Below are 57,671 nucleotides of genomic sequence, written 5' to 3'. Positions count from 1 at the left end.
ACGCCTGCCGCATTCTGGTGCCGGGCATGTCCGATATCTATCCGGCGGAAGATTTGTGGCTCGCCAATAACAATATGGGCAGCCACCTGCGCGATACCATCCTGAGTCTGCCGGACAGCCGCTGGCAGAAAGAGGAATATCTGCAGTTGATTGAACGCCTGGACGACGAAGGACTGGATGATTTTACCCGGGTTCGCGAACTGCTGGGTCTGGCCACCGGGAAAGATAACGGCTGGCACACCCTGCGCATTGGCGAGCTGAAGGCTATGCTGGCTCTGGCAGGCGGCGATCTGGATCAGGCGCTGATCTGGACCGAATGGACCATGGAGTTTAACGCTTCCCTCTTCAGCCCGGAGCGCGCCCGCTACTACCGCTGTCTGCAAACCCTGCTTCTGCTATCAATGGAAGAGGAGCGCGAACCGCTACAGTACCTGAATGCCTTTATCCGTATGTACGGGGCTGACACGGTCGACGCCGCCAGTCAGGCGATGAGTGGTGAAGCCCCCTTCTACGGGCTGCAGACGGTAGACAGCGATCTGCACGCCTTCCCGGCGCATCGCGCGCTGCTGGGAGCCTGGGGAAAACTTCAGCGCGCCAAGGCGCAATTCCAGACCAAAGCGCAATAAAATTGATTCTACCCCTCTTGGGGTAGAGCGGATTTTGCTATATTACGGGGCGTTTCTGACGCCCCGTTTTTTTATTTTGCGCAGCGTCGCCCAGATGTAACTCTGCGGTTAAATATGGGTAAATAAATAATTTACCCGTCTTGCCTTTCAGTTACTTAATTTCATCAATAATTCAAATAAATTAACCGCACAGGAGGAGGAATCGAAAATATTTCAACTCAACACGTAAATCTTAAAATTTATTTTTACTAATTAATTCAATCAATTACACTGAAAATGTGCATTAAACACACATTTATCAGGCCCATTAGCCAGGCGAGATATGATCTGCATCAAATTCTCATCTATAATGCTTTGTTAGTATCTCCTCGCCGACTTAGTTAAGAGAGAGTTAGTGTGAAAGCTGACAACCCTTTTGATCTGTTACTTCCACCCGCTATGGCGAAAGTTGCCGAAGAAGCGGGTGTTTATAAGGCAACAAAACATCCGCTGACCACTTTTTTTCTAGCCATTACTGCGGGCGTATTCATCTCTATCGCTTTCGTCTTTTATATCACTGCCACAACGGGCACTGCCGATATGCCTTACGGCATCGCCAAACTGATCGGTGGTATCTGTTTCTCTCTCGGCCTTATTCTTTGCGTGATCTGCGGCGCCGACCTGTTTACCTCTACGGTACTGATTGTGGTCGCCAAAGCCAGCGGCCGGATCAGCTGGGGACAACTGGCAAGAAACTGGATTAACGTCTATCTTGGCAACCTGATCGGCGCACTACTTTTTGTTCTACTCATCTGGCTGTCCGGTGAGTATATGGTGGCAAATGGCGGTTGGGGACTGAATGTCCTGCAGACGGCCGACCACAAAATGCATCACACATTTATCGAAGCCGTATGCCTCGGTATTCTGGCCAACCTGATGGTTTGCCTGGCGGTCTGGATGAGCTACTCCGGCCGCAGCCTGATGGATAAGGCTATGATTATGGTGCTCCCCGTCGGCATGTTTGTCGCCAGCGGCTTTGAGCACAGCATTGCGAATATGTTTATGATCCCCATGGGCATCATGATTCGCAACTTCGGCTCACCAGAATTCTGGCAGGCGATTGGCGCTACGCCGGAAAGTTTCTCACATCTGACCGTAACCCATTTCATCACCGATAACCTGATTCCGGTGACTATCGGTAACATCATCGGTGGTGGTTTACTGGTTGGATTGACGTATTGGGTGATTTATCTGCGCGGCGGCGACAAGCACTAAGTCTCGCCGGGCGGTAAATAAGAACTCCACATTAGAAGGTAGGTGTTACATGTCCGAGCTTAATGAAAAGTTAGCCACAGCCTGGGAAGGTTTTGCTAAAGGTGACTGGCAGAATGAAGTCAACGTACGTGACTTCATCCAGAAAAACTACACCCCGTATGAGGGCGACGAATCCTTCCTGGCGGGCGCTACCGATGCGACTACCCGTCTGTGGGATGACGTTATGGAAGGCGTTAAAATCGAAAACCGCACTCACGCGCCGGTTGATTTCGATACTGCCGTAGCTTCTACCATCACCTCTCACGATGCCGGCTACATCATCAAAGATCTGGAAAAGATCGTGGGTCTGCAGACTGAAAAACCGCTGAAGCGTGGTCTGATTCCGTTCGGCGGCATCAAAATGATCGTTAACTCCTGCAAGGCGTACGATCGTGAAATCGACCCGGAAATCCTGAAGATTTTCACCGAGTACCGTAAGACCCACAACCAGGGCGTATTCGATGTTTATACTCCGGACATCCTGCGCTGCCGTAAATCCGGCGTGCTGACCGGTCTGCCGGATGCCTACGGCCGCGGTCGTATCATCGGTGACTACCGTCGCGTTGCGCTGTACGGTATCGACTACCTGATGAAAGACAAATTCGCCCAGTTTACCTCTCTGCAGACCAAACTGGAGAACGGCGAAGATCTGGAAGCGACCATCCGTCTGCGTGAAGAGATCGCTGAACAGCATCGCGCACTGGGTCAGATCAAAGAGATGGCGGCTAAATACGGCTGCGATATCTCCGGCCCGGCAACCAACGCTCAGGAAGCCGTACAGTGGACCTACTTCGGCTACCTGGCCGCCGTTAAATCTCAGAACGGCGCTGCGATGTCCTTCGGTCGCGTATCCAGCTTCCTGGATGTTTACATCGACCGTGACCTGAAAGCAGGCAAAATCACCGAACAGGACGCTCAGGAAATGATCGACCACCTGGTGATGAAACTGCGTATGGTTCGCTTCCTGCGTACTCCGGAATATGACGAACTGTTCTCCGGCGACCCGATTTGGGCAACCGAATCTATCGGCGGTATGGGTCTCGACGGCCGTACTCTGGTCACCAAAAGCAGCTTCCGTTTCCTGAACACCCTGTACACCATGGGGCCGTCTCCGGAACCGAACATGACCATTCTGTGGTCTGAAAAACTGCCGCTGAACTTCAAAAAATTCGCCGCGAAAGTCTCCATCGACACCTCATCCGTACAGTATGAGAACGATGACCTGATGCGTCCGGATTTCAACAACGACGACTATGCTATCGCCTGCTGCGTAAGCCCGATGATCGTTGGTAAGCAGATGCAGTTCTTCGGTGCCCGTGCAAACCTGGCGAAAACCATGCTGTATGCTATCAACGGCGGCGTGGACGAGAAGCTGAAAATGCAGGTTGGCCCGAAAGAAGCGCCGATCAAAGACGAGGTGCTGAACTTCGATACCGTTATGGATCGCATGGATCACTTCATGGACTGGCTGGCGAAGCAGTATGTCACCGCCCTGAACATCATCCACTACATGCATGACAAGTACAGCTACGAAGCCTCTCTGATGGCTCTGCACGACCGTGACGTTGTTCGCACCATGGCTTGCGGTATCGCCGGTCTGTCCGTTGCGGCTGACTCCCTGTCTGCTATCAAGTACGCAAAAGTTAAGCCGATTCGTGACGAAGATGGTCTGGCGACCGACTTCGAAATCGAAGGCGAATACCCGCAGTTCGGTAATAACGATCCGCGCGTTGATGACCTGGCCGTAGACCTGGTAGAGCGCTTCATGAAGAAAATTCAGAAGCTGACCACCTACCGCAACGCTATCCCGACTCAGTCGGTTCTGACCATCACCTCTAACGTGGTTTATGGTAAGAAAACCGGTAACACTCCGGATGGCCGTCGCGCCGGTGCTCCGTTCGGCCCGGGTGCTAACCCGATGCACGGTCGTGACCAGAAAGGCGCCGTTGCCTCTCTGACTTCCGTTGCTAAACTGCCGTTCGCCTACGCGAAAGATGGTATCTCCTATACCTTCTCTATCGTGCCGAACGCGCTGGGTAAAGATGACGAAGTGCGTAAGACCAACCTGGCAGGCCTGATGGATGGTTATTTCCACCATGAAGCCAGCATCGAAGGCGGTCAGCACCTGAACGTTAACGTCATGAACCGCGAAATGCTGCTCGACGCGATGGAAAACCCGGAGAAATATCCGCAGCTGACCATCCGCGTTTCCGGCTACGCTGTTCGCTTCAACTCTCTGACTAAAGAGCAGCAGCAGGACGTTATTACCCGTACTTTCACTCAGTCCATTTAATGGGATTGACTGAAAAGGTGTAAAATAAAAAGGCTCCACCTGGTGTGGAGCCTTCTTTATAGAGCCGCTTTTGTAAGACTCCCTGCCAGGGAATCCCACAAAATTGACTCGACGCGGCACTCAGACCGCGCAACCCCGCCCCGGCGGGCGCCCAACTGGAGATAACATCGCAATGTCAGCTATTGGTCGCATTCACTCCTTCGAATCCTGCGGCACCGTGGACGGTCCCGGTATTCGCTTTATCACCTTCTTCCAGGGCTGCCTGATGCGCTGCCTCTATTGCCATAACCGCGATACCTGGGACACCCACGGCGGTAAAGAGATTACCGTCGAAGATCTGATGAAAGACGTTGTGACCTATCGCCACTTTATGAATGCTTCCGGCGGTGGCGTTACCGCATCCGGCGGCGAGGCCATTTTGCAGGCAGAGTTCGTGCGCGACTGGTTCCGCGCCTGTAAAAAAGAGGGAATCCACACCTGCCTGGACACCAACGGCTTTGTACGTCGTTACGATCCGGTTATCGACGAACTGCTGGAGGTCACCGATCTGGTGATGCTGGATCTCAAGCAGATGAATGATGATGTGCACCAGCTGCTGGTCGGCGTCTCCAACCACCGTACTCTGGAGTTTGCCCGCTACCTGTCGGACAAAGGCATTAACACCTGGATTCGCTACGTGGTGGTACCCGGCTGGTCGGACGACGATGACTCCGCGCATCGACTCGGCGAATTTACCCGCGATATGGGGAACGTCGAAAAGATCGAGCTACTGCCCTATCACGAGCTGGGCAAACACAAATGGGTCGCCATGGGTGAAGAGTACAAGCTGGACGGCGTAAAACCACCGCCGAAAGAGACCATGGAACGGGTTAAGGGCATCCTGGAACAGTATGGTCATAAGGTGATGTACTGACTCCCCATCCGAACGGAGCTGGCCTCCCCCGGCTCCCCTTCTCTTTTATCCCCTCGTTCCCACCATAATCGCCAACAGAAAAGTTCGGAGCTAAAACAGGTGCTGCTATCCAACTACAGGCAAACGATTATCGCCACGAACAGGTTTAAACTGAGCGGCTGCGATTTTCAGCTCTCTGAACACAAGGGCTCCTGTAAGTTAATTAAGAGATCAAATATTTCTGGCGCCCTAAAAAACGAGCACACGTCTGACCGGAAAACTTTACTGTATATTCAGTGGGATAAAAACGAACTTCTGAAAAACCGGGAACGGGGAGCTAAGGCAGGATCGCCCTCAACGACGCAGGCTATGGCCTGGTACGTTGAGGGTCAGAGAAAATCAGGCGTGCGCCACCGGGGTCGGATGATGGCCCGCTTTGCGCAGCAGCATCATCAGATAGACGAAGGCCACACTGGCGATAGTGATAAACAGCAGATTATCAGAGTAGCGCTCCATCAGCATTGAGGTCAGGGAGGGGCCCGCCAGGCTCCCCAGGGTGTAACTCAACAGCAGCGCCTGGTTCATTGCCACCAGCTGATGGTGTTCCACCTTTTCACAGGCCCAGGCCATGGCGACCGGATAGAGGGTAAAGCCCGCCGCCCCCAGAATAAACAGCGACGGACCCATCGCCGCGTTGCTCAGCATCGCCAGCGCGCCCAGAATCACCACAAACACCTGAACCCGCAGCACCAGCAGCCGCCCATAGCGCTCAGAAAGGCGACCAATTGGCCACTGACCGACAATCCCGGCGCTGACCATGACCGCCATCCAGAAACCAATATGGGCATCGCTGATTCCCTGATGGTTCAGCCACAGCGGCATCAACCCGTACAGCGAACCCAGCACTATCCCGGAGATAATGCAGCCATTAACCCCCAGACGCGCCTGACGCAAACGCAGCATGCTCCACATCGGCGTGGCGGCCTGGTGCTCGCCATGGCCGCTCAGAATGCGGGCAAATAACAACGGCAGCATACCTGCCAGCACCAGCGCGGTGACCCAGGGTAGTACGCTCAGCAGCTCTGTAGATACCTTGCTGATAAGCAACTGACCCGCCACGGTCCCCATGTAGTAGACCATCATGTAAGCAGCCAGCAGACGCCCACGATTACGGGAGGTACCGCTGCACATCAGCGCGCTTTCCACCACCACCCAGATCATGGCACAGCCGATACCGGCCACAAAACGCCACATCAGCCAGCTCCAGAAGCCGACCGCCAGTCCCAGACCGGCGCAGGCTACGGCAAAAATCAACGATGCCAGCCAGTAGCTACGGTTAAAACCCAGCTTTTTCACCAGTAGTCCGGTAATCAGCGTGCCCAGCAGGTTACCGGTGAAATAAGAGGAGCTGACCATCCCCACCTGCCAGGTCGGCAGTTGGTCATGGGCAAGCCACAGCGGCACCAGCGTGTTCATCACCGCTATCGCCAGGGTCAGCAAAAGCAGGCCACAGAGCAGAAAAAGCACTGGCCGGGTCCAGACAGACATGTGTTTTAAACCGTATGGAAGGAGGTAAGTGAGCGCATCATGCCACCGGCAAAAACATTGTCAATCCACCCTCAGCGCCGAATATTCACCGCCGCCGGGCGACGATTTGAAATACTAATCCTTATGCGAAGCAGCGTGACGGCGCAATTTACTATCTCATTGTTATTTAAAGGAGTAACAAGGAAAGATGCGAAACGGATCACGCTAAAAATTTCATCGAAAAAGCGGAAAATTTTTTTGTGGCTACCCTATAAATAAGCCGACCCACAGGTCGGCTTATTCAACATCCTGACAACCGTTATCCGGCCACTGCCATACCGACCGTCATATGCAGCCCGTAGAAGACGCCGCGACCAATCAGTTCACCGGCCAGCACCAGTACGAAGGCGATAACCATCAGCCCGGTACCCGGCAGCGCGCCGCGCAATTGCGGCACAATCCATAATGCCAGTGCCAGCGCCACCAACATCAGACGCCAGGAAAGCAGCGCCCCGAAGTCCGGCACCAGCGCCGTCGCCTGCTGCACGGAACTGTGGATCCCCGAAAGCTGCGCCCCCTGCAGCGAGAGCACCACCAGGCTTGCCAGCAGCGCCAGCAGCGTAATCGCCGGTAGCAGACGCAGAGCCCAACCTTCCACGCCCGCCACCCGCAGTAGCAGGTAACCCAGCAGCGGACCACCGATAAGCATGGTCAGGAAGAAACTCAGCGGGGTCCAGAAACCATACCATGTCGGCACGGTATCGATGGTGCTGTATACCCGACTGGTCAGCCAGACAAACACTACCGCCAGCACAATCATCGCCACCAGCCACAAACGCGACAGCAGCGGCGGAAGCTTATTCACCGCCGTCAGTAGCCAGCCAAGACCACCAACCGCAAAGAACAGCGAACCGCCGGCAATCTCATTGCTGAGCGCCGACTGACCGATGCGGTTCAGCGAATTAAAGGCGCGCAGCGGCGAACCCAAGTGCAGTACAGAGGCGATAAAGGCAATGCCCATCAGTACCCACAGCACCACCATGGCCAGCTCGGCCCGACGCCTCTGTTCCGCCGGAAGGTTTCCCCCCAGCAGCGCCAGCGCCATCACAATCGCCCCACCGGCCACACACTGCCCCAGAACGGTGAAGACCATCAGCGGCCATTCATGCCATCCACTCCCCATCTCACACCTCCTTCGGGTTGGCCAGATAACCGGTGGTATCCCCACAGGGACGGCTGCTGGCGTTAGGTTTAATCACAATATTGGGGCGGGTAAAGTGTGCTGCCGGTAGCGGCGCCACTTCCGCCAGTTCGCCATGGGTGCGGCGCAGCTCCTCGATCGGGCCGAAATCCAGCGCCCGCAGCGGGCAGGACTCCACGCAGATAGGCTTATGGCCTTGCGCGACCCGCTCATAGCAGCCGTCGCACTTGGTCATATGCCCTTTTTCCGCGTTGTACTGCGGCGCGCCATAGGGGCAAGCCATATGGCAGTATCGGCAGCCGATGCAGACATCTTCATTCACCACCACGAAGCCATCTTCCCGCTTATGCATGGCGCCGCTCGGGCACACTTTGGTACAGGCTGGATCGGCGCAGTGGTTGCAGGAGATGGAAAGGTAATAGGCGAACACATTCTGGTGCCAGACCCCGTTATCTTCCTGCCAGTCTCCCCCGGCATACTCATAGATGCGGCGGAAGCTGACATCCGGCGTCAGATCTTTGTAGTCCTTACACGCCAGCTCGCAGGTTTTGCAACCGGTGCAGCGGCTGGAGTCGATATAAAAGCCATACTGGGTTGTCATTCTCTACTCCTTAAACCTTTGCCACCTGGACCAGGTTGGTATGGGATGGATTACCTTTGGCCAGCGGGGAAGGACGCTGGGTGGTCAAAACGTTGATGCTGCCTGCGCGATCGATTCGGTTAGCGTCCGGGTTGTACCAGGCCCCTTCCCCCAGCGCCACCACGCCCGGCAGGATACGCGGCGTGACTTTGGCGTGAATATGCACTTCGCCGCGACCGTTAAAGATGCGCACCCTCTCGCCATTGCTGATGCCGCGTGCCCGGGCATCCAGCGGATTGATCCACATCTCCTGACGACAGGCGGCCTTCAGCACATCGACGTTGCCGTAGGTTGAGTGAGTGCGAGCCTTGTAGTGAAAACCGGTCAGCTGCAGCGGATATTTTTCGCTGAGCGGATCGTCGTAGTTTTCAAAGCCGGCGCTGTAGACTGGAAGCGGATCGATAACATCGTCCTCTTGCAGTTGCCAGCTGGCGGCGATCTGCGCAAGCTGCTCCGAGTAGATCTCGATTTTGCCCGACGGCGTGGTCAGCGGATTGGCCTTAGGATCGGCGCGGAATGCCTTATAGGCCACGTGATGACCTTCTGGATCGCGCTTTTTAAAGATGCCCTGACGGCGGAAGGTGTCGAAGTCCGGCAGTTCAGGAATCGCTTCCCTGGACTGAGCATAGAGATGACGCAGCCACTCTTCCTGAGTGCGTCCCTCGGTAAACTGCTGCTCTACTCCCATCCGGCGGGCGATTTCGCTGGTCATCTCATAGATGGTTTTGCATTCGAAACGCGGCTTGATCGCCTGATCGGCAAAAATTACGTAGGCCATATTGCCGCAGGAGGCATCCAGCGCGAAATCCATCTGCTCAGAGGCGGTACAGTCCGGCAGCAGAATATCGGCATATTTCGCCGACGCGGTCATATGGTTATCAATCACCACAATCAGCTCGCACTTCTTGTCGTCCTGCAGGATCTCGTGAGTGCGGTTGATTTCCGAATGCTGGTTCACCAGACAGTTACCGGCATAGTTCCAGACCATCTTGATGGGCACATCCAGCTTATCTTTACCGCGTACGCCGTCTTTCAGCGCCGTCATTTCCGGGCCGCGTTCGATGGCATCGGTCCACAGGAACATTGAGATACTGGTCTGAACCGGGTTTTCCAGGGTCGGCATCCGCACGAACGGCAGACTGTAAGAGCCTTCACGCGCGCCGCTGTTGCCGCCATGGATCCCCACGTTGCCGGTCAGGATCGGCAGCATGGCAATGGCTCTGGAGACCAGTTCGCCGTTAGCATGGCGCTGCGGCCCCCAGCCCTGAGAAATAAAGGCCGGTTTCGCTGTGGCAATCTCCCGGGCCAGTTTGATAATGCGCGCTTCGGGAATACCGGTAATGGCTGAAGCCCAGGCAGGCGTTTTGGCCACGCCATCGCTGCCCTGCCCCAGGATATACGCCTTATAGTGACCGTTAGCCGGAGCCCCCGCGGGCAGCGTTTTTTCGTCGTAACCGACGCAGTATTTATCCAGGAACGGCTGATCCACCAGATTTTCATTGATCATCACCCAGGCCAGCGCCGCGACCAGCGCCGCATCGGTACCCGGACGGATGGGGATCCACTCATCTTCACGACCAGCGCCGGTATCGGTGTAGCGCGGATCGATAATGATCATCCGCGCATCAGAGCGCTCGCGGGCCTGCTCCACGTAGTAAGTCACGCCGCCGCCGCTCATGCGGGTTTCACCGGGGTTATTGCCGAACAGCACTACCAGTCGACTGTTTTCGATATCGGAAGGACTGTTACCGTCTGCCCAGCCGCCATAGGTGTAGTTCAGACCTTCAGCAATCTGCGCGGTAGAATAATCACCGTAGTGATTGAGGTAACCGCCGCAGCAGTTCATCAGACGGGCGACCAGGGTGTTACCCGGCGGCCACGAGCGGGTCATGGTGCCACCGAGAGTACCGGTGCCGTAGTTCAGATAGATAGACTCGTTGCCGTAATCTTTAATCAGGCGCTGCATATTGCTGGCGATAGTATCGAACGCCTCCTCCCAGGAGATACGCTCGAACTTACCTTCGCCGCGTTTGCCTGAACGCTTCATGGGATACTTCAGGCGATCGGCGTTATAAACCCGACGCCGCATGGAGCGACCGCGCAGACAGGCGCGTACCTGATGTAACCCTTCATAGTTATCGTCACCGGTATTATCAGTTTCAACGTAGCGGATTTCGTCATTGACCACATGCATCCGCAGCGGACAGCGGCTGCCGCAGTTTACGGTACAGGCACTCCAGACCACTTTTTCACGAGCGTCTTCACCCGCTATCGCACCCGCGATAGCCGTTCGGGAAAAGGGCAGCGTCAGTGCGCCGCTGGCGGCCGCCAGCCCACAAATGGCGCCCCCTTTAACCAGCGAGCGGCGGCTGAACTCCGCCGCCAGAATTGCCCCGGAGGATTTGTATTCCATGATACCCCACACATTGCTCATTAAAACGGTACGGCCGGAGGCTGCACCAGTGAAACGATACGGGGAGCGGTAAAGGGTCAACCAAGGCGCCCTTATTTTTTTACGACGGGCTCCCCTGTGCGTGGAATGGTACTGCTTTAGTGGTAGAAGACTTTGTCAGGCATCAAGGCGGGCATAAAAAAAACGCCCGAAGGCGTTTTTTCTTACAGATGTGACTTAACCGATATGCGTCAGGCCATTCATATAAGGACGCAGAGCCTCTGGAATTTCAATGCGGCCATCGGCCTGCTGGTAGTTTTCCAGCACTGCCACCAGGGTACGTCCCACTGCCAGGCCTGAGCCATTCAGGGTATGTACCAGACGCGGTTTCTTCTCGGTCTTGCTGCGGCAGCGAGCCTGCATGCGGCGCGCCTGGAAGTCCCCAACGTTAGAGCAGGAGGAGATTTCACGGTAGGTATTCTGCGCCGGTACCCAGACTTCAAGATCATAGGTCTTACAGGCGGAGAAGCCCATGTCACCGGTACAGAGCGCGACTTTACGGTACGGAAGACCCAGCAGCTGCAGCACTTTTTCGGCGTGGCCGGTCATCTCTTCCAGGGCATCCATAGAGTGATCTGGGTTAACCACCTGCACCATCTCGACTTTATCGAACTGGTGCATACGGATAAGGCCACGGGTATCACGACCGTAAGAACCCGCTTCGGAACGGAAGCAAGGGGTATGGGCGGTCATCTTAATCGGCAGAGACTCTTCTTCCAGAATCTCGCCGCGCACCAGGTTGGTCAGCGGCACTTCCGCGGTTGGGATCAGCGCGTAGTTGCTGCTGTCTGACTCTTCTTCCAGCGGGCGGGTATGGAACAGATCGCCCGCAAACTTCGGCAGTTGACCGGTACCGTACAGCGTTTCGTGATTCACCAGATAGGGCACGTAGTTTTCGCTATAGCCGTGCTGTTCGGTATGCAGATCCAGCATGAACTGCGCCAGCGCGCGGTGCATACGAGCAATCTGCCCCTTCATAACCACAAAGCGCGAGCCGGTCAGCTTAACCGCCGCGGCAAAATCCAACCCGCTGTGCATTTCGCCCAGCGTCACGTGATCGCGCACTTCGAAGTCGAACTCACGCGGGGTACCCCAGCGGCTGACTTCGACATTTTCATTCTCGTCTTTACCCACCGGTACGCTGTCGTCCGGCAGGTTGGGAATGGTCAGCGCGTAATCGCGAATTTCATTCAGCAGGGTATCCAGTTCGGCTTTCGCCGCATCCAGCTCTTCACCCAGCTGATTGACTTGCTGACGCAGCGGCTCAATATCTTCGCCGCGCGCTTTCGCCTGGCCGATGGATTTCGATCGGGAATTGCGCTCAGCCTGCAGGTTTTCCGTTTTGACCTGCAGCACTTTGCGGCGCTCTTCAAGCGCGCGCAATTTATCTACATCCAGCTTAAAGCCCCGGCGTGCCAGTTTTTCAGCGACTGCGTCTGGCTCGTTACGCAGCAGATTGGGATCGAGCATGCTTATCCTGTGCTTATCGAATTGAGAACGAATAAAAAGGCCGCAGCCTGCGGCCTGATTGAGATTAGGGTAACCTTACCGCAACGTCCGCACTAGCGGTAGCGTTTTGTCGGGCTATTTTGATCCTGTTCAGCGAGCCAGGCGAGCTTTTCGCCAATCTTGCCTTCAAGGCCCCGGGAAGTGGGATGATAATAGCGGGTCTGGCCCATTTCTTCAGGGAAATAGACCTCACCGGCGGCATAGGCGCCGGGCTCATCGTGGGCATAGCGATACTCCTGCCCGTAGCCCATCTCTTTCATCAGTTTGGTGGGCGCATTGCGCAGATGGGGCGGCACATCGTAGTCGGGACGCTCGCGGGCATCGGCCATCGCAGCCTTGAAAGCGGTATAGACCGCATTGCTCTTGGGTGCGCAGGCCAGATAGACAATGGCCTGAGCGATGGCGCGCTCCCCTTCCGCTGGCCCTACCCGGGTAAAACAGTCCCAGGCGGAAATAGCCACCTGCATGGCGCGGGGGTCGGCATTACCCACGTCTTCAGACGCGATCGCCAGGCAGCGACGCGCCACATAGAGTGGATCGCCACCGGCCGTGATAATGCGGGCGTACCAGTAAAGGGCCGCATCCGGCGCCGAGCCGCGCACCGATTTATGCAGCGCCGAAATCAGATCGTAGAAGCGATCGCCTTTATTATCGAAACGGGCGCTGCGTTCACCGGCAATTTCAGTCAGTAGCGCAGGCGTCAGTATCCGTTTGCCGGCAGCATCGGCGTCGGCCATATCGACCATCATCTCGAGCGTATTTAGCGCCCGGCGGGCATCGCCATTGACCAGCCCGGCAATCGCCAGCCGCGTCTCATCCGGCAGTACGATATTTTGCCCGCCAAAGCCGCGCGCTTTATCCTCCATGGCCTGATTCAACACCTTTTCGATGTCTGACGTGGTCAGGGATTTCAGCAGATAGACTCTGGCCCGGGACAGCAAAGCCGAGTTAAGTTCGAAAGAAGGATTTTCGGTGGTGGCGCCAATAAAAGTGATAGTGCCGTCTTCAATATGGGGTAAGAATGCGTCCTGCTGGCTCTTATTGAAGCGGTGCACCTCATCAACGAACAGGATGGTACGTCGACCCGCATTGCGGCTCTGGCGAGCCCGTTCAATGGCCTCACGAATATCCTTTACCCCGGAAGTTACCGCAGAGATTCGCTCCACGTCAGCATTGGCATAGTGGGCAATCACTTCTGCGAGGGTGGTTTTCCCGGTGCCTGGCGGCCCCCAGAGGATCATCGAATGGAGCTGTCCGGCTTCAATCGCTTTCGGCAGCGGTTTGCCGGGGGCCAGTAAATGCTGCTGGCCGATATACTGGGCCAGATTCTCTGGCCGCATGCGCGCGGCCAGAGGCTGGAAGCTGTTATCGGAAAAATCGAGCGACAGATTGCTCACTCAGGCCTCTACTTGCGTTGGTCGTCCACCGTCACGCCCTGAGGCGGGGTAAACTTAAACTTGCTCATATCCACCGCACCGTTCTTCTGGGACTTGAGCTGGTAGCTGCTTTGCTGCCCGTCCTGCTCCACGGCGCCGAACTGGTTGATGGTTCCGTTGTTGCTTACGTTAATGGTGAACTCTTTCAAATTCCCACCGCTACGCTTCGGCGTCAGCACAAAGCTATCACCGTTTTGCCTGATATTATACTGCTGCCAGTCGCTGGACTGATTGCGCGCAATCAGCATAAAAGGAGTATTGCTGGTGGCATCTTTCAGCCAGGTCGCGCTGGCCTGCTCGACAAACGGGTTATAGAACCACAGCGTTTTACCGTCGGAGACCAGCACGCTTTCGTCCGGTGCCGTCATATGCCAGTTAAAGAGATCCGGGCGCTTAACCCACAGCTGACCTTCACCCTCCTGCACTGCCGCGCCGCCCGCGTCCGTCACTTTCTGGGTAAAACTGGCTTCAAAGCTGCTGACTTTATCCAGGCGGCTCTTCAGGTCGCTGGCAGCACTCGCCCAGGCGTGACTCATGACAAACCCCGAGGCCAGGGCACAGGCAATTGCGACTTTCTTCATAATGTTCCCTCAACGTTTCGCCCCCGGTGGGGGTCGTTCTGGCTATCTATGTTGCCGTTTAGCCTGGCGCCTGCCAGCGGAAATGGCTGATTTTCCATTTCTTTACGCAACTTTGCACGGCGCCGACAGGCCAGACCGCCGCTATTCGAACGGCGGCGGAGCCAGCACTTCACGGTTGCCGTTATGGCCCTGCGGGCTGACAATCCCCTGCGCTTCCATCTGTTCGATAATACGCGCCGCGCGGTTATAACCGATGCGGAACTGGCGCTGTACTCCGGAGATCGACGCCTTACGCTTTTCAACCACGAAGGCGACCGCCTGGTCGAACAGCGCATCCAACTCTTCTTCGCCGTCGAAACCGCCGCCGCCACCTTCACCGCCGCCGTCGGAGGTAATACCGTCAACATACTGCGGACGGCCGCGCGCTTTCCAGTCCTGCACTACCGCATGTACTTCCTGGTCGCGCACAAAGGCGCCATGGACGCGCATCGGCATGGTGGAGTTTGGCGCGGCATAGAGCATATCCCCCATCCCCAGCAGCGACTCAGCACCGCCCTGATCGAGGATAGTACGGGAGTCAATTTTACTGGAAACGGTAAAGGCGATACGGGTCGGGATGTTGGCCTTGATCAGACCCGTGATAACATCCACCGACGGACGCTGAGTCGCCAGCACCAGATGAATACCCGCGGCACGCGCTTTCTGGGCCAGACGCGCGATCAGCTCTTCCACCTTCTTGCCTACGGTCATCATCAGATCGGCGAACTCATCCACCAGCACCACGATATAAGGCTCTTTTTTCAGTACCGGATGGGTGGTATCCATGCTGTCGCCCGGCTTCCAGAACGGATCGGGGATAGGACGGCCCATACGCTCGGCCTCTTCCACCCGTTCGTTATATCCGGCCAGGTTACGCACGCCCAGCGCCGACATCAGCTTATAGCGGCGCTCCATCTCGTTAACGCTCCAGCGCAGCGCGTTAGCGGCGTCTTTCATATCGGTGACCACTTCGGTCAGCAGATGTGGAATGCCCTCATAGACCGACAGCTCCAGCATTTTGGGGTCGATCATAATAAAGCGAACCTCTTCCGGCGTCGCTTTATACAGCATACTGATAATCATGGCGTTAACGCCCACCGACTTACCTGAACCGGTAGTACCGGCCACCAGCAGGTGAGGCATTTTCTGGAGATCGGCCACCACAGGATCGCCCGCGATGTCCTTACCCAGTACCACAGACAGCGGCGATTTGCTTTCGCGGAACTTGTCGCAGTCCAGCACTTCTCGCAGGTAGACGGTCTGGCGTTTCTTGTTCGGCAGCTCCAGGCCGACATAGGGTTTACCGGGAATCACCTCCACGACGCGTACCGCCACGGTAGAGAGCGAACGGGCCAGATCGCGCGACAGGTTAGAAATACGCGCGGCCTTCACCCCCGGCGCCAGATTCAGCTCAAAGCGGGTGATGACCGGACCCGGCGAATAGTTCACCACATCGGCCTTAATACGGAAGTCGGCCAGCCGTGCTTCAACCAGGCGCGCCATCTGCTGGAGCGCGAAAGTATCCACGGGTTCGACTTCCGTCGGCGGCGCCGTCAATAGATCGAGGGTCGGCAGCGGCGTCGTTGGCCTATGCAGCGGACGATCGTCTCCATTACGCACCAGGAACGGGTGGATCAGGCTGTCCTGAGGCGGCTGCGCCCCATAGCCCGGCTGTTGCGCCGGTGGCTGCTGAGGCTGTACCGGCTGCTGGGGCTGAGCGCCATAGCCAGGCTGCTGTACCGGCGCCTGCTGAGGCTGTACCGGCGGCTGCGGTTGAGCGCCATAGCCAGGCTGCTGTACCGGCGGCTGCTGAGGTTGTACCGGCGGCTGCGGTTGAGCACCATAGCCAGGCTGCTGTACCGGCGCCTGCTGAGGTTGTACCGGCGGCTGCGGTTCGACCGGTTCAAACAGGGATGCCGGGCGCTGAGGCTGCGGCACAGCGGCAGGCGTAGACGGGTGCTCCTCCTGCTCGCTGCTATAGCGCTGACGCTGGGTTTCGGCGAACTGACGCGCCAGCTCGGCCTGAAGCGCGGCGTCTTCATCGTCGTTTTCATCAATCGTCGCTTCGTCGTGATGATACTCTTCGCCGTAGCGCTGCTGCTGGCTGGCGGCAAACTGGCGGGCCAGCTCATCCTGCTGCATGGCTTCGATCTCATCATCGCTGAGATCGTTGTTCGAAAGTCCGGCCCGGGCGCGCTCTTCGGCCTGGCGCTGGGAAGGCAGCTTAATTCCGTAGGAAGCCAGTTCACGTCGCGTCGGCACGCGCACCCGATTCGGACGCGGCAACTGCGGGCCAATCCCCTCTTTCACCTGAGGACGAGGGGTCCAGGAGGCGGCACTCGCGGCTGACGCCGCCACGCCGGCACCCGCAACGCCTTTCGCCACCTGAGCGGCATGCTGGGGATCCGGCACGGCGGCTCCATCCGGCAGCCCGGCATCGTCAGGCATAAAGGTCGCACCAGGCACTTCCTGGCTAACGTCCGGTCTGGCTGGTTCCGGTTCACGTCCCTGTTCAGGAACAGGCTGATACCAGGCTTCCAGTTGCTCACGTTCACGAGCGCGGCGCGCCTCAACTTCTTCAAAGTGATAGAGCGGCGGACGAGAAGGCTTCACCTCCTCTTCCCCAACCTGCGGCTGTGCTCCGTGCGCTTCAACCTGTGTAGCGCTTTCCAGCGCGGAATCTTGCGGATACTGCTGAGGCTGATGCCAGGGTTCAGACGGTTGAGATTGCGGATACGGCTCCGGCTGATGATACGGCTGGGACTGTTCCGGCTGTAGCTGCGGCTCCTGCTCAGGAGTCTGAGGCGACCAGTGGCTGGTCACTTCGTTCGGTAATTGCTGCGCGGCATGCTGGTAAGGCTGCGCCACCGGGATATTTTCCGGCGCCGGGGCGATAACCGGTTCCGGCGTGACGGTGGTCGGCGCAGGCTCCCAGTTGATAGCGGGCGCGCTCCCGCTTTCCGGAGCAGGCATCTCCACCCGTTGGGTCGAAGGCGCCGCCATCTGCGCCTCGTTCCACTCACTGGCGGGCTGAGCGACGGCGGCCTGGGTAATCGGCTGACCGTTCATCAGCGGGTCGTCCGCGAAGTCAGCGATGGTATGGCCATTCAACAGCGGGTCATCGCTATAGCGTTCCTGTCCGCGATAAGGCGCAGCATCCGCCGCCTGACCGGAAAACAGCGGATCCTCTTCATCCATCCGCTTACCGGAAAAGAGAGCGGCATCGCTTTTGTGCCCTACCGGGTTGGTAAATTTTTCCGCCAGGCGACGGCGGCGAGCCAGTGCCCCCTGCAGAATGCGGGCGCGGCGCGATTTGTTTGACTCCGGCGCCGGCTGCGGGCTCTCTTCGTCGTCGTACTCTTCGTCATCGTACTCGTCATCCTGCCAGGTGTTGTCACGACGGGTTCGGTTACTGGCAAAGGTCAGCACCGTCAGCACCAGGCTGCCCAGCTTTTCGGCAATGTTGACCCAGGACCAGCCGGTGAACAGCGTCAGACCCGCGGCCCAGACGCACAGCAGCGCGATGGTTCCGCCGCTGCTGTTCAGCAGCGGCATCATGGCAGTGCTGAGCAGGCTGCCAATCACGCCGCCAGAGGCAAAGTACCAGATATCATCGGCGTTAATCGCCGCCAGGCCGCAGGAGGTAATAATCAGCGCTAACGCTCCGATAAGGCGCAGCGATATGGCGAAATAATCGATGTAGTCATCGTTATCGCGACGGCGCCAGGCGAAGGCGCAGGCGCCGAGAATAATGATCGGAATAGCCCAGGCCATCACGCCGAAAATGAAAAACAGCGTATCTGCAAGCCAGGCACCGGGTGCCCCGCCCCAGTTATGGATCGGCTCATGCCAGGCGGTCTGAGACCAACTGGGATCGGAGGGATTAAAGCTGAGTAAAGCGACGATCAGGTAGACGGCAAACAGTGCGATCAGCACCAGCAACGCCTCATACAAACGGCGTCCGCTGCTCAGCCTTGTCAATGTGACTTCTTTATCTTCTGTATATTCCTGGCTCAAAAAAAGCTCTCCAGGTTTAAGGGTGCCCGACAACACAGGGGAGGCTTTTTCGGCCTCGCGTCGGTGCGTTGAACCGTTGCAGGAGCAGCCCGTAGCTAAAACGGACAGCAGCGCCAGGCTGCCCCGGCACTGCTGCTGTATGGATTAACAGGAGTGTAATCAAACTACGCCGATTTTGCACCTGCTCCGTATTAGCGGGTCTTAATTACCAGACGATTACTCTGTTTGACCTCTTCCATCACCACATAGGTGCGGGTGTCGTTAACACCTGGAAGGCGCAACAGGGTTTCCCCCAGTAACTTACGATAGGCTGACATATCCGGCACGCGGGTCTTCAACAGATAGTCGAAGTCACCGGAAACCAGATGGCACTCCTGAATTTCTTCGAGTTTCTGAACGGCGGCGTTAAACTGCTCAAATACATCCGGCGCGCCGCGATTCAGAGTAATCTCAACAAATACCAGTAATGATGCATCCAGATAATGCGGATTCAGCAGCGCGGTGTAGCCCTGGATAAAGCCCTGCCGCTCCAGACGACGAACGCGCTCAAGACACGGCGTCGGTGACAGACCCACTCTCTTTGAAAGCTCAACGTTAGAAATTCGCCCGTCCTTCTGCAGCTCATTAAGAATGTTTCGGTCGATGCGGTCGAGATCTTTGCCAGGGCGCTTCTTGCTATCTACCATTATTATTGTCTCTCTGTATTCCTTCCTTCACCTGCCATACCCGTAAACAGTCACTGTTCCGGGTTACGTGAGAAGACCGTTGCCGAAATCACGGCAGCCATCGACATTACCCATGGCGTCTGTCCACGCCATGGGTGCTGGCGATAACCCGGTAAAAGCGCACAACCTCCCTCGCCACGGCAGACGTGGCCTGAACTTACGCGCTATGCTTCCCCAAATGTTTTCGCAAATGCGCAGGTGATTGTCAAAGTAAAACATCGTTTTTTAGTGAAACATGCCAGATATTCATGACCCATTACGATTATTCCTCATTTTTTCACCCCCCTGCCCTGCGTTTTTCACCATTTTTTTCTGCTGATTGCCTGACTTATTGGCGTTGCCTATTACACATATCGTTAACAAAACGGTAATGCTCTTTTTTTGCCGCGACAAATTCCCTACAATCCAGCCCATTGTCAGCCAACGAAAATGAGGATCTCATGGCCACAGCGAAACATTCCCGGCTGCTGATTCTGGGCTCTGGCCCGGCGGGTTATACCGCCGCCGTCTATGCCGCCCGAGCCAATCTGAATCCGGTACTGATCACCGGTATGGAAAAAGGCGGTCAGCTTACCACCACCACCGAGGTGGAAAACTGGCCCGGCGATCCCAGCGGTCTGACCGGCCCTCTGTTGATGGAGCGTATGCATGAACACGCTGAGAAATTCGACACTGAAATTCTCTTCGACCACATCAGCAAGGTGGATCTGCAGAACCGTCCGTTCCGCCTGACTGGAGACAGCGGCGAATACACCTGCGACGCGCTGATTATCGCCACCGGCGCCTCTGCCCGTTACCTGGGTCTGCCCTCTGAAGAGGCCTATAAGGGACGCGGCGTTTCCGCCTGTGCGACCTGCGATGGCTTTTTCTACCGCAACCAGAAAGTCGCCGTCATCGGCGGCGGTAACACGGCCGTGGAAGAGGCGCTGTATCTGTCGAACATCGCTTCCGAGGTGCATCTGATCCATCGCCGCGATAGCTTCCGCGCCGAGAAGATCCTGATCAAACGCCTGATGGATAAAGTGGAGAACGGTAATATTATCCTCCACACCGATCGCACGCTCGACGAAGTCACCGGCGATGAAATGGGCGTCACTGGTCTACGCCTGCTTGATACCAAAGATCCACAGCACAGCGAAGAGCTTGAAGTGATGGGCCTGTTCGTGGCTATCGGCCACAGCCCCAACACAGGGATCTTCGACGGGCAGTTGGATCTGGAAAATGGCTACATCAAGGTGCAGTCCGGTAGCCAGGGTAACGCCACCCAGACCAGCATCCCCGGCGTATTCGCCGCAGGGGACGTGATGGACCATATCTATCGCCAGGCCATTACCTCTGCCGGTACCGGCTGTATGGCCGCGCTGGACGCAGAGCGCTATCTGGATGGGCTGGCCGATAAAGCCTGATTTTCCTCCTGAATGATTAAGGCGGCCTCATAAGGTCGCCTTTCTTTTTGCTGCGATGTAACATTGCGGGGCACAATCGCCGGTCTGGCGAATGGATTTTAATTGACCCCCTGGCTTGCAATGAAAAAGACCCGTCAACAAGAGCTTAGCCGCTGGCTGAAGCAACAGAGCGCTCCCTCCCGACGCTGGCTTAACCTTTCACGTCTGCTGGGCGTTATCAGCGGCCTGTTAATCGTGGCCCAGGCCTGGCTGCTGGCCCGCCTGCTCGACCATATGATCGTCGGCGCAATTCCCTCGGAGGCGCTCCTTTTGCCTTTTGCACTTTTGCTATTGGTGCTGATCCTGCGCGCCTGGGTGGCCTGGTTGCGCGAAAAAGTCGGCTTCCAGGCAGGGCTCCATATCCGTCGCCAGATTCGCCACAAGGTGCTGGATCGTCTGCAGCAGGCGGGACCGGCCTGGATACAGGGCAAACCGGCCGGAAGCTGGGCCACGCTCATCCTTGAGCAGGTCGAGGATATGCACGATTACTACGCCCGCTATCTGCCGCAGATGGCGCTGGCAACGACGATTCCGTTGCTGATTGTGCTGGCGATTCTGCCCTCAAACTGGGCCGCCGCGTTAATTCTGCTGGGTACCGCGCCGCTAATCCCGCTGTTTATGGCGATGGTCGGCATGGGGGCCGCCGATGCTAACCGCCGTAACTTCCTGGCGCTGTCGCGTCTGAGCGGTCATTTTCTCGATCGCCTGCGCGGTATGGAGACCCTGCGCCTGTTTAATCGCGGCGCGGCCGAAACCGACAATATTCGCCACGCCTCTGAAGATTTTCGCAGCCGTACCATGGAAGTGCTGCGTCTGGCGTTCCTCTCGTCCGGCGTGCTGGAGTTCTTCGCCTCGCTCTCTATCGCCCTGGTGGCGGTCTACTTCGGTTTCTCTTACCTGGGGGAACTCAACTTCGGCCATTACGGTACTGGTGTAACCCTGTTTTCCGGCTTTCTGACGCTGATCCTGGCGCCGGAGTTTTTCCAGCCGCTGCGCGATCTGGGCACCTTCTATCACGCTAAAGCCCAGGCGATCGGCGCTGCAGATAGCCTGCAGCAGTTTATGGATTCGCCGCAGCACGCCCCCGAGCACGGTACTCGTACTCTCAATAGCGAAGGCGCCCTTAACCTGGAAGCCCGCGATCTGGTCGTGCTTTCTCCCACCGGCGCACGACTGGCCGGCCCCCTGAACTTTACCCTGAACGCCGGGGCCCGGGTGGCGCTGGTTGGCCAGAGCGGTGCCGGGAAAAGCTCATTACTGAATCTGTTGTCCGGTTTTCTTCCCTATGAAGGTTCCCTGACCGTTAACGGTATTGAACTGCGCGAGCTGGACCCCGACAGCCTGCGCGCCAGACTGAGCTGGCTGGGGCAGAACCCGCGCCTGCCGGGCCGGACCCTGCGCGATAATATTCTGCTGGCCGATCCCACCAACGAAACGCGCCTGAAACAGGCGATTGACGATGCATACGTCAGTGAATTTTTGACCCAGTTACCTCACGGGCTGGACAGCGAACTGGGGGAAAACGCCGCCAGCCTGTCAGTAGGTCAGGCCCAGCGCGTGGCGCTGGCGCGAGCGCTGATCGTCCCCTGCGGTCTGTTGCTGCTGGACGAACCCGTCGCCAGTCTGGACGCCCACAGCGAAGAGCTGGTGATGGCGGCACTCGAGCGGGCCGCACGGCGTCAGACCACCCTGATGGTCACCCACCAGCTCGACGTCCTGCAGACCTGGGATGACATTTGGGTGATGCAGGAGGGCCGGATAGTGCAACAGGGAAACTGGCAACGGCTTGCTCAGGAAGAGGGCCCCTTTGCCCGCCTGCTGGCTCATCGACAGGAGGAAATTTAATATGCGCGCGCTACTGCCCTGGCTTGGCCTGTTCCGCCGTCATAAATGGCGCCTGACGTTAGGCATTTTACTGGCCGTGGTGACGCTACTGGCCAGCATCGGCCTGTTGACCCTTTCCGGCTGGTTTCTTTCCGCCTCGGCGCTGGCCGGTCTTGCCGGGCTTCAGACCTTTAACTACATGCTGCCCGCTGCGGGCGTGCGAGGCGCGGCCATTACCCGTACCGCCGGGCGCTACTTTGAACGTCTGGTCAGCCATGACGCGACCTTCCGCATTCTGCAACACCTGAGGGTAACCCTGTTCAGCCGCCTGCTGCCGCTCTCGCCCGGTGGTCTGCGCCGCTTCCGCCAGGGAGATCTCCTGAATCGCCTGGTCGCGGATGTCGACGCGCTGGATCATCTCTATCTACGGGTCATCTCACCGCTGGTCGGCGCGCTGGTCGTGATTATTCTGGTTACCTTCGGCCTGAGCTGGGTGAATCTGACCCTGGCGCTCACCCTCGGGGGCATTATGCTGCTAACGCTGCTGCTGTTGCCGCCGCTGTTCTGGCGCGCCGGGCGTCCGATTGGCGAATCTCTGACTCATCTGCGCGGCGAATATCGTCAACAGCTTATCGCCTGGTTGCACGGACAGGCGGAGCTGTCGTTGTTTGGCGCCAGCCAGCGCTGGCGCGATGAAATGACCGATACCGAGCAGCGCTGGCTTGACGCCCAACGCCGCCAGGCCGGGCTTACCGCGCTGTCCCAGAGTCTGATGCTGCTGACCGGCGGTCTGACCATGCTGCTGATTTTGTGGCTTGCCGGGGCGGGCGTCGGCAGCCAACAGCCTCCTGGCGCGCTGATTGCCCTGTTTGTCTTCTGCGCGTTGGCAGCCTTTGAAGCCCTGGCCCCCATCACCGGCGCCTTCCAGCACCTGGGGCAGACCATTGCTTCCGCCCTGCGCCTCTCTCAGGTGACGGAACAGAAGCCAACGGTCACCTTTCCGGACGCTCCGACCACGCCGCCGAACCAGCCTTCCCTGAATCTGGAAAATGTCAGCTTCGCCTGGCCGGAACAGCAGCGCAATGCGCTGGAGTCGGTCTCGCTACAGGTCGCTCCCGGCGAGCATATTGCCATTCTGGGGCGGACCGGCTGCGGGAAATCCACGCTGCTAAGCTTACTCACGCGAGCCAGCGATCCCGATAGCGGGGAAATTCGTCTGGGCGAACGCCTACTGCGTGATTACGACGAAGCCAGCCTACGGGCGGCCATCAGCGTCGTTCCCCAGCGCCCCTGGCTGTTCAGCGCCACCCTGCGCGATAACCTGCTGCTCGCCAGCCCTCAGGCTGATGACGAAACCCTGTCCGCCATATTGACCCGCGTCGGGCTGGCAGGATTGCTACAGGACCAGGGACTCAACGCCTGGCTCGGTGAAGGGGGCCGCCAGCTGTCCGGCGGCGAACTACGGCGTCTGGGCATCGCCCGTGCGCTGCTGCATAATGCGCCGCTGGTGCTAATGGACGAACCGACAGAGGGACTGGATGCCGCCACCGAGCGCCAGATCCTGGCTCTACTGCGCGACCTTTGCGCCGACAAAACGCTACTGATGGTGACTCATCGCCTGCACGGCTTGTCGGCTTTCGATCGTATTGTGGTGATGGATGACGGGCATATTGTCGAGCAGGGCTCCCACGAGACACTGCTGGCCAGCGGTGGACGCTACACGCAGTTTCATCGCCGTCTCCAGGCTATGATTTAACTATTCTTTGGGGTCCGGAGGTTATTGACTATGCGTCTGGTTCAGCTTTCCCGCCATATCCTCGACTTCCCGTCGCCGGAAGCGGCGCTACGCGAACCCAACGGCCTGCTGGCGCTGGGCGGCGATCTCAGTCCGGCGCGCCTGATGCTGGCCTACCGACGCGGCATTTTCCCCTGGTATTCGCCAGGGGATCCCATTTTGTGGTGGTCCCCCGATCCGCGAGCCGTGCTGGACCCCCGGGAGTTCCACGTCAGCCGCAGCTTTCGCCGCTTTTTAAATCATACCAACTTTCGGGTAACGCTGAACCATGACTTCGCTGGCGTGATCGACGGCTGCGCCAGCCAACGCGAAGAAGGCACCTGGATTACTCCGGAAGTCAGCGTGGCCTGGCAGCAGCTACATCAGTTAGGCCATGCCCATTCGGTGGAGGTCTGGCAGGACGATCGACTGGTTGGCGGACTCTATGGCGTGGCGCTGGGGGCGCTGTTCTGCGGTGAGTCGATGTTCAGCCGCCGGGAAAATGCCTCTAAAACCGCCCTGTTCCACTTCTGTCGCTATTTTTTAGCCCGCGGCGGTTGCCTTATCGACTGCCAGGTTCTGAATGCTCACACGGCCTCTCTGGGCGCCAAAGAGATCCCCCGTAGCCTCTATCTGCGGCTGCTGGAAAACCTTTATCCACAACAACCGGACCTGCGCTGCTGGCTTCCCCAGACACTTTTGCCCTGTAGGATTTAATGTTCTGCCCATCTTCCCTCACTCCATGTTATAATTGTGGTCGCAGAACGCAGAGTAAGCTTTGCCCATTGCCCGCATCTCTTTGGGATCAGTCTGGTAACGCCCCACCGCTTATCACTCCGCCCCTTTCATTGCCGCCAGCGTAAAAAACGCGCTGTTGGACGTGGGTCATCGGCAGAACAGACTTTGCTGAGCGCAATTTCTTTACATGACAGGTGAACTTCGGCATTATCTTGCCGGTTCAAACTATGGTAGTGATATCCCGAGGATTAGATGGCCAAAGAAGACAATATTGAAATGCAGGGCACCGTTCTGGACACGCTGCCTAACACCATGTTTCGCGTAGAGCTGGAAAACGGTCACGTCGTTACCGCGCATATCTCCGGTAAAATGCGTAAAAACTATATCCGTATTCTGACGGGTGACAAAGTGACTGTGGAACTGACTCCGTACGACCTGAGCAAAGGCCGCATTGTCTTCCGTAGTCGCTAACAGAATTCTTCTCTGTTGCGCCAACGGTTACGCGACAGGTTATCAATAAAAACAAAAGGCCGGGCGCATTGCCCGGCCTTTTTTATGCCTTCCGTTCGCTTAGTGCGCCGCTTCCGCCTTGTGCTTCTGTGCGCTCTGGAAATCATATTCCAGCCGGTCTTCCGGCTTATTAAGCGTTACCGTGACCTGTCCGCCGTTCACCAGCGAACCGAACAGCAGCTCGTTGGCCAGCGGCTTCTTCAGGTTGTCCTGAATCACACGGGCCATTGGACGCGCGCCCATGGCACGGTCATAGCCTTTTTCCGCCAGCCAGTCGCGGGCTTCCTGCGCCACTTCCAGCGAAACGCCTTTCGCATCCAACTGGGCCTGGAGCTCGACAATAAACTTGTCGACTACCTGGTGGATCACCTCAGTCGTCAAACTCTCGAACCAGATAATGTTGTCCAGACGGTTGCGAAACTCCGGCGTAAAGATCTTTTTGATCTCCTCCATCGCATCGGTACTGTTGTCCTGCTGAATCAGGCCGATGGATTTACGCTCGGTTTCACGCACCCCGGCGTTGGTGGTCATCACCAGTACCACATTGCGGAAATCCGCCTTGCGGCCATTGTTATCGGTCAGAGTCCCGTTATCCATTACCTGTAGCAGCAGGTTAAAGACATCCGGATGCGCTTTTTCGATCTCATCGAGCAGCAGTACCGCATGGGGATGTTTAATCACCGCGTCGGTCAGCAGTCCACCCTGATCGTAACCCACGTAACCCGGAGGCGCACCGATCAGACGACTGACGGTGTGGCGCTCCATATATTCCGACATATCGAAGCGCAACAGCTCAATGCCCAGCGATTTGGCGAGTTGCACCGTGACCTCGGTTTTCCCGACCCCGGTCGGACCGGCAAACAGGAAAGAGCCTACTGGCTTATGTTCGTGGCCCAGACCGGCACGGCTCATCTTGATCGCCTCGGTCAGCGCCTCGATAGCGTTGTCCTGACCAAAGACCAGCATCTTCAGACGGTCACCCAGATTTTTCAGGGTATCGCGGTCGCTGGCGGAGATGCTTTTCTCCGGAACTCTGGCGATGCGGGCCACGACCGACTCGATATCCGCCACATTCACGGTTTTACGACGCTTACTAACCGGCAACAGACGGCAGCGCGCCCCCGCCTCATCAATCACATCGATAGCCTTGTCCGGCAGGTGACGATCGTTGATGTATTTCACCGACAGCTCCACAGCGGCCCGTACCGCTCGCGCGGTGTAGCGCACATCGTGGTGAGCTTCGTACTTCGGCTTCAGGCCGGTCAGGATCTGCACCGTCTCATCAATGGACGGCTCAGTAATATCGATCTTCTGGAAACGACGCGCCAGCGCACGATCCTTTTCAAAGATATTGCTGAATTCCTGATAGGTGGTGGAACCAATCACCCGAATTCTACCGCTGGACAGCAGCGGTTTAATCAGGTTAGCGGCATCCACCTGGCCGCCAGAAGCAGCGCCTGCGCCGATGATGGTGTGAATCTCATCGATAAACAGGATGCTGTTGCTATCCTGCTCCAGTTGCTTAAGCAGCGCCTTAAAGCGTTTTTCAAAGTCGCCACGATATTTGGTGCCAGCCAGCAGCGAACCAATATCCAGCGAATAGAGCGTACAATCGGCCATGACTTCCGGCACATCGCCCTGGACGATACGCCAGGCAAGCCCTTCGGCGATGGCGGTCTTACCTACGCCAGACTCCCCTACCAGCAGCGGGTTATTCTTACGGCGGCGGCACAGCACCTGGATGGTACGCTCCAGCTCCTTATCACGGCCGATCAGCGGGTCGATACCGCCCACCCGGGCAAGCTGATTGAGATTGGTGGTGAAGTTCTCCATGCGCTCCTCCCCGCCTGCCTGCTCATCATTGACCGGATTCTCCGCTGAGTTTCCGCTTTGGTTTGGTTCGTCTTTGCGCGTACCGTGCGAAATAAAATTCACCACGTCGAGACGGCTGACTTCGTGTTTGCGCAGCAGATAGGCCGCCTGGGACTCCTGCTCGCTAAAGATGGCAACCAGTACATTGGCGCCAGTCACCTCGCTGCGTCCGGAAGACTGAACGTGGAATACTGCCCGCTGCAGCACTCGCTGAAAGCTGAGTGTCGGCTGGGTATCTCGCTCTTCCACGCTTTCCGGCAGCACCGGGGTGGTTTGTTCGATGAAGGCTTCGAGTTCCTGCCGTAGCGCCACCAGATCCACGGAGCAGGCTTCCAGCGCCTCCCGGGCCGATGGGTTGCTGAGTAACGCCAGCAACAGATGCTCGACGGTCATAAACTCATGTCGGTGCTCGCGCGCTCTGGCGAAAGCCATATTTAAACTGAGTTCCAGTTCTTGATTGAGCATAGGGCACCCCCCTCAAATTGTCTGCCTTTTCAGGCCTGTTCCAGCGTACACAGCAACGGATGCTCATTCTCCTTCGCATATTTGTTCACCATCGCAACCTTGGTTTCCGCCACCTCAGCGGTGAAAACACCGCAGATGGCCTTGCCCTGATAGTGAACCGCAAGCATCAGTTGCGTTGCACGTTCTACATCATAAGAAAAGAACTTTTGTAGCACGTCAATCACAAATTCCATTGGCGTGTAATCGTCGTTCACCAATATAACTTTATACATAGATGGCGGCTTTAGCGCTTCGCGCGCTTTTTCATCCACCAGATGGTCAAATTCCAACCAGTCGTTTGTCTTACCCATCGCCAGTCATCATCATTCGGTTAAAATTCAGGCAGAAAATCATCTACCCCTTCGCCGGAGTGTAGTGCCCTGAAGCCCAGACGCCACCGGGTTTTCTCCGCGTTTTGCAGCCAGGCGCGACCCGTGTCACATTAATGCCAATAGCGTTAACTGCTTCAAATTTTGACGCATTTTTGCGTCTTCCTCCCACCTGGATGCTTGACCCTGTGTTGAATTTATCTACATTGTCTAATCGTGAGTTGGCGAGGTTTTGAACAACCCGGGCTCACCCACCGGTTGATTCCATCTTACTTAATATAAAAGCTATGAAGGATGTCGAAGCATGGAAACGGGTACTGTTAAATGGTTCAATAACGCCAAAGGGTTTGGGTTCATCTGCCCTGAAGGCGGCGGCGAAGATATTTTCGCTCACTATTCCACCATCCAGATGGATGGTTACAGGACGCTCAAAGCCGGGCAAGCCGTCCGGTTCGATGTACATCAGGGCCCTAAAGGCAACCATGCCAGCGTCATCGTGCCTGTCGAAGCCGAAGCGGTCGCGTAACGCTTAAGACTTTATTGTGTACATCCCCGAAACAAAATGCCAGCCCGGGCGGCTGGCATTTTTATATCCTTACAGATAACGGCCCTTTATTCCCGCGCCAGGGCATCCACCGGATTTAACCTCGCCGCCCGCCGTGCCGGCAGCCAGCCAAACAGCACGCCCGTTAACGTCGAGCACAGAAACGCCATCATCAGCGCCAGCGGCGAAAAGCCTGGTGCCCAGTCCGGCAGCGCCACCTGCAACAACAGCGCAATCAATAGCGACAGCCCGACGCCCAGCGCCCCGCCGACCAGACAAACCAGCACCGATTCGATCAGGAACTGCCGCAGTACATCGCCCGCCCGAGCCCCCACCGCCATCCGGATGCCAATCTCCCGGGTGCGTTCAGTCACCGAAACCAGCATGATGTTCATCACGCCGATACCGCCCACCAGCAGCGAAATCACCGCTACCAGCGTCAGAAACAGCTGTAATGTAGCTGTGGTCCTTTCCGCCGTTTTCAAGAGCTCGTCCATGTTATAAGTGAAAAAATCTCGCTTACCATGGCGCAATTCCAGCAGGCTGGCTACCTGACGCTCCGCTTCATCGCTGGGATAGCCTTCTTTCACCCGCACGGTGATATTATTCAGCCAGCTCTGGCCCGTCACCCGTCCGGTCATGGTGCTCCAGGGAAGCCAGACCCGCAGCACTTTGCTGCTGCCAAACATCGACTGTTTCTCTTCCGCCACGCCAATAATAGTCGCGGGCATATTACCCACCAGAATCACCTCTCCCAACACGCTGGCGCGATCGGGAAACAACTGGCGCCGGGTGTTGCTGTCAACCACCACCACCTGAGCGCGGGAGTCCAGCTGTGCCTGGTTGAAGGTTCCCCCTTCGCTAAAGCCCATGCCGTAAACATCGAAATACTGGCTGCTCACGCCATTAACGCTGGCGGCGGCATCCTTACTGCCGTAGCGTACCCGCAGGTTTTTCGATACCGACGGCGTGGCGGAACTGACCCACGACTGGCGACTGATGGCCACCATATCGTCATAGCTGAGAGACTGCTGGTACTGGGGATCGTCATCACCGAAATCGCGGCCGGGGTAAACGTCGATGGTGTTGGTGCCAATAGAACGAATATCGGCCAGCACCCGCTGCTGGGCAGCATCCCCTACCACCACGATAGAAACCACAGAGGCGATACCAATAATGATGCCCAGCATGGTCAGCAGCGTGCGCATCTTATTGGCCGCCATGGCCAGCCACGCCATGCGCAGGGACTCCTGAAACGCAGGCAGCAACCGCCAGGCGCTGGCGGGAATATGCGGCTCGGGGCGAGAGGCCGCTTCGCGGGACAGCGGAGGTGGATTACTGACAATTTCGCCGTCGCGGATCTCGATAATTCGCTCCGCCTGAGCCGCTACTTCCGGATCGTGGGTCACAATAATCACCGTATGGCCGCGATCGCGCAGCTGACGCAGGGTCGCCATCACTTCCGCGCTGGAGTGGCTGTCCAGCGCCCCGGTGGGTTCATCCGCCAGGATCACCTGGCCGCCATTCATCAACGCCCTGGCGATACTGACGCGCTGCTGCTGGCCGCCGGAAAGCTGAGTGGGTTGATAATCCACCCGCTCCTCAAGCCCCAGCCGGGACAACAGCTCGCGCGCCCGCTTCTGGCGCTGGGCGACCGGCGTCCCGGCATAGATAGCGGGGACCTCCACATTCTGGCTGGCGCTCAGGTGCGACAGCAGATGATAGCGCTGGAAGATAAAACCGAAATGCTCACGCCGCAGACGGGCCAGTTGGTCGCCATCAAGCTGCGCCACATCCACGCCCGCCACCCGGTAATGTCCAGCGCTGGGGGTATCCAGGCAGCCCAGGATGTTCATCAGCGTCGACTTACCGGAGCCGGATGCCCCCATAATCGCCACCATCTCACCGGCTTCGATGCTGAGCGTTATCCCCTTCAGGACTTCAATACGCCCCTCGCCGGAAGGATAACTGCGGCGGATATCCTCCAGCTCAAGCAGCGCACTCATCGGGCGTCTCCCTCGCGGCGGCCGGTCACCACTTCATCGCCCTCTTTCAGGCCATCCACCACTTCCACCTGGGTATCGTTACGCTGGCCGATGGTAATTTCACGCGAGCGGGTCTCACCGTTACGCAGCAGCGTAACCCGAAAGCGATTATTGCCGATGGGCTCACCGAGCGCGCTCTGGGGAATAGCGATAACATCGCTTTTCCCGTTCAGCTGAATATGAACCTGGGCGGTCATCTCCAGGCGCAGCACCCCCTGCGGGTTAGGCACTTCGAAGCGGGCATTGTAGAAAATGGCGTCGTTGACTTTCTCCGGGGTCGGCAGAATGTCCTTTAACTTCCCTTCGTAACGGGTCTGGGGATCGCCCATTACCGTGAACCAGGCTTTCAGTCCCGGGCGCAGGTGAATAACATCCGCTTCGGAAACCTGAGCATTCACCAGCATAGTGCTCATATCCGCCAGGGTCAGGATATTCGGCGCCTGCTGGGCGGCGATAACCGTCTGCCCCTGCTGCGTGGTTACCTTAGTCACCTCGCCCGCCATCGGCGCCAGAATACGGGTGTACTCCAGATTGGTGCGCGCCGTATCCAGAGAGGCCTGATTACGCTGGATTTGCGCATCGATAGTACCGATCTGCGCCTGCTTCACGGCCAGGTCGGTTTGCGCGCTGTCCAGATCCTGGCGGGAAACCAGCTGACGGCGGGCCAGCTCTCGCTGGCGCGCCAGGGTTACCCGGGAGAGCCGCATTTCGGCCTCGGCCTGACCGCGCTGGGCCCGCAGCTCTTTCAGGGTCGCTTCCACTTCTTTGATCTGGTTTTCCGCCTGTTCAGGATCGATGATTCCCAACAGTTGATCCTTCTTAACCCGGGAGCCTACGTCCACCTTCAGCGTCCTGAGCTGACCGCTGACCTGGGCGCCCACGTCCACCTTGCTGAGCGCATCGAGCTTACCGGTTGCCAGCACGCTCTGCTGTAGTTCGCCTTTGCGTACGATTAGCGTCTGATACTGGGGTACTGGCGCATTGAGCGTTTTCCATACCCATACTCCCCCAATTACCAGCAGCAGTATCAGTGCTATATAGCGTTTTTTCATTTTTCCCTTAAACATAATCGCATCCTGATGGCGGGCCAGAACTACCAATAAGTTCGATAATATAAACCGTTTATCAACATCGGTGCACTACATGATAAAGCCTGGCAGCCGTTGCATAAAAGTTGAGGAACGCGATGCCTTAATAGCGCTATTCCCTGACTCACGACGATCCAACAGTTATGCCACAGATTGCAGTTTCTTCACGGAGCGCCGATACGCCGGTACACAGCTGGCAACTCTTCCTGGCTCTGAGCCAGGGCCGTTATCAACCCGGCCCGACCTGGCGCAAGCCTGGCTGGCGTCGTAAATTTATTTTGCGCTCGCTGGCGATGCCGCTGGCGACGGCGCGCCTGCTGAACGGTCTGACACAACTGCCTCAGGCAAACACGCTATTACAGGCCCAACCCTGCCTTCCCTGCCGGTTACATCGACCATGGCTGATGGCATCGGGCATGGGGCGATCCCGGGTACTGGACGCCATTTTCTTTCACTATCAACAGATGAATCACACCCTGCCCCGAGAGGCAATGCAGGATTATCTTTCGCCCCTGGGCTGGACCCTGGCCTGGCTGGAAGGTAAAGATGGCGAACCTTACCGGCTGGCGCTCAGCGCCGACTGTGATTTGGATAAAGAGGGCGAGGCGACGTTAGCGCTCTATGACTCTCAGGATATCGCGCTGGCGCAGTTGACGTTCACCCTGTGCCGCTGGGACGGTATTACCACGCTGTTTATTGGCGGCTTACAGGGAGCCAAGGCCCGGCTCGGCCATGGCCATATTCAGAAAGCGACCCGCCAGTGCCATGGGCTGTTTCCCAAGCGACTGGTGCTTGAGGCCGCACGCCAGGTAGCTTTGCGTCTGGGCGCCCGCCAGATTCTGGCGGTCAGTAATCACACCCATATTTACCGCAGTTGGCGCTATCGCCTGAGCAAGCGCAGCGTCTTTCTGGCCGACTATGACGCCTTCTGGCGCGAGATGGGGGGCGAGCCCGGGCAGGAAGGCCATTTTCTGCTGCCGCTCACCACGCTGCGCCGCCCGCTGGCGGATATAGTCAGTAAAAAACGGGCCGAATATCGCCGCCGTTATGCCCTGCTCGACGCCATGAACGCGGCGCTGGAACAGAGCTTCATGGCCACTGACGCTTAATCGGCCCGTCCGTGCGCCAGCCACATCACCCGCGAAAACATACCGCGCAGCAACGAGGGAACCGAATCCGTGCCGCGGCGCCCGGCCTCCAGCGCGACCTCGATGGCCAGATCGGGCTTCGAGGAGCGATGAATAGCCCGGGTAATCACCCGGCGCATATTCATCGCCACGCCATCCGGCACCTGCGCCACCCGGTGATAGATCTCACTGAAACCTTCTCGATACATAAAGTGTTCCAGATCGCGGGCCGGTAGCTGCGTCAGGTGCTCGCGTTCGCGGCGGCGGTCGTTATCCAGCAGGCCGCGTACCGTGGCGGCATACTTCTTACCCGCTTCATCGCCGTCCGCCAGTACGTGCCACTCAATCCCCATGCGGCGGGCGAATTTAATCAGCGGACGCAGGCCACACTGGGCAAACTCAATCACCTTCACCCCTTCGGCGTCAAAATGGTGGCCGCACTGACGCGCAAGTTCGTTCATCACCCAGACTTCGGTTTCACCTTCCACCAGTAGCCAGCAGCGGGCAAACAGCGAAGAGGGTCGATTAAGTCGAATATGAAAAGCGATACGGCGACCGTCTTCGGCATTCATTCCATCCGGCCCCAGGCGCCAGGCGGCTACCCGCCCGGAATCGCGCACCAGTCGACAGACCTGCTGCACCGGCGTCAGGGAAAGCAGCTCGCCGGAGTTGGTGGTGGCAATCTTCTGTAACGGCAGCAGATTAAGCAGATGCCAGGCCACCGACAACATAATAGGATGCAGCCGGGTTTCCGGATCCTCCACTACCACCAGAGGTCGCGCATCACGATCGAGACGCACGCTGCCCCGGGATTGCAGCAGCGTGGAAAACATCCCCAACAGAATAATGCGTTGATTACGACTGTGAGGCTTGTCGAGCATGCGATTAATCAGATCGAGATAGCGCCAGCTGCGGCGTTCATCGTGAGAGCGACGACGCATCAGGCGTTCACGGGCCTGGGTGGTGCCCTGCTCGCTGAAGTAATGTTCCAGCAGTTGCGTCATGGCCGACAGTCCCTGGCGCAGCTGTTCATCGGTCAGTACCTGTGGGCGTGAGGCCAGCTCCCGGGCCAGATCGGCAAACTGACGGGCGGAGCCTTCCAGTTCCGGCTCCCGGGAGACATTGCCTTCACGTAGCCGACGGCTGAAACGCGCATCTCGCAGGCGCAGAACCGGGTTCAGGCGTACCACCTGACGCGCTATCCGATCGATATCGCCCAGCGCCATCGGCTCGCCCTGAGAATTAAGAAAACTGCGCAGGGTCATCACCGTACCGTCTCCCGCCAGCTCCCCTTCCAGACGGTAAAAAATACGCCGGTAGTCATCGTCGCTGGTGACCCACACCGGCGCCAGCGCCCGATAGCGTCGCCCGGGAACTCTGCCTGGCATTGAGGAACGAAAGGTCAGGATAATATGCAAGTGACGTTCACGTTCCTGCATCTCGCCCGGCGGGAAGTGAAAGTCGCCAGAGACAAAATGATAGAGATCATCGCGGGGCGAAAGCAGCAGCGTCAGGGCATCCAGCAAGCTGGACTTCCCCCATGCGTTCTCACCGATCAGGACGTTGTCCTGTTCCAGGTGTAGCGACAGGCGATTAATGCCACGGAAACCCACCACCTCCACGCGCTCAAGAAACATACTCCCTCCCGATGACACTGATGCCTGTTTTTACTGGAGTATAGCGATAAGCCTGCACCTAAGGTATCCCGGGAATAGCGATAACTCAGACCTTTCTTCCAGGAATAAACCCGATATTAAGTGGACAGTAATCATTATTTTTTTGTGGTATTTCAGAAAAGTTCAGAATTTACCCCAGGAAATATCGCGCAATAAAGTTTCTATTCTATACTTACCTCATTGATTCCTGGCCAAAGGAATAAATCGCATTGTTTTAAATCAAATAACCTGGATATATTACGCTGGTTCAGGAAGGACGAAGTTTTTAAAATTACGCGGCTCGATTCTACGTCACCTTCCTGATGACGAGATCGGTGGCGAGCGCCGCCCGTTATTTTTCAGTCGAACGGCAATCGTCTTTGAATAATTACATAGAGGTAAATATGTTCAGAAAATTAGCAGCCGAGTTCTTCGGAACCTTTTGGTTGGTTTTCGGTGGCTGTGGTAGTGCGGTACTGGCGGCAGCCTATCCGCAATTAGGGATTGGTTTTGTCGGTGTGGCGCTGGCATTTGGTCTGACGGTATTAACCATGGCCTATGCGGTTGGCCATATTTCCGGCGGCCATTTTAACCCGGCGGTGACCCTGGGCCTGTGGGCCGGCGGTCGTTTCCCGGCCAAAGAGGTGATTGGCTATATTATCGCTCAGGTTATCGGCGGTATCGCCGCAGCGGCTATTCTCTGGATTATCGCCAGTGGAAAAGCAGGCTTCGATGCGGCAGCCAGCGGTTTTGCCTCTAACGGCTTTGGCGAACACTCTCCCGATCACTACTCTATGCTGGCGGCCATCGTCATTGAAATCGTGCTGACCTGCGGCTTCCTGATTGTGATTCACGGCGCGACGGACAAACTGGCTCCGGCGGGCTTTGCGCCTATCGCCATCGGTCTGGCGCTGACCCTGATTCACCTGATCAGCATTCCGGTTACCAACACTTCCGTAAACCCGGCACGTAGCACTGCCGTCGCCATCTTCCAGGGCGGCTGGGCGCTGCAGCAGCTGTGGCTGTTCTGGGTCATGCCGATTATCGGCGGTATCCTGGGTGGCCTGATTTATCGCACCCTGCTGGAAAAACGCGACTAATTATCGCTCTCCCGAAGCCCGGCTAAACGCCGGGCTTCTTTCTGTCCGCCCCTGCCTCTTCCTTTACTCACTTCATTGATTTGTGTATTGTCTGCGCCGCTTACCCAATAAACAGAAGGGATTCGGCTATCATGCTGTCCGGGCTGCTCATTATCCTGGTGCCGTTACTGATCGGTTACCTTATTCCCCTGCGCCAGCGCGCAGCACTGGTCTGGATTAACCGGCTGCTGGGCTGGATTGTCTATATCATCCTTTTCCTGATGGGAATTAGTCTGGCCTTTCTGGATAATCTTTCCGCCAATTTGCTGGCGATCCTTCATTATTCCGCAGTCAGTATTGTGGTTATTCTGCTATGCAACTGCGCCGGATTACTGATGCTGGAGCGTTTTCTGCCCTGGCATCACCGCCACCGCCAGCAGAAGCTGCCATCGCGCCTGAAGATGGCGATGGAATCGCTGCAGTTGTGCGGCGTGGTCGCCGCCGGTTTTATTCTGGGACTCAGCGGCTGGTCGTGGCTGACCCACGCCACCGAAGCCAGCGAATACACGCTGATCCTGCTGTTGCTCCTTGTGGGGATACAGCTGCGCGGCAGCGGTATGACCCTGCGCCAGATTCTGCTTAACCGCCGGGGCACTCTGGTAGCGCTGGTGGTGGTGGTCAGCTCACTGCTGGCAGGTGCCATTAACGCCCTGCTGCTCGGTCTGCCGTTAAAAACCGGGCTGGCGATGGCCTCTGGCTACGGCTGGTACTCGCTGTCCGGCATCCTGATGACCGAGTCATACGGCCCGGTCATCGGCAGCGCCACCTTCTTTAACGATCTGGGTCGTGAGCTTATCGCCATCATTCTGATTCCGGCACTGGTGGGCCGTAGCCGCTCAACGGCGCTGGGGCTGTGTGGCGCCACCTCGATGGATTTTACCCTGCCGGTACTGCAACGCAGCGGCGGCGTAGAACTGGTCCCGGCCGCCATTGTCCACGGCTTCCTGCTTAGCCTGCTGGTTCCGCTAATGATGGCGCTGTTCGCCGCCTGAATCCTTCCTTCGCCCCCCTGATGGGGGGATTAAATTTGCGCTAAATCAATTTCCCTGCACATTGCCATAAAAAGCACTTTTCACCCTTAGTCACTGAGCATAACCTTAAACATGCATATCAAATATAACTTTAAGGTGTAATCATGTTTTGCGTGCAATGTGAACAAACAATCCGCACTCCGGCGGGTAATGGCTGCTCTTATGCGCAGGGGATGTGCGGTAAAACCGCTGAAACGTCCGATCTTCAGGACCTGCTGATCGCCGCGCTGCAGGGGCTCTCTGCCTGGGCGCTGAAGGCGCGTGAGCTGGGCATTATCGACCACGAGGTGGATAGTTTCGCACCGCGCGCGTTCTTCGCCACCCTGACCAACGTCAACTTTGATTCCGTCCGTATCGTCGGCTACGCCCGTCAGGCCATCGCGATGCGTGAAGACCTGAAAGCGCGTTCCCGCGCCATTGATGCAGCCGCAAGCGTTGACCATCCGCTGGCCGACCTGCAGCTTGCCAGCGACGACATGGGCGATCTGCAACGCCAGGCCGCTGACTTCACTCCGAACCGCGACAAAGCGGAAATCGGCGAAGATATCCTTGGTCTGCGCCTGCTGTGCCTCTACGGCCTGAAAGGGGCCGCAGCCTATATGGAACACGCCCATGTACTGGGCCAGTACGATAACGACATCTATGCCCAGTACCACAAAATCATGTCCTGGCTTGGCACCTGGCCGTCCGACATGAACGCCCTGCTGGAATGCTCCATGGAAATCGGTCAGATGAACTTCCAGGTCATGAGCATCCTGGACGCCGGTGAAACCGGTAAATACGGCCACCCGACCCCGACGCAGGTTAACGTAAAACCGGTTGCCGGTAAGTGCATCCTGATCTCCGGTCATGACCTGTTCGATCTCTACAATCTGCTGGAGCAGACCGAAGGCACCGGCGTCAATGTCTACACCCACGGCGAAATGCTGCCCGCCCACGGCTATCCGGAACTGCGTAAATTCAAACATCTGGTCGGTAACTACGGCAGCGGCTGGCAGAATCAGCAGACCGAATTCGCCCGCTTCCCGGGACCGATCGTGATGACCTCAAACTGCATCATCGACCCAACCGTTGGCAGCTATGACGACCGTATCTGGACCCGCAGCATCGTAGGCTGGCCGGGCGTTAACCACCTGGAAGGCGACGATTTTGCCCCGGTCATCGCCCAGGCCCAGCAGATGTCCGGCTTCCCGTACAGCGAAATCGAGCACATGATCACCGTCGGTTTTGGCCGTCAGACCCTGCTTAGCGCCGCCGATACCCTGATCGATATGGTTGGCCGTAAGTCACTGCGCCACGTCTTCCTGATCGGCGGCTGCGACGGCATTCGCGGCGAGCGTAGCTACTACACCGACTTCGCCACCAGCGTACCGGACGACTGCCTGATCCTGACGCTGGCCTGCGGTAAATATCGCTTTAACAAGCTGGACTTCGGCAACATCGAAGGCCTGCCGCGCCTGCTGGATGCCGGTCAGTGTAACGACTCCTACTCCGCCATTATGCTGGCCGTCACCCTGGCCGAAAAACTGGGCTGCGGCGTGAACGATCTGCCGCTGAGCCTGGTGCTCTCCTGGTTCGAACAGAAGGCTATCGTGGTTCTGCTGACCCTGCTGTCGCTGGGCGTGAAGAACATCCTGACCGGGCCGACGGCGCCGGGCTTCCTGACCCCGAACCTGCTGGCTATCCTCAACGAGAAATTCGGTATGCGTTCCGTTACCACCGTTGAGCAGGATATGCAGCAGATGCTGGGTGTGGCGTAAGGAGAAGCAACAAGATGACGATGCCAACCTCTCAGTGTCCGTACCGCATGCAGGTACATCATATTAAGCAGGAGACGCCAGACGTCTGGACCCTGTCGCTGTTCTGCCATGACGACTACCTCTATCAGGCGGGACAATACGCGCTGGTCAGTATCCGCAACTCGGCCGATACCCTGCGCGCCTATACCCTCTCGTCCACGCCGGGTGTCAGCCTTTTTATTACCCTGACCATCCGCCGTATCGACGACGGAGCCGGTTCCGGCTGGCTGACCCGCGAAGTTAAGCGCGGCGACTACCTGTGGCTTTCCGAAGCCCAGGGCGAGTTCACCTGCCAGAACCATCCGGCAGGTCGTTATCTGCTGCTGGCCGCTGGCTGCGGCGTGACGCCGATTATGTCGATGCGCCGCTGGCTGGCCAAATACAGCCCGATGGCCGATGTCCAGGTGATCTACAGCGTGCGCTCGCCGCAGGACGTGATCTTTGCTGAAGAGTGGCGCCAGTATCCGGTCACTCTGGTGGCGGAACAGGGCGCGGCCCACGGCTTCGTTCCCGGTCGTCTGACCCGCGAGCTGCTGGCCAGCGTGCCGGATATCGCTAACCGCACCGTCATGACCTGCGGCCCGGCGCCGTACATGGATTTCGTGGAGCAGGAAGTCAAAGCGCTGGGCGTCACCCGCTTCTGGAAAGAGAAATTCTTCACCCCCGTTGCGGCGCCCGTCACCAGCGGCCTGAAGATCTCCACCCTGCAGCCGGTACGCGAATTCCATACGCCAGTAGGCAGCACGCTGCTTGAAGCGCTGGAGAGCAACAAGGTGCCGGTCAACGCCGCCTGTCGCGCCGGCGTGTGCGGCTGCTGCAAAACCAAAGTGGTTTCCGGCGACTACAGCGTCACCAGCACCATGACCCTGACCGAGCAGGAGATCGCGGACGGTTACGTCCTGGCCTGCTCCTGCCACCCTCAGGGCGATCTGGTCCTCGCCTGATTTTCACTTCCCCCATGCCGCCTCCTTCCGGAGGCGGCACTTTCTGAACAGTCCCTGTCTTCACTCATCGTCTAAGCTTGATCGCATCTTATCGAAATAAAACAAAGGAGATGTGATGAAACAGACCGTGGCCACCTACATTGCCAGGACGCTGGAACAGGTAGGGATAAAGCGTATCTGGGGCGTAACCGGAGACTCCCTTAACGGGCTGAGCGACAGCCTTAACCGCATGGGAACTATTCAATGGATGCCCACCCGTCACGAAGAGGTCGCCGCCTTCGCCGCGGGTGCGGAAGCGCAGTTAACCGACGAACTGGCGGTCTGCGCTGGCTCCTGCGGCCCAGGCAACCTGCACCTGATCAACGGACTGTTCGACTGCCAGCGCAACCAGGTACCGGTACTGGCGATTGCCGCCCATATTCCTTCCAGCGAGATAGGCAGCGGTTACTTCCAGGAAACTCATCCTCAGGAGCTGTTCCGGGAGTGCAGCCACTACTGTGAACTGGTGTCCAGTCCGGAACAGATCCCTCAGGTGCTGGCTATCGCCCTGCGTGAAGCCACGCTAAAGCGCGGCGTGGCGGTTGTGGTTCTGCCCGGAGACGTCGCGCTGCAACCCGCGCCGGAAGGGGCCAGTACACACTGGTATCCCGCCCCGTTGCCCCAGGTGGTGCCGCGCAAATCGGAGCTGGAAAAACTGGCCGAAGTGCTGAACGGCGCCAGTAATATCGCATTGATGTGCGGTAGCGGCTGCGCCGGAGCGCACAGTGAATTGCTGGAGTTCGCCGGTAAGCTGAAATCGCCCATCGTCCATGCCCTGCGCGGCAAAGAGCACGTGGAGTACGATAACCCCTATGACGTGGGGATGACCGGTCTTATCGGCTTCTCTTCCGGCTTTCACACCATGATGAATGCCGATACCCTGATTCTGCTCGGCACCCGGTTCCCCTATCGCGCCTTCTACCCCAGCAATGCGCGAATCATTCAGATAGATATCAACCCGGCCAGTATCGGCGCCCACAGCAAAGTGGACATGGCGCTGGTGGGCGATATGCAATCCACATTGCAGTCCCTGCTGCCACTGCTGGAAGATAAGCAGGATCGGTCGTTCCTCGACAAAGCGCTGGCAGACTATAAAGAGGCCCGTAAGGGGCTGGATGAGCTCGCCAAACCCAGCGATAAGGCGATTCATCCCCAGTATCTGGCCCAGCGAATCAGCCAGCTGGCCCACCAGGACGCCATCTTCACCTGCGATGTCGGCACCCCCACCGTCTGGGCAGCCCGCTATCTGGAAATGAACGGAAAACGTCGCCTGCTGGGCTCCTTTAACCATGGCTCAATGGCTAACGCCATGCCTCAGGCACTGGGCGCAAAGGCGACGGAGCCGGAACGTCAGGTAGTGGCGATGTGCGGAGACGGCGGTTTTAGCATGCTGATGGGCGATTTCCTGTCGGTGGTCCAGATGAAGCTGCCGATCAAGATTGTGGTATTCAACAACAGCGTGCTGGGCTTTGTAGCAATGGAGATGAAGGCCGGAGGCTATCTGACCGATGGAACCGAACTCAGCAGCACCAACTTTGCCCGCATCGCCGAGGCCTGCGGTATTAGCGGTATTCGGGTGGAAAAAGCCAGCGAGCTGGATGCCGCACTGGAGAAGGCATTTAATACCGACGGGCCGGTACTGGTGGACGTCACCGTCGCCAAAGAGGAGCTGGCGATTCCGCCCCAGATCAAACTGGAACAGGCGAAGGGCTTCAGTCTGTACATGCTGCGCGCCATCATCAGCGGCCGCGGCGATGAGGTGGTCGAACTGGCGAAAACCAACTGGTTCAGGTAAAACAACCTATTACCTTCAGTAATACCGAGCAAGGAGTCGCCATGATTGACCTACGCAGTGATACCGTAACGCGCCCGGGGCGCGCCATGCTGGAACAGATGATGAACGCCGCCGTCGGAGACGATGTCTACGGCGACGATCCCACCGTGAATCAGTTGCAGGAATACGCGGCGCGCCTGGCCGGTAAAGAGGCCGCCCTGTTCCTGCCTTCCGGCACCCAGGCCAACCTGGTAGCGCTGCTCAGTCACTGTCAGCGTGGCGATGAATATATTGTGGGCCAGCAGGCCCACAACTACCTTTTCGAGGCGGGCGGCGCCGCGGTGCTGGGCAGCATTCAGCCCCAGCCCATCGACGCCGCCCGCGACGGCACCCTACCGCTGGACAAAGTCGCCTCGGTCATCAAGGCTGATGACGTTCACTTTGCCCGCACCCGGCTGCTCAGTCTGGAAAATACTCACAACGGTAAAGTGCTGCCGCAGGCGTACCTGCGCGATGCCTGGCAGTTTACCCGCGAGCGCGGCCTGGGGCTGCATATGGACGGCGCCCGACTGTTTAACGCCATAGTGGAATACGGCTGTGAGCTGGATGAAGTGGCGCGCTACTGCGACAGCTTCACCCTCTGCCTGTCCAAAGGGCTGGGGGCGCCGGTGGGCTCGCTGCTGCTGGGCAATCGCGACTTTATCAAGCGCGCTCTGCGCTGGCGTAAGATGGCCGGCGGCGGACTGCGTCAGGCCGGAATCCTGGCCGCAGGCGGCCTATGGGCATTGCAGAATAATGTGGCACGACTGGCGGACGACCACGCCAATGCCGCCTGGCTGGCCGAAGCCCTGCGCGAAACTGGCGCCGACGTGACCCGTCAGGACACCAATATGCTGTTCGTCCGGCTGCCGGAAGGCACCGCGCCGCAGCTGGGCGAATTTATGGCTCGCCGCGACGTACTTATTAACGCCGCGCCGGTTACCCGTCTGGTGACGCATATTGACGTCAGTCGCCAGCAACTGGAAACCGTCGTCAGCCACTGGCGCGCCTTCCTGCAAGGCTAAGGAAAGTAAGGGGATGAATAGCCCAGGTAAGATCCTGATACTCGGCGCCAGCGGCTATATCGGCCAGCGCCTGGTCCCCAGACTGGCGCAGATCGGTTACCCGGTTATCGCTGCCGCGCGCCGTCTGGACTGGCTGGAAAAACAGCCCTGGTCTGGTGTTGAATGCCGGGCGGTAGATTTACTGCGTCCGGAAACGCTACACGGGCTGCTGGATGGCGTAGAAACGATCTACTATCTGGTGCACAGCATGGGCGACGGTTCGGATTTTATCGCCCGCGAGCGCCGGGCGGCCCTGAATCTGCGCGATGCGCTACGCGGCCAGTCGGTGCGCCAGGTCATCTATCTTAGTTCGCTACAGGCCCCCGATGGCGATCTCAGCTCCTCCCACCTGCGGGCCCGGCAGGTAACCGCCGATATACTGCGCGAATCGGACGTGCCGGTCACCGAACTGCGCGCCGGGATTATTATCGGCGCCGGTTCCGCCGCCTTCGAAGTGATGCGCGATATGATCTACAACCTGCCGGTACTGACGCCGCCGCGCTGGGTACGATCACGTACCACGCCCATCGCGCTGGAAAATTTGCTGGTCTATCTGCAAGGCTTTCTGGAACACCCGGCGGAGGAGCACCGCCTGTTCGAGGCCGCAGGCCCCGAAGTCATGAGCTATCAGCAGCAGTTCGAGCGATTTATGGCCATCAGCGGCTGCCACCGACCGCTGATTCCGGTCCCCTTTCCCACCCGCTGGGTCTCGGTCTGGTTCCTGAGTATGATCACTTCAGTGCCGCCGTCTATCGCCCGGGCGCTGATCCAGGGGCTGCGCCACGATCTGCTGGCGGACGATCGCGCGCTGCGGGCACTGATTCCCCAACCGCTTATCGGCTTCGATGAGGCGGTACGTCAAACCCTGGAGGAGGAGAAAAAGCTGGTCGACTCCCCTGGCTGGGGACACGCCCCTCAGGCTTTCGCCCGCTGGCGCCCGGAATACGGCTACTATCCCAAGCAGGCAGGCCATACCGTCAAAACCCCCGCTCCCCTGAGCGCCTTATGGGATGTGGTCAACGGTATTGGCGGCCAGCAGCGCTATTTCTTCGCCAATATTCTGTGGCAGACCCGAGGCGCCCTGGATCTACTGGTGGGTCACCGCCTGGATAAAGGCCGCCCGGAGCGCCACTGGTTACGCCCGGGCGATAAGGTGGATAGCTGGCGGGTGATTGTCGTCGAGCCAGAAAAGGAGCTGACGCTGCTGTTCGGTATGAAGGCGCCGGGACTGGGGCGGCTGAGCTTCACCCTGCGCGATATCGGGGAATATCGCACCCTGGATGTCCGCGCTTTCTGGCATCCCCACGGTACGCCTGGCCTGCTCTACTGGCTGGCGATGATTCCGGCGCATCTGTTTATTTTTCGCGGCATGGCGCGACGTATTACCCATCTGGCTGAACAGAGCCTGAGCGATCGTCCGAGAGAACGCTGAATATCGGCGCTTTGCCATTGCAACCCGAGAGGAATCACGAAAGAATGCCCGCGATAACAGCCAACGCGACAGTGAATTGACATGAAAGTACTGGTCACGGGCGCCACCAGCGGACTGGGGCGTAACGCGGTCGAATATTTACGCCAGCGCGGCGTCAGCGTGACGGCCACCGGCCATAATGCCGCCATGGGCAAACTGCTGCAGAAGATGGGCGCGGAATTTATCCATGCGGATATGACCGAGCTGGTTTCCTCTCAGGCCAAAGCGATGCTGGCCGGCATTGACGTGCTATGGCACTGCTCCGATTTCATCTCCCCCTGGGGATCGCCTCAGGAGTTCGATCTGGCTAACGTGCGTGCCACCCGCCGTCTGGGTGAATGGGCGGTGGCATGGGGCGTGCGTACTTTCGTCCATATCTCCTCGCCGTCGCTCTACTTCGACTACCATCACCATCGCGATATTACGGAAGAGTATCGCCCACGCCGCTACGCCAACGATCTGGCGCGCAGCAAGGCGGAAGGCGAAGAGGTGATTCAGCAACTGGCCCGGGCCAATCCCCAGACCCGCTTCGCTATCCTGCGCCCCCAAAGTCTGTTCGGCCCCCATGATACGGTCTTCTTCCCGCGTCTGATTCAGATGGTGCGCCACTACGGCTGCGTACTCCTGCCGCGCGGTGGCGAAGCGCTGGTGGATATGACCTATCAGGAAAATGCGGTGCATGCCATGTGGCTGGTCAGCCAGCCCGAGAACGATCGCCTGCCTTCGGGCCGCGCCTGGAACATCACCAATCTGGAGCCGCGCCCGCTGCATATGACGGTACAGAAACTGATTGATGAGCTGGGGCTGCGCTGCAAAATTCGCTCCGTTCCCTGGCTGATGCTGGATATGGTGGCGCGTAGCATGGAGCGCTTTGGTCATAAAGAGGCCGAACCTTCCCTGACTCACTACGGCGTCGCCAAACTCAATTTCGACTTCACGCTGGATACCCAACGCGCCAGGGACGAACTGGGCTATAAGCCCATCATCACGCTGGATGAAGGTATAGAACGTACCGCGGCCTGGCTGCGGGACCACGGTAAGCTGCATCGTCCCTGACGTTTAGTGGGAATATCCCATCCCGTATTTCTCCAGCAACGCTTCGGCAATGGCCTGGGTTTCGGCATCGGCGTGGCCGTCGTAGCGTTCGGGACGGAAGTGCATCTGAAACGCCATAATCACCCGCCGCTTCTGAGCCTGGGTCATATCGTTCCCCACTTCGTAACCGTAACGCGCGAGCAGATTAAGCAACGCCGTCTGATTCACCGGCTGGGTCGGATGGCGGCCCCCCAGATAGAAAGTGACCCGATCGGCGTCCGGCCAGGCACCAATGCCCGCCTGCGCCAGTTCACGCCACGGGAACAGCGGCCCCGGATCGTCCTTACGCTGGGGTGCCACATCGGAATGGGCCACCACATTTTCCGGCGTGATGCCGTGACGTTGAATAATATCCCGGGCCAGCGGAATCAGCGTAGCGATCTGCGCCTGGTCGAACGGCTCGAAATGGCGGCCGGTAGCGGTACGATGCCAGCCGTGGTTTTCCAGCTCGATGCCGACGGAGGTATCATTAATGCGGGTGGCGCCGCGCCAGTAGCTCTGCCCGGCATGCCAGGCGAGCTTCTCTTCCGGCACCAGTTGATAGACCAGCGGCTTACCGTGATGTTTCTCGGGCTGGCGCGCAATCAGATAGTGGGCGCTGACGTCCCTGCCGCGTAGCGTGGTCAGGGAGCGCTCAAAATCTCCGGCGGTGTAGTGAATGACCAGCACCCGCACCCGCGGCCAGGCGTTCAGCGCCGGATAGCGGGTATCCACCTGATATTCGCTGCGATCGACAATCCCTTCATCGCTGGCGCAGCCTGCCAGCAGCAGAACCAGCGCCAGCCAAAAAATACGCCTCATCGCCGGGTCTTCACCGCCGTGCCGCTGACGCTGACCATCAGCATGCTGCTGTCTTTGCCCACGGTTTCATAGTCGATATCGATACCGACCACCGCATCGGCTCCCAGCGATTCCGCCTGCTCTTCCAGCTCTTTAAACGCTATTTCACGCGCCTTGCGTAGCTCTTTTTCATAGGCACCGGAGCGGCCGCCGACGATGTCGCGAATCCCGGCGAAAAAGTCGCGGAACACGTTGGCCCCCAGGATGGCTTCCCCGGTGACCACGCCGCAATACTCAACAATAGCCTGCCCTTCCAGGGTGGGGGTGGTGGAAAACTGCATATGGTGACTCCTCTGTGTTTGGCGATCAATGCCTTAGCCCTTGCCTGCTGGCGCATTTTAGCCCGTAATACGCTATGCTAAAGCCCATTATTACCAACTGTAATGTAGCTCTCCTGAGAAATATAAGGAAATCATAATGCGTAGCTCAGTTCTGACTCTCATTGCGCCCTGTGCGCTACTGCTTAGCGCCTGTACGACCGTCACGCCGGCCTACAAGGATATCGGCACCCGCAGCGGCCCCTGCATCGATGGTGGCCCTGACAGCGTCGCACAGCAGTTTTACGACTACCGTATCGCGCATCCGGGCCAGAGTGCGACCGATCTGGCGGGCCTGCGCCCTTATCTGAGCGATTCCCTGTGGCAGCAGCTTCAGGCGAAGAGCCGCACCACCCAGCCTGCCAACGGCGACCTGTTCTCCAGCAATGCTAACGGTATCGACAACGCCGATGTCGCCAGCGCCTCCCGCATTCTGAACACCGATGCCCGTAATATACCGCTGCGCGTCAATCTGACCAAAGGCGACCGGCAGTGGCAGGATGAAATCCTGATGGTGCGCGAAGGCCAGTGCTGGACAGTGGACGATATTCGTTACACCAGCGAAAACAGCAACGCCCCCACCGGCACCCTGAGCCAGATGCTGGAGCATCGTTAATCCCCCATTTCCTACGGGCTGAAAGGTAAAAACCACAAGAAAAATCTGGCATTTACCCTGATTGCCCGTATTTATTCTTACCTTCAGCCCGCTCCGATATTTTGTGCTATGTTTAAGCCATATCCGGCCCGTTTTTGCGATTTTAACGCACAAATATTGCATAACTATTCTGCCAACGTTACTATTTGCGGCCTCAATTGCTATTCGACTGCTGCGCATGAGTATTCAACTAAACGGCATTAACTGCTTTTACGGCGCCCACCAGGCGCTGTTCGATATTACGCTCGACTGCCCGCAAGGGGAGACGTTAGTGCTGCTCGGCCCGAGCGGCGCGGGAAAGAGTTCTCTGCTGCGCGTGCTTAACCTGCTGGAGATGCCGCGTTCCGGCACGCTTGCCATCGCCGGTAACCAGTTCGACTTCAGCCGCGCCCCGGGCGACAAAGCCATTCGCGCGCTGCGTCAGCACGTCGGTATGGTTTTCCAGCAGTACAACCTGTGGCCGCATCTGACGGTGATGCAGAACCTGATCGAAGCGCCCTGCCGGGTGCAGGGGCTGAGTAAAGACCAGGCCCGCGAACGCGCCGGTAAACTGCTGGAGCGTCTGAGACTAACTCCCTATGCCGATCGCTACCCGCTGCACCTTTCCGGAGGGCAACAGCAGCGCGTGGCCATCGCCAGAGCGCTAATGATGGAACCCGAAGTGCTGTTGTTCGACGAACCGACCGCGGCGCTGGATCCGGAAATCACCGCCCAGATAGTCAGTATCATTCGCGAACTGGCGCAGACCAACATCACTCAGGTGATCGTGACGCACGAAGTGGAAGTGGCGCGCAAAACCGCCAGCCGCGTGGTCTATATGGAAAATGGTCATATTGTCGAGCAGGGCGATGCGGGCTGCTTCAGCAACCCGCAGACCGATGCTTTCAGATCCTATCTTTCACACTGAAGATGATTGGGAATACTAAAATGAAAAAAGTCCTTCTTGCCGCGCTATTCGCCAGCCTCAGCTTCTCCGCCACGGCGGCGCAGACTATCCGCTTTGCCACGGAGGCCTCTTATCCTCCGTTTGAGTCCATGGACGCCAGCAATAAAATCGTCGGTTTTGACGTCGATCTCGCCAATGCACTGTGCAAAGAGATGGACGCCACCTGCACCTTCAGCAACCAGTCGTTCGACAGCCTGATCCCCAGCCTGAAATTCAAGCGGGTAGAAGCGGTAATGGCCGGTATGGACATTACGCCAGAGCGCCAGAAGCAGGTGCTGTTCAGCAACCCTTACTACGATAACTCGGCGCTGTTTATCGGCGTACAGGGTAAATACACCAGCATTGATCAGCTTAAAGGCAAGAAGGTTGGGGTTCAGAACGGCACCACCCACCAGAAGTTTATCAACGATAAACATCCGGAAATCACCACTGTTCCCTACGACAGCTACCAGAATGCCAGACTGGATCTGCAGAACGGACGTATTGACGCCGTATTTGGCGACACTGCGGTCGTCACCGAATGGCTGAAGGCCAATCCGAAGCTGGCCGCGGTGGGCGATAAAGTGACCGATAAAGCCTACTTCGGTACCGGGCTTGGCATCGCGGTGCGTAAAGGCAATACCGAACTACAGCAGCAGTTTAACAGCGCGCTGGAGAAGGTGAAGCAGAATGGCACCTACGAGGCCATCTACAATAAATGGTTCCAGAAGTAATCGGCTTAATGAACGACTTCCTTCCACTTGCAAGCGCCGCCGGGATGACCGTCGGCCTTGCCGTTTGCGCCCTGATTATCGGCCTGGCACTGGCGATGGTATTCGCCGTCTGGGAATCGGTTAAGTGGCGTCCCATCGCCTGGATAGGTTCTGGCCTGGTCACCATTCTGCGTGGCCTGCCGGAGATCCTGGTGGTGCTGTTTATCTACTTCGGCTCCTCCCAGCTGTTGCTGATGCTGTCGGACGGTTTCACGCTCAATCTGGGCTTTATCCAGATCCCGGTGCAGATGGAGATTGAAAACTTCGACGTCAGTCCGTTCCTGTGTGGGGTTATCGCCCTGTCGCTGCTCTACGCCGCTTATGCTTCCCAGACGCTGCGCGGCGCCCTGAAAGCGGTGCCGGAAGGCCAGCGGGAATCCGGCATGGCGTTGGGCATGAGCAAAGGCGCTATCTTCTTCCGCCTGGTGATGCCTCAGATGTGGCGCCACGCCCTGCCTGGACTGGGCAATCAGTGGCTGGTACTGCTAAAGGATACGGCCCTGGTGTCGCTGATTAGCGTCAACGATCTGATGCTGCAAACCAAAAGCATCGCCACCCGAACTCAGGAGCCCTTTACCTGGTACATCGTGGCAGCCGCCATTTATCTGGTGATTACCCTGGTGAGTCAGTACATCCTCAAGGCTATCGACCAGCGGGCGACGCGTTTTGAACGGAGGCCCGGCTGATGCTTGAGTACTTACCGGAACTCCTGAAGGGGCTGCATACCAGTCTGACTCTGACCGTCGCCTCTATCGCCGTGGCGCTGGTACTGTCGCTACTGTTTACCGTGATCCTGACGCTGAAAACCCCGCTGCTGTCGCAACTGGTGCGGGTGTTTATTACGCTGTTTACCGGAACGCCGCTGCTGGTGCAGATCTTCCTGATCTACTACGGGCCAGGTCAGTTTCCCGGGCTGCAGGAAATCCCGTGGCTGTGGCATCTGCTTTCCGAGCCCTGGCTGTGCGCGCTGATTGCGCTATCGCTCAACAGCGCTGCTTACACCACCCAGTTGTTCCACGGCGCGATTCGCGCCATTCCGGAAGGACAGTGGCAGTCCTGTGGGGCGTTAGGCATGAGCCGTAAGGATACCCTGGCGATTCTGCTGCCCTACGCTTTCAAACGCGCCCTCTCCTCCTATTCCAACGAGGTGGTGCTGGTGTTTAAGAGCACATCACTGGCCTATACCATCACGCTGATGGAAGTGATGGGCCACGGTCAACTGCTCTATGGGCGCAGCTATGACGTGATGGTATTCGGCGCCGCGGGGCTGATTTACCTGGTGGTCAACGGCATTCTGACACTGCTGATGCGCCTGATAGAGCGCCGCGCGCTGGCGTTTGAGCGGCGTAGTTAACCTCCCTTCTGTCCTGAGAGTCCAGACCGGCCACGCTTCTGTGGCCGGTTTTTTTATCGCAAAAAGTCACAAAAATGATGATAAATAAAACATAAATGTTGTTTTTATCATCCGGGGCGTTACACTGCATAAAAATCAACCCACATATAGCCCATGGATGGCGCGATGAAATACAGCGAATTTAAACGTTGGCTACTGCAACAGGGTGCAGAGTTCGCTAAAGCGCCAGGGGGAGGAAGCCACCAGAAGATCAATTTGAACGGCAGAAGATCGGTTTTCCCCCGACCATGGTTCCAAAGAGATACCGGAACCACTACGCAAGAAAATCATGAAGGATTTAGGACTTTGAGTCCTGAAAGGTGAGAGATTAAAGGAAGCACTATGTATAACTACCCGGTTAAACTCACTCATGACGCAGAGACAAATAGTTGGATAGCCTCATGTCGGGATCTGCCTTTAATGAACTCCGTGGGTGACTCTATTGAAGAAGCCTTACTGGAGTCCGTTTATGGCCTGGTGACGGCAGTCGCCATTGAAATCGAGGAGCGCAGGCCCGTCCCCCAGGGTAGTGCCCCCCAGGCAGGTGAATATATTGTCTCACTGCCCGTGCTGGCGGCAATGAAAGCCGCACTGCACAACGCGATGATCGAGACCGGTACCCGAAAAGCCGATCTGGCCCGCAAGCTGGGAAAAACGGGAACTCAAATAGACAGGCTCCTGGATGTGGAACACTCATCAAAAGTAGAGACCGTAGAGCTGGCACTACACCAGTTAAACAGAAGCATCGCAGTCTCAGTCACCGCCAGTTAGCGCGAAAACGGCTGCCAATTCGCCTTTTTTATTATTTAATATTAATTCATTTTTATTGAATATCCATTCACTTTATGGCAGGGTAATCCGCAGGCCGAAAGTCAGGCCTGGAGAACAAGATTAATAAGACGGGAGCTTGATATGAAAAAGTTACTTCTGGCCGCAGCCCTTGCCGCAACCGCATTCAGCGCATGGAGCGCAGATCCAATCCGCTTCGCCTCTTCCGCCACCTATCCGCCATTTGAATCCCTGGATTCCAGTAACCAGATTGTTGGTTTCGATATCGATCTGGCGAAGGCTTTATGCCAGCAGATGAAGAGCGAATGCACCTTTACCAACCAGGCCTTCGACAGCCTGATCCCGTCGCTGAAATTCCGCAAATATGACGCCGTTATTTCCGGTATGGACATTACGCCGGAGCGGAGCAAGCAGGTGACCTTTACTAACCCCTACTACGCTAACTCCGCACTGGTGATTGCCAAAAAGGATCAGTACCAGAGCTTTGAACAACTGAAAGGCAAGCGTATCGGAATGGAAAACGGCACCACCCACCAGAAGTATCTGCAGGACAAGCACCCGGAAGTGAAAACCGTGGCCTATGACAGCTACCAGAATGCCATTATCGACCTGAAAAATGGCCGTCTGGATGGGGTATTTGGCGACACCGCGGTCGTGAATGAGTGGCTGAAGAAGAACCCGCAACTGGGTCCGGCGACCGGGAAAGTGACCGATCCCCAATACTTCGGCACCGGCCTTGGCATTGCAGTACGCCCCGGTAATACAGCGCTGTTGAACAAACTGAATGAAGCCCTGGCAGCCATTAAAGCTAACGGCACTTATCAGAAGATTAGCGATAAGTGGTTCCCCGCAGGCTAAAGCCCCCTTTCAGCGGCGGACATGGCTCCGTCGCCCTTCCCTTTCTCAGTTCTCTTTTTCCAGTAACGTCAGCACTTCATAGTGAGCGGTATGGGGAAACATATCGAACAGCTGAACCCGACGGATACGGTAACCACTCAGGCAGCGTATATCCTTCGCCATAGTGGCGGCATTGCAGCTGGAGTAGATAATCCAGTCCGGCGCCATTCGGCCAAGATAGTCGCATAAGGCTTCGCCAATGCCGCGGCGCGGCGGGTTAACCAGCACCAGCTCCGGTATGGAGGCCTGAGCCGTAGCGAAATTCGTAGAGTCCAGCGCCTGAAAATAGTGACGGGTCAGGCCCAGCGCCCGGGCGGACTGGCGAGCGCAGGCAATCGCCTCTGGCGCGATTTCGATCCCAGTCAGGGTCATCTGTGGCGTGGCGCAGTGCAAACCAAAACCACCCACGCCGCAGAACAGATCCCACATATGGTTCACGGGCAGCTCGCGCACCCACTCCCTGGCACAGGCATAAAGTTGGGAGGCGACACTGGGATTGGTCTGGAAGAAGCTCTGGGGGCGAATCCACAGTGGAACACCGTTAAAATTCTCCGCCAGCGCCTGCTGGTCGGTCAGAAAGATCTCCTGCTCCCCCTCCATAATCGCCATATGCACCGGCTGGATATTCACGGAAATCACCCGCAGCTGAGGCAGCTGCGCCTGAAGCGCTGGGAGCGCCGCCCGCAGCTGCGCCAGTTTGGCTTCAGAGCGCAGCACGAAACGCAGCATCATAGCCCCATCCTGCTGGCTTTCGGTCAGCAGAATATACTTCAGCTCGCCGCGACGGCGCGCCACGTTATAGGGCGTTAATCCGGCCCGGGCGATAAAAGGCTTAAGCGCATTGAACACAGGCGGGAAGCTGGCGGGATAGAGGGGGCAGTCAGTCAGATCCTGGGCCTGACCGTCCCGTGGCGCGGTACCGAATATCGGGCGCTCTACGCTGCCGCTAACCACCATCTTGGCTTTGTTGCGAAACCCCGCCTCCGGCCCACTGACCGGTTCGCGCCACTCATCCACCGCCATCCCCGTCAGGAGCTGGCGAAGATCGGTCATTTTCGTGGAAAGCTGCCCGGCTATCGGCTGTTCTACCCACGTACAGGAGCGACAACGACCGGCGTCATAGAGTGCGCATTGCATAACAAAACCCTGAGAAAAAACGGCGGCTGATTGTACCACCGTTCTCCCGCTAACCCAGCCGAAAATAGCGCCGACTTTTCGCAGGAACAAAGATCAGGAACAGCACCAGCAGATCGGGCAGTTTCTGAATCAGCAGCGCATTAAGGATCTCACCCGGCGATCCGCCGACAATGCTAAACAGTTCCGGATACCCCCATCCCAGGGAAGCGGCCCACAGGTAGCCGAGCGCTACCAGCCGGGTGAACAGATAACCCCAACGCCCCCAGTTTCGCCCGCGCATAATGGCAAAGGCGCAGCGTAGCTCAATAAACAGCAGCAGCAAGCTGCCAAGAAATACCGCAGTCAGATTCCATGTCTGGGCACTGCGATACAGAAAATCCAGTATTCCCCGCGGCCCCAGTACGCCGAACAACATCAGCAGATCCAGGCAGCGGACAGCAATAATGGCCGTGCCCGCCACCAGAACCAGCGTGGGAGCATTGAGTGTGGCATGAGATGAACGATGCTTGCCCGACATATCCAACTTCACATTTCCCTGTAGCATCAACGCGCTGCGACCAGAAGCGGCGCCAGAATTTATCATGGCAGATTTACAGGCATTCAGCCATATCAGGACATGCCATTCAATTAGCTAAATCTCAGGTAATAGTCGGAAAAGCGCTGCGCGGCCGGGATGGCCACGCAGGGAGAGTCAGTGCAGCAGAGGAGTCTGTGGCAGGTTTAGCAGTTGTTCTTCCTCTTCACCGCTGTAGAGCAGATGATGGGCGCCCGCCTCCAGAATCACCATGGAGATCTGCTGTTCGCTCTGCTGCATAAACCAGGCGAACTGCGCACGGTTCACTCCCGCTCCGGTAGACAGCGTCTGACAGACCACCAGCTTCGGCAGATTGTCGTCCTGCACGTCAAGAAAGGCTTTCACCGTCAAAGAGCCCGCGTTAATCGCAGAGAGATCGGAAGCCAGCGCCAGCAACGCAGAGGGTTTGACTTCGGCCAGCGCGGAAAACAGTACCACATCATCCACCAGATCGATCTTGGCATCGAAGATACCGTTAAAGTTTTGCATATGCGGCAAATGCAGCGCCTGGCAGGTATCACACTCGAAGAAATTTACCCCCAACTCATCCAGCCAGCGGCGCAGTGTGTCCAGTGAAGGGACAACGAGTGAATCCATAAACGGTGATACCTCTTTTGATGACCTGTAAACGCGCATAGCTTACGCAAAAAGCAGCGCTGATACCATGAGTATGGGCCGAAAATCGCGCTAGCCGCCGGTTTTCAGGGAAAAGCCAGGGCGGGCATGGCGCTCGATCCAGCCGATCATCAATGAAGCGATATCCACCCCGCTCACCTTCTCGATTCCCTCCAGCCCCGGAGAGGCATTTACCTCCATCACCAGCGGCCCACGGTCGGCGCGCAGAATATCCACACCGGCCACATCCAGGCCCAGCGTTGTGGCCGCCCCCAGCGCGATATCACGCTCCTGCGGGGTGATATCCACCCGCCGCGCCACGCCTCCTCGATGCAGGTTGGAACGAAAATCGCCCTCCTTCGCCTGGCGTTCAATGGCAGCCACCACCTGGTCGCCCACTACCAGACAGCGGATATCCCTGCCCCTGGCTTCTTTGATGTACTCCTGCACCAGGATATGGGCGTTCAGACCGCGGAAAGCATCGATCACGCTTTCCGCCGCCTGACGGGTTTCTGCCAGTACCACGCCAATGCCCTGAGTGCCCTCCACCAGCTTGACCACCAGCGGCGCGCCGCCGACCATCTCGATCAAATCGTGGGTATCATCCGGCGAATGGGCAAAACCGGTCACCGGCAGATCGATTCCCCGGCGCGCCAGTAGCTGCAATGAACGTAGCTTGTCCCTGGCCCGGGTAATCGCCACCGACTCATTCAGGGGATAGCTGCCCAGCATTTCAAACTGGCGCAGCACGGCGGTGCCGTAGAAGGTAATGGCCGAACCGATACGCGGAATCACCGCATCATAATGCGGCAGGCGCCGTCCTTTATAATGCACCGAAGAGGCTCGTGGATTAATGCTCATATAGCAGGAGAGCGGATCGATAACCTCAACCCGGTGCCCGCGACGCTGGGCCGCCTCCCGCAGACGCCGACAGGACCAGAGCGCACCATCCCTGGATAAAATGGCGATATTCACCCTTCACCTCACTAATGGTCAAAAAGCATCAGCCCAAAGCGGACTGGTTAACGGAGCGCCCAGCCCTGCTTATGCAGATAAGCCAGGATAAACGGACGACTCTCTTTAATAATGGTACGACGGATGTGATCGCTCCAGGTATCGCGCCGGTTATTGCTGCCCCGTGACAGATAGTACTGCGCCAGCGTTTCATCGTAGTGCGCCAGCGTCTGCTGATCCATCGGCTGATAGCGATTCTCGTGCACCACCAGGGACGCCGGCAAGCGCGGTTTAATATCCGGATTATCCGCCGGCCAGCCCAGGCACAGGCCAAACAGCGGCAGCACATGCTCAGGCAGTGCCAACAGTTCGGTCACTGCCTCAATGCTGTTGCGAATTCCGCCGATGTAAACGCCGCCCATCCCCAGGGACTCCGCAGCCAGCATGGCATTTTGCCCCATCATCGCGGTATCCACTACGCCCAGCAGAAGCTGTTCGGCCAGGCCCAGCTGCGCTTCAGGGCAGATCTGCAGGTGGCGGTTAAAGTCGGCGCAGAATACCCAAAATTCCGGCGCCTGGGCGACGTGCTTCTGACCGCCGCTCAGGGTTACCAGTTGCTCGCGCACTGCCGGATCGGTGATACGAATGATCGAAGAACATTGCAAAAAACTGGAACTGGAAGCCGCCTGCGCACTGGCGATAATGGCTTCACGCTGCTCATCGCTGACGCTCTGGTCGGTAAAGTGGCGAATGGAACGGTGGGAGCGGATCAAATCAATGGTCGGCGTCATCTCGTTTTTCCTTGCTTGAGGGGGTCGGTTGCTGAGGTCGCTGCTTGAGCAGCAACGGCGCCACATTGTGGGCCACTCCCCATAACAACATAAAGGCCGCGGGAAGCATTAACGCGATACCACCACAGACCATCACCACGGCGGCAACGGTGCCGTTTAGCGGCGCCGGTAGCGCCACATGACCATTAATCGACAGCCAGGCCAGACCCAGCAGGATCATGCCAAGCAGTTCCAGCAGGATGATGGGTTTGGGCAGGTCGTTCAGCGTTCTCATCGGTGCTTCTCCACGGCAACGGCCCGCCAGTATAGCCTGGCGGCAGGATGACGGTTTACCGGAATATAGCGTAATCAGTGACGCCAGCGTCGATAGCGGCGCTGACGATGGCGCAGAGAACGCACGCATAACGCACTCAGCACGCCAATCGCGCACCAGAAAGCGCCGCTAAACAGCCAGGCGGCCTCCTGTACGGGGGAGCGCTGGGGTATCAGCCACAGATGCATAATAAGGAAGCAGAACGGCAAGGCCAGCACCACGCCAGCCAGCGGTCTGATCAGATCGCCGCGCAGCGAGATAAAACCAGCGATAAAGCCCGGCAGGATGAACAACAGTAGCTCCGGCTCCGGCTCATCGCGAACGCAGGTCGCCGCAGCCAGACCGATTTTCTGGTACACGAAAACAGCAATAAAGAGTACAAAGGCGCAAACCATCCCCGCCCACCGATCCTGGCGCATCATCCGAATCCTCTTGAATCTGTTCGCCAAACCTCACGCGCGGGCCAGAAATAAGCCTGCGCGCCGACAACACCCTGTGACGCTCCCTCGGTCCGAAAAGATCTGTACAATTTCTCACTGTTCGTGCTGGCCGTTGATTCTTATTAAGATTAAACTAGCAACGGCTCTTTACGGCGCGGGCAGTTATTATTTGATGCGATCGTTCCGCTATCAGCCCAATGTCTCCGAAGGGGGACATTAACTTAAAAAACCACTCCATTCAATAGCTTACTGGTAAACAAGAAGTTAGCCTACGTGAATATAAACGTCGCAGATTTGTTAAACGGGAATTACGTCCTGTTATTATTTGTGGTACTGGCTTTAGGCCTGTGTCTCGGTAAATTACGGCTGGGTTCAATTCAACTGGGTAATTCCATTGGTGTTTTAGTCGTCTCTTTATTACTGGGTCAACAGCACTTTTCGATCAACACAGACGCGCTGAATTTGGGCTTTATGCTGTTCATTTTTTGCGTTGGCGTGGAAGCCGGCCCCAACTTTTTTTCTATTTTCTTTCGCGACGGTAAAAACTACCTGATGCTGGCGCTGGTGATGGTGGGCAGCGCGCTGATTATCGCTATCCTGCTGGGTAAGGCGTTCGGTTGGGGCATTGGCCTGACCTCCGGTATGCTGGCGGGCTCCATGACCTCCACCCCTGTCCTGGTGGGCGCCGGGGATACCCTGCGCCATGCGGGGATCAGCGACGGCGAACTGGCTACCGCCCTTGACCAACTGAGCCTGGGCTACGCCCTGACCTACCTGATTGGTCTGGTCAGCCTGATTCTGGCCGCCCGCTATATGCCGCGCCTGCAGCACCAGGATCTGCAAACCAGCGCCCAGCAGATAGCCCGCGAACGCGGGCTGGATACCGATACCACCCGCAAGGTTTTTCTGCCGGTGATTCGCGCTTACCGGGTGGGGCCGGAACTGGTGGCCTGGGCTGATGGCAAGAATTTGCGCGAGCTGGGTATCTATCGCCAGACCGGTTGCTATATCGAACGAATTCGCCGCAACGGTATTCTGGCCACGCCGGACGGTGATGCCGTACTGCAGCCCGGCGATGAAATCGCCCTGGTGGGCTATCCCGATGCCCACGCCCGCCTCGACCCCAGCTTCCGCAACGGGAAAGAGGTATTCGATCGCGATCTGCTGGATATGCGCA

At 57.6% G+C, this 57,671-nt stretch carries 50 protein-coding genes (2 of these 50 running past the window's edge); 27 read left to right on the top strand and 23 right to left on the bottom strand.

Annotated features, from left to right (window positions below; translation table 11 throughout):
- From ycaO to pflA, 4 genes are all read left to right on the top strand, one after another.
- Positions 1-626 carry the 3' portion of a 30S ribosomal protein S12 methylthiotransferase accessory factor YcaO gene (gene ycaO, locus SCU88_RS08730; RefSeq protein WP_138096624.1) on the top strand. Its footprint begins 1,141 nt before the window's first position, so only the last 626 of its 1,767 coding nucleotides appear in the window; its start codon lies beyond the left edge, outside the window; its stop codon occupies positions 624-626.
- 396 nt (positions 627-1,022) lie between these two features.
- On the top strand, positions 1,023-1,880 hold the full coding sequence (gene focA / locus SCU88_RS08725) for a formate transporter FocA (protein ID WP_138096622.1): 858 nt from the start codon (positions 1,023-1,025) through the stop codon (positions 1,878-1,880).
- A 49-nt stretch (positions 1,881-1,929) separates the two neighbouring features.
- Positions 1,930-4,212: a formate C-acetyltransferase gene (gene pflB, locus SCU88_RS08720; protein WP_138096620.1), complete on the top strand. Its 2,283-nt coding sequence runs from the start codon at positions 1,930-1,932 to the stop codon at positions 4,210-4,212.
- A gap of 172 nt (positions 4,213-4,384) precedes the next feature.
- Complete coding sequence (pflA, locus tag SCU88_RS08715; RefSeq protein WP_138096618.1) at positions 4,385-5,125, top strand: pyruvate formate lyase 1-activating protein; 741 nt, start codon at positions 4,385-4,387, stop codon at positions 5,123-5,125.
- Between the two features lie 378 nt (positions 5,126-5,503).
- Here pflA and SCU88_RS08710 read toward each other — a convergent pair whose 3' ends face one another.
- The 9 genes from SCU88_RS08710 to lrp all read right to left on the bottom strand — a co-directional run bounded on the left by SCU88_RS08710 (position 5,504) and on the right by lrp (position 19,192).
- Positions 5,504-6,652 (bottom strand): MFS transporter, encoded by a 1,149-nt coding sequence (locus SCU88_RS08710; protein WP_138096614.1) that lies wholly within the window; start codon positions 6,650-6,652, stop codon positions 5,504-5,506.
- Positions 6,653-6,950: 298 nt separating this feature from the next.
- Positions 6,951-7,814: a DmsC/YnfH family molybdoenzyme membrane anchor subunit gene (locus SCU88_RS08705; RefSeq protein ID WP_175339764.1), complete on the bottom strand. Its 864-nt coding sequence runs from the start codon at positions 7,812-7,814 to the stop codon at positions 6,951-6,953.
- Between the two features lies 1 nt (position 7,815).
- On the bottom strand, positions 7,816-8,433 hold the full coding sequence (locus SCU88_RS08700; protein ID WP_138096610.1) for a DMSO/selenate family reductase complex B subunit: 618 nt from the start codon (positions 8,431-8,433) through the stop codon (positions 7,816-7,818).
- A gap of 10 nt (positions 8,434-8,443) precedes the next feature.
- Positions 8,444-10,885, bottom strand: a complete 2,442-nt coding sequence (gene dmsA, locus SCU88_RS08695) for a dimethylsulfoxide reductase subunit A (RefSeq protein ID WP_175339763.1) — start codon at positions 10,883-10,885, stop codon at positions 8,444-8,446.
- Between the two features lie 216 nt (positions 10,886-11,101).
- Positions 11,102-12,394, bottom strand: a complete 1,293-nt coding sequence (serS, locus tag SCU88_RS08690; RefSeq protein WP_138096607.1) for a serine--tRNA ligase — start codon at positions 12,392-12,394, stop codon at positions 11,102-11,104.
- A 92-nt stretch (positions 12,395-12,486) separates the two neighbouring features.
- Positions 12,487-13,830, bottom strand: coding sequence for a replication-associated recombination protein A (locus SCU88_RS08685; protein ID WP_138096605.1), 1,344 nt, complete (start codon positions 13,828-13,830; stop codon positions 12,487-12,489).
- Positions 13,831-13,838: 8 nt separating this feature from the next.
- Positions 13,839-14,450 (bottom strand): outer membrane lipoprotein chaperone LolA, encoded by a 612-nt coding sequence (lolA, locus tag SCU88_RS08680; RefSeq protein ID WP_175339762.1) that lies wholly within the window; start codon positions 14,448-14,450, stop codon positions 13,839-13,841.
- 141 nt (positions 14,451-14,591) lie between these two features.
- A complete protein-coding gene (ftsK, locus tag SCU88_RS08675) occupies positions 14,592-18,506 on the bottom strand; it encodes a DNA translocase FtsK (protein ID WP_175339761.1) in 3,915 nt (1,304 codons plus the stop codon).
- Between the two features lie 191 nt (positions 18,507-18,697).
- The gene (gene lrp / locus SCU88_RS08670) at positions 18,698-19,192 is read right to left on the bottom strand and encodes a leucine-responsive transcriptional regulator Lrp (protein WP_000228469.1); all 495 of its coding nucleotides are present in this window, start codon (positions 19,190-19,192) and stop codon (positions 18,698-18,700) included.
- Positions 19,193-19,671: 479 nt separating this feature from the next.
- Here lrp and trxB point away from each other — a divergent pair, with 479 nt between their 5' ends.
- From trxB to infA, 5 genes are all read left to right on the top strand, one after another.
- A complete protein-coding gene (gene trxB / locus SCU88_RS08665) occupies positions 19,672-20,637 on the top strand; it encodes a thioredoxin-disulfide reductase (RefSeq protein WP_168198801.1) in 966 nt (321 codons plus the stop codon).
- A gap of 120 nt (positions 20,638-20,757) precedes the next feature.
- A complete protein-coding gene (gene cydD / locus SCU88_RS08660) occupies positions 20,758-22,521 on the top strand; it encodes a heme ABC transporter permease/ATP-binding protein CydD (RefSeq protein ID WP_175339760.1) in 1,764 nt (587 codons plus the stop codon).
- Position 22,522: 1 nt separating this feature from the next.
- Positions 22,523-24,256: a heme ABC transporter ATP-binding protein/permease CydC gene (cydC, locus tag SCU88_RS08655; protein WP_175339759.1), complete on the top strand. Its 1,734-nt coding sequence runs from the start codon at positions 22,523-22,525 to the stop codon at positions 24,254-24,256.
- Positions 24,257-24,286: 30 nt separating this feature from the next.
- Positions 24,287-24,991, top strand: a complete 705-nt coding sequence (gene aat, locus SCU88_RS08650; RefSeq protein WP_138096599.1) for a leucyl/phenylalanyl-tRNA--protein transferase — start codon at positions 24,287-24,289, stop codon at positions 24,989-24,991.
- 273 nt (positions 24,992-25,264) lie between these two features.
- A complete protein-coding gene (gene infA, locus SCU88_RS08645; protein ID WP_002211347.1) occupies positions 25,265-25,483 on the top strand; it encodes a translation initiation factor IF-1 in 219 nt (72 codons plus the stop codon).
- A gap of 99 nt (positions 25,484-25,582) precedes the next feature.
- On the opposite strand, the gene clpA is transcribed toward infA, so the two are convergent.
- Together clpA and clpS are read right to left on the bottom strand one after the other, a co-directional pair.
- Positions 25,583-27,859, bottom strand: coding sequence for an ATP-dependent Clp protease ATP-binding subunit ClpA (clpA, locus tag SCU88_RS08640; protein ID WP_175339758.1), 2,277 nt, complete (start codon positions 27,857-27,859; stop codon positions 25,583-25,585).
- Positions 27,860-27,888: 29 nt separating this feature from the next.
- On the bottom strand, positions 27,889-28,209 hold the full coding sequence (clpS, locus tag SCU88_RS08635) for an ATP-dependent Clp protease adapter ClpS (RefSeq protein ID WP_175339757.1): 321 nt from the start codon (positions 28,207-28,209) through the stop codon (positions 27,889-27,891).
- Positions 28,210-28,531: 322 nt separating this feature from the next.
- Between clpS and cspD the strand changes: the two genes are divergently transcribed.
- Positions 28,532-28,753: a cold shock-like protein CspD gene (cspD, locus tag SCU88_RS08630; RefSeq protein ID WP_138096596.1), complete on the top strand. Its 222-nt coding sequence runs from the start codon at positions 28,532-28,534 to the stop codon at positions 28,751-28,753.
- 86 nt (positions 28,754-28,839) lie between these two features.
- On the opposite strand, the gene macB is transcribed toward cspD, so the two are convergent.
- Together macB and macA are read right to left on the bottom strand one after the other, a co-directional pair.
- Complete coding sequence (gene macB, locus SCU88_RS08625) at positions 28,840-30,777, bottom strand: macrolide ABC transporter ATP-binding protein/permease MacB (RefSeq protein ID WP_175339756.1); 1,938 nt, start codon at positions 30,775-30,777, stop codon at positions 28,840-28,842.
- Positions 30,774-31,883 carry a macrolide transporter subunit MacA gene (gene macA, locus SCU88_RS08620; RefSeq protein WP_431810112.1) on the bottom strand — a complete coding sequence of 370 codons (1,110 nt, stop codon included), beginning with the start codon at positions 31,881-31,883 and terminating at the stop codon, positions 30,774-30,776. Before macA ends, macB begins: the two co-directional genes overlap by 4 nt.
- 164 nt (positions 31,884-32,047) lie before the next feature.
- Here macA and SCU88_RS08615 point away from each other — a divergent pair, with 164 nt between their 5' ends.
- A complete protein-coding gene (locus SCU88_RS08615; protein ID WP_175339755.1) occupies positions 32,048-33,013 on the top strand; it encodes a DUF535 family protein in 966 nt (321 codons plus the stop codon).
- On the opposite strand, the gene SCU88_RS08610 is transcribed toward SCU88_RS08615, so the two are convergent.
- Positions 33,010-34,668, bottom strand: coding sequence for a DUF2813 domain-containing protein (locus tag SCU88_RS08610; RefSeq protein ID WP_175339754.1), 1,659 nt, complete (start codon positions 34,666-34,668; stop codon positions 33,010-33,012). The two genes, SCU88_RS08615 and SCU88_RS08610, sit on opposite strands and share 4 nt — an antisense overlap.
- Before the next feature lie 422 nt (positions 34,669-35,090).
- Here SCU88_RS08610 and aqpZ point away from each other — a divergent pair, with 422 nt between their 5' ends.
- The 8 genes from aqpZ to SCU88_RS08570 all read left to right on the top strand — a co-directional run bounded on the left by aqpZ (position 35,091) and on the right by SCU88_RS08570 (position 45,042).
- On the top strand, positions 35,091-35,786 hold the full coding sequence (gene aqpZ, locus SCU88_RS08605; RefSeq protein WP_138096592.1) for an aquaporin Z: 696 nt from the start codon (positions 35,091-35,093) through the stop codon (positions 35,784-35,786).
- 131 nt (positions 35,787-35,917) lie between these two features.
- Entirely contained in the window at positions 35,918-36,817 is a 900-nt protein-coding gene (locus SCU88_RS08600; protein ID WP_175339753.1) for a LysO family transporter, read from the top strand.
- 143 nt (positions 36,818-36,960) lie between these two features.
- Positions 36,961-38,616: a hydroxylamine reductase gene (gene hcp / locus SCU88_RS08595; protein ID WP_138096590.1), complete on the top strand. Its 1,656-nt coding sequence runs from the start codon at positions 36,961-36,963 to the stop codon at positions 38,614-38,616.
- A 14-nt stretch (positions 38,617-38,630) separates the two neighbouring features.
- Positions 38,631-39,599 (top strand): NADH oxidoreductase, encoded by a 969-nt coding sequence (gene hcr, locus SCU88_RS08590; protein ID WP_175339752.1) that lies wholly within the window; start codon positions 38,631-38,633, stop codon positions 39,597-39,599.
- A gap of 115 nt (positions 39,600-39,714) precedes the next feature.
- Positions 39,715-41,433 (top strand): ubiquinone-dependent pyruvate dehydrogenase, encoded by a 1,719-nt coding sequence (gene poxB, locus SCU88_RS08585; RefSeq protein ID WP_175339751.1) that lies wholly within the window; start codon positions 39,715-39,717, stop codon positions 41,431-41,433.
- Between the two features lie 41 nt (positions 41,434-41,474).
- Positions 41,475-42,476, top strand: coding sequence for a low-specificity L-threonine aldolase (gene ltaE / locus SCU88_RS08580; protein WP_175339750.1), 1,002 nt, complete (start codon positions 41,475-41,477; stop codon positions 42,474-42,476).
- Between the two features lie 13 nt (positions 42,477-42,489).
- On the top strand, positions 42,490-43,947 hold the full coding sequence (locus tag SCU88_RS08575) for a DUF2867 domain-containing protein (protein ID WP_175339749.1): 1,458 nt from the start codon (positions 42,490-42,492) through the stop codon (positions 43,945-43,947).
- An 81-nt stretch (positions 43,948-44,028) separates the two neighbouring features.
- Positions 44,029-45,042, top strand: coding sequence for an SDR family NAD(P)-dependent oxidoreductase (locus SCU88_RS08570; RefSeq protein ID WP_175339748.1), 1,014 nt, complete (start codon positions 44,029-44,031; stop codon positions 45,040-45,042).
- A 3-nt stretch (positions 45,043-45,045) separates the two neighbouring features.
- Here the strand turns inward: SCU88_RS08570 and SCU88_RS08565 are convergent, their stop codons facing one another.
- Together SCU88_RS08565 and SCU88_RS08560 are read right to left on the bottom strand one after the other, a co-directional pair.
- Positions 45,046-45,882 carry an N-acetylmuramoyl-L-alanine amidase gene (locus SCU88_RS08565; RefSeq protein WP_138096584.1) on the bottom strand — a complete coding sequence of 279 codons (837 nt, stop codon included), beginning with the start codon at positions 45,880-45,882 and terminating at the stop codon, positions 45,046-45,048.
- Positions 45,879-46,202: a heavy metal-binding domain-containing protein gene (locus SCU88_RS08560; protein ID WP_175339747.1), complete on the bottom strand. Its 324-nt coding sequence runs from the start codon at positions 46,200-46,202 to the stop codon at positions 45,879-45,881. Before SCU88_RS08560 ends, SCU88_RS08565 begins: the two co-directional genes overlap by 4 nt.
- 136 nt (positions 46,203-46,338) lie before the next feature.
- Here SCU88_RS08560 and SCU88_RS08555 point away from each other — a divergent pair, with 136 nt between their 5' ends.
- The 7 genes from SCU88_RS08555 to artJ all read left to right on the top strand — a co-directional run bounded on the left by SCU88_RS08555 (position 46,339) and on the right by artJ (position 51,631).
- Positions 46,339-46,854, top strand: coding sequence for a lipoprotein (locus SCU88_RS08555; RefSeq protein WP_175339746.1), 516 nt, complete (start codon positions 46,339-46,341; stop codon positions 46,852-46,854).
- Between the two features lie 217 nt (positions 46,855-47,071).
- Positions 47,072-47,800 carry an arginine ABC transporter ATP-binding protein ArtP gene (gene artP, locus SCU88_RS08550; RefSeq protein WP_175339745.1) on the top strand — a complete coding sequence of 243 codons (729 nt, stop codon included), beginning with the start codon at positions 47,072-47,074 and terminating at the stop codon, positions 47,798-47,800.
- 20 nt (positions 47,801-47,820) lie between these two features.
- Positions 47,821-48,552 carry an arginine ABC transporter substrate-binding protein ArtI gene (gene artI / locus SCU88_RS08545; RefSeq protein WP_175339744.1) on the top strand — a complete coding sequence of 244 codons (732 nt, stop codon included), beginning with the start codon at positions 47,821-47,823 and terminating at the stop codon, positions 48,550-48,552.
- An 8-nt stretch (positions 48,553-48,560) separates the two neighbouring features.
- Positions 48,561-49,277, top strand: a complete 717-nt coding sequence (gene artQ / locus SCU88_RS08540) for an arginine ABC transporter permease ArtQ (protein WP_138096579.1) — start codon at positions 48,561-48,563, stop codon at positions 49,275-49,277.
- Complete coding sequence (artM, locus tag SCU88_RS08535; protein ID WP_138096578.1) at positions 49,277-49,945, top strand: arginine ABC transporter permease ArtM; 669 nt, start codon at positions 49,277-49,279, stop codon at positions 49,943-49,945. The genes artQ and artM overlap by 1 nt, the downstream gene beginning before the upstream one ends.
- 381 nt (positions 49,946-50,326) lie before the next feature.
- Complete coding sequence (locus tag SCU88_RS08530) at positions 50,327-50,755, top strand: hypothetical protein (RefSeq protein WP_138096576.1); 429 nt, start codon at positions 50,327-50,329, stop codon at positions 50,753-50,755.
- A 141-nt stretch (positions 50,756-50,896) separates the two neighbouring features.
- Positions 50,897-51,631 carry an ABC transporter substrate-binding protein ArtJ gene (gene artJ / locus SCU88_RS08525; protein WP_175339743.1) on the top strand — a complete coding sequence of 245 codons (735 nt, stop codon included), beginning with the start codon at positions 50,897-50,899 and terminating at the stop codon, positions 51,629-51,631.
- Between the two features lie 45 nt (positions 51,632-51,676).
- Here the strand turns inward: artJ and rlmC are convergent, their stop codons facing one another.
- The 7 genes from rlmC to ybjM form a co-directional block, all read right to left on the bottom strand.
- Positions 51,677-52,807: a 23S rRNA (uracil(747)-C(5))-methyltransferase RlmC gene (rlmC, locus tag SCU88_RS08520; RefSeq protein WP_138096574.1), complete on the bottom strand. Its 1,131-nt coding sequence runs from the start codon at positions 52,805-52,807 to the stop codon at positions 51,677-51,679.
- 49 nt (positions 52,808-52,856) lie between these two features.
- On the bottom strand, positions 52,857-53,324 hold the full coding sequence (locus SCU88_RS08515) for a YbjO family protein (RefSeq protein ID WP_431810158.1): 468 nt from the start codon (positions 53,322-53,324) through the stop codon (positions 52,857-52,859).
- Positions 53,325-53,498: 174 nt separating this feature from the next.
- Positions 53,499-53,978, bottom strand: a complete 480-nt coding sequence (locus tag SCU88_RS08510; RefSeq protein WP_175339742.1) for a YbjN domain-containing protein — start codon at positions 53,976-53,978, stop codon at positions 53,499-53,501.
- A 90-nt stretch (positions 53,979-54,068) separates the two neighbouring features.
- Entirely contained in the window at positions 54,069-54,971 is a 903-nt protein-coding gene (rimK, locus tag SCU88_RS08505; RefSeq protein ID WP_175339741.1) for a 30S ribosomal protein S6--L-glutamate ligase, read from the bottom strand.
- A gap of 47 nt (positions 54,972-55,018) precedes the next feature.
- Entirely contained in the window at positions 55,019-55,741 is a 723-nt protein-coding gene (gene nfsA, locus SCU88_RS08500) for an oxygen-insensitive NADPH nitroreductase (RefSeq protein WP_138096571.1), read from the bottom strand.
- Entirely contained in the window at positions 55,725-56,144 is a 420-nt protein-coding gene (locus SCU88_RS08495) for a DUF1418 family protein (protein ID WP_338324497.1), read from the bottom strand. The genes nfsA and SCU88_RS08495 overlap by 17 nt, the downstream gene beginning before the upstream one ends.
- A complete protein-coding gene (ybjM, locus tag SCU88_RS08490) occupies positions 56,090-56,476 on the bottom strand; it encodes an inner membrane protein YbjM (protein WP_138096570.1) in 387 nt (128 codons plus the stop codon). The genes SCU88_RS08495 and ybjM overlap by 55 nt, the downstream gene beginning before the upstream one ends.
- Positions 56,477-56,767: 291 nt before the next feature.
- Between ybjM and SCU88_RS08485 the strand changes: the two genes are divergently transcribed.
- Positions 56,768-57,671, top strand: partial view of an aspartate:alanine antiporter gene (locus SCU88_RS08485; RefSeq protein ID WP_138096569.1) — the 5' portion only. The gene runs 785 nt beyond the window's last position; only the first 904 of its 1,689 coding nucleotides appear in the window; it begins with the start codon at positions 56,768-56,770; its stop codon lies beyond the right edge, outside the window.

This window comes from Jejuibacter sp. L23 (assembly GCF_050815825.1).
GTDB lineage: Bacteria > Pseudomonadota > Gammaproteobacteria > Enterobacterales > Enterobacteriaceae > Jejubacter > Jejubacter calystegiae.
The sequence above is the reverse complement of the archived record's forward strand: the minus strand, read 5'-3'. Positions and strand labels throughout refer to the sequence as shown.

Coding starts and splice junctions, on each gene's coding strand:
- pflB (WP_138096620.1), top strand. CDS start 1,930: ATGTCCGAGCTTAATGAAAAGTTAGCCACAGCCTGGGAAGGTTTTGCT.
- pflA (WP_138096618.1), top strand. CDS start 4,385: ATGTCAGCTATTGGTCGCATTCACTCCTTCGAATCCTGCGGCACCGTG.
- SCU88_RS08710 (WP_138096614.1), bottom strand. CDS start 6,652: ATGTCTGTCTGGACCCGGCCAGTGCTTTTTCTGCTCTGTGGCCTGCTT.
- SCU88_RS08705 (WP_175339764.1), bottom strand. CDS start 7,814: ATGGGGAGTGGATGGCATGAATGGCCGCTGATGGTCTTCACCGTTCTG.
- SCU88_RS08700 (WP_138096610.1), bottom strand. CDS start 8,433: ATGACAACCCAGTATGGCTTTTATATCGACTCCAGCCGCTGCACCGGT.
- dmsA (WP_175339763.1), bottom strand. CDS start 10,885: ATGGAATACAAATCCTCCGGGGCAATTCTGGCGGCGGAGTTCAGCCGC.
- serS (WP_138096607.1), bottom strand. CDS start 12,394: ATGCTCGATCCCAATCTGCTGCGTAACGAGCCAGACGCAGTCGCTGAA.
- lolA (WP_175339762.1), bottom strand. CDS start 14,450: ATGAAGAAAGTCGCAATTGCCTGTGCCCTGGCCTCGGGGTTTGTCATG.
- lrp (WP_000228469.1), bottom strand. CDS start 19,192: ATGGTAGATAGCAAGAAGCGCCCTGGCAAAGATCTCGACCGCATCGAC.
- trxB (WP_168198801.1), top strand. CDS start 19,672: ATGGCCACAGCGAAACATTCCCGGCTGCTGATTCTGGGCTCTGGCCCG.
- cydD (WP_175339760.1), top strand. CDS start 20,758: ATGAAAAAGACCCGTCAACAAGAGCTTAGCCGCTGGCTGAAGCAACAG.
- cydC (WP_175339759.1), top strand. CDS start 22,523: ATGCGCGCGCTACTGCCCTGGCTTGGCCTGTTCCGCCGTCATAAATGG.
- aat (WP_138096599.1), top strand. CDS start 24,287: ATGCGTCTGGTTCAGCTTTCCCGCCATATCCTCGACTTCCCGTCGCCG.
- infA (WP_002211347.1), top strand. CDS start 25,265: ATGGCCAAAGAAGACAATATTGAAATGCAGGGCACCGTTCTGGACACG.
- clpA (WP_175339758.1), bottom strand. CDS start 27,859: ATGCTCAATCAAGAACTGGAACTCAGTTTAAATATGGCTTTCGCCAGA.
- clpS (WP_175339757.1), bottom strand. CDS start 28,209: ATGGGTAAGACAAACGACTGGTTGGAATTTGACCATCTGGTGGATGAA.
- cspD (WP_138096596.1), top strand. CDS start 28,532: ATGGAAACGGGTACTGTTAAATGGTTCAATAACGCCAAAGGGTTTGGG.
- macB (WP_175339756.1), bottom strand. CDS start 30,777: ATGAGTGCGCTGCTTGAGCTGGAGGATATCCGCCGCAGTTATCCTTCC.
- macA (WP_431810112.1), bottom strand. CDS start 31,883: ATGTTTAAGGGAAAAATGAAAAAACGCTATATAGCACTGATACTGCTG.
- SCU88_RS08615 (WP_175339755.1), top strand. CDS start 32,048: ATGCCACAGATTGCAGTTTCTTCACGGAGCGCCGATACGCCGGTACAC.
- SCU88_RS08610 (WP_175339754.1), bottom strand. CDS start 34,668: ATGTTTCTTGAGCGCGTGGAGGTGGTGGGTTTCCGTGGCATTAATCGC.
- aqpZ (WP_138096592.1), top strand. CDS start 35,091: ATGTTCAGAAAATTAGCAGCCGAGTTCTTCGGAACCTTTTGGTTGGTT.
- SCU88_RS08600 (WP_175339753.1), top strand. CDS start 35,918: ATGCTGTCCGGGCTGCTCATTATCCTGGTGCCGTTACTGATCGGTTAC.
- hcp (WP_138096590.1), top strand. CDS start 36,961: ATGTTTTGCGTGCAATGTGAACAAACAATCCGCACTCCGGCGGGTAAT.
- hcr (WP_175339752.1), top strand. CDS start 38,631: ATGACGATGCCAACCTCTCAGTGTCCGTACCGCATGCAGGTACATCAT.
- poxB (WP_175339751.1), top strand. CDS start 39,715: ATGAAACAGACCGTGGCCACCTACATTGCCAGGACGCTGGAACAGGTA.
- ltaE (WP_175339750.1), top strand. CDS start 41,475: ATGATTGACCTACGCAGTGATACCGTAACGCGCCCGGGGCGCGCCATG.
- SCU88_RS08575 (WP_175339749.1), top strand. CDS start 42,490: ATGAATAGCCCAGGTAAGATCCTGATACTCGGCGCCAGCGGCTATATC.
- SCU88_RS08570 (WP_175339748.1), top strand. CDS start 44,029: ATGAAAGTACTGGTCACGGGCGCCACCAGCGGACTGGGGCGTAACGCG.
- SCU88_RS08565 (WP_138096584.1), bottom strand. CDS start 45,882: ATGAGGCGTATTTTTTGGCTGGCGCTGGTTCTGCTGCTGGCAGGCTGC.
- SCU88_RS08560 (WP_175339747.1), bottom strand. CDS start 46,202: ATGCAGTTTTCCACCACCCCCACCCTGGAAGGGCAGGCTATTGTTGAG.
- SCU88_RS08555 (WP_175339746.1), top strand. CDS start 46,339: ATGCGTAGCTCAGTTCTGACTCTCATTGCGCCCTGTGCGCTACTGCTT.
- artP (WP_175339745.1), top strand. CDS start 47,072: ATGAGTATTCAACTAAACGGCATTAACTGCTTTTACGGCGCCCACCAG.
- artI (WP_175339744.1), top strand. CDS start 47,821: ATGAAAAAAGTCCTTCTTGCCGCGCTATTCGCCAGCCTCAGCTTCTCC.
- artQ (WP_138096579.1), top strand. CDS start 48,561: ATGAACGACTTCCTTCCACTTGCAAGCGCCGCCGGGATGACCGTCGGC.
- artM (WP_138096578.1), top strand. CDS start 49,277: ATGCTTGAGTACTTACCGGAACTCCTGAAGGGGCTGCATACCAGTCTG.
- SCU88_RS08530 (WP_138096576.1), top strand. CDS start 50,327: ATGTATAACTACCCGGTTAAACTCACTCATGACGCAGAGACAAATAGT.
- artJ (WP_175339743.1), top strand. CDS start 50,897: ATGAAAAAGTTACTTCTGGCCGCAGCCCTTGCCGCAACCGCATTCAGC.
- rlmC (WP_138096574.1), bottom strand. CDS start 52,807: ATGCAATGCGCACTCTATGACGCCGGTCGTTGTCGCTCCTGTACGTGG.
- SCU88_RS08515 (WP_431810158.1), bottom strand. CDS start 53,324: ATGTCGGGCAAGCATCGTTCATCTCATGCCACACTCAATGCTCCCACG.
- SCU88_RS08510 (WP_175339742.1), bottom strand. CDS start 53,978: ATGGATTCACTCGTTGTCCCTTCACTGGACACACTGCGCCGCTGGCTG.
- nfsA (WP_138096571.1), bottom strand. CDS start 55,741: ATGACGCCGACCATTGATTTGATCCGCTCCCACCGTTCCATTCGCCAC.
- SCU88_RS08495 (WP_338324497.1), bottom strand. CDS start 56,144: ATGCGTGCGTTCTCTGCGCCATCGTCAGCGCCGCTATCGACGCTGGCG.
- ybjM (WP_138096570.1), bottom strand. CDS start 56,476: ATGATGCGCCAGGATCGGTGGGCGGGGATGGTTTGCGCCTTTGTACTC.